Source organism: Pseudomonas sp. IT-P44 (assembly GCF_949768225.1).
Classification (GTDB): domain Bacteria; phylum Pseudomonadota; class Gammaproteobacteria; order Pseudomonadales; family Pseudomonadaceae; genus Aquipseudomonas; species Aquipseudomonas migulae.
On the sequence record NZ_CATKQM010000008.1, the window covers coordinates 1 to 56422 of the forward strand.

Sequence of the window (56422 nt, forward strand, 5' to 3'; positions counted from 1 at the left end):
ACCAAGGAGTTTTCCGTTTCGACTGCGCCGGAAGTGGGGCGAATTATAGACTTCTAGAATCTGCCGTCAACACCTAATTATGCTTTTCTTTCAGAAGGTGTCTTTTTAGCTACTAAACGCGGAATTCGACGAGCGACAAGCGGTAACCGCAACACCAATAGCAGCGCGCCTATAGAGGCGTAGACCGCCCACTCCTTCAGATCGGCACGCACGATCCACAACATATGCAGCAAGCCAAGACCGAGAACTCCATAAGCCAGTCGATGCAGCTTCTTCCAGCCAGTCCCCAACCGACGCTGACTGTAGCGGTTGGAGGTTATCGCCAACGCCAGCAAACAAAGGAACCCCAGCACACCGACAATAATGTACGGCCGCTTGCGCAACTCGACACCCAGCTGCGACCAATCAAAGCCAAGAATGAACGCTATATAGCCACTCAGATGGAGAACTACATAAGCGAAGCACCACAAACCCAGCTGCCGTCGGACAGCAACCCACCCCGCCCAACCGGTGAGCTTCAGCAACGGCGTGAAACTCAATGTAATAAGCAGCAGTACAAGCGTCCCCAACCCCAACCGATCAACCAGCACCTTGCCGGGATCCGGCCCCAGCACATCCGCCCAAGCCTGATAGAGCCAGAGCAGCGGCCATACCGCAGCAGCGATGAAGACACTCACTCGCCAGAACGGATATCGCATCAGTAGTTCTTCCGCAGATCGAGCCCTGTATATAGAGAAGCAACTTCGTCCGAGTAGCCGTTGAACATCTGCGTGTCACGCACATTGGGCTTGAACAGACCGCTTGGCAGCCGCCGCTCCCGAGCCTGCGTCCAGCGCGGATGATCGACTGTCGGATTTACGTTGGCATAGAAGCCGTACTCGTCCGCAGCAATGCTTTGCCAGGTGGTTTTCGGTTGCTCGCTGACCAGACTGATCCGCACGATGGATTTGACGCTCTTGAAGCCGTACTTCCACGGCACCACCAGGCGCAGAGGCGCGCCGTTCTGGTTAGGCAACTCACGCCCGTACATGCCCACTGCAAGAATCGCCAACGGATTCATCGCCTCGTCCAGACGCAGCCCTTCTACATAGGGCCAGTCGATCAGGGCAAAACCAGAGCGCTGCCCTGGCATGGTCTTAGGGTCCTGCAGCGTTTCGAAGCGAATGAATTTTGCCTTGGAGGTTGGCTCAACAACATTGAGCAACGCAGAGATGGGAAATCCGATCCATGGAATGACCATCGACCAGGCCTCTACACAGCGAAGACGATAGATGCGCTCCTCCAGCTGATAAGGCTTCATGAAGTCCTCCAGCGCATATCGCCCCGGCTTACCCACCTCCCCGTCCACCACCACGCTCCACGGTTCGGTTTTCAGAGAACCGGCGTTGGCGGCCGGATCACCCTTGTCGGTACCGAACTCATAGAAGTTGTTGTAGTGGGTCGCATCCTTGAACGGCGTGATCGCCTCATCCTTGACGGTGACCGCCCCCCACTTGGTAGAAGGGAGTTTTTCGGCAAACCAGGATGGCGCGTTGCCCGCCTCGACATCCGCGTATCGCGCGGCATCGTCAGCACTGGCCCAACGCGGCAAGCTGCTCACAGCCAAACCGGCAACGGCGGCACCCAGTACATTACGGCGAGATAGATAGAGGGATTCAGGCGTGACATCCGACTCATGGCAGTCGGATGACTTGGGGACTTTGATCAGCATGGCAACTCCGCAGCATTGGAGGACAGATGCACCAATAGACTGCGGAGTATGAGGGAAATTACACGCTTTTGTGCCGACGAAGACGTAACAGGTATTGAACCGGGCCAGACGCTGCATAGGCGAGGAAAACCAGCAGCAGGATGCGCGGCGGATCACTGAACACGACGGCAAACACCAACACCACAGCAAGGATCGCCACGAAAGGTACACGTCCTTTCAGGTCCAGCTCCTTGAAGCTGTTGTACTTGATGTTGCTGACCATCAGCATGCCGGCGGCCGCAACCATCAGCGCTACCAGGAAAGACATCTTGGAACCCTGAATGCCGTAATCGCTGAACGCCCAGACAATACCCGCAACCACACCCGCCGCAGCCGGACTGGCCAGACCGATGAAGTAGCGCTTGTCGGCGGTGCCCACCTGGGTGTTGAAGCGTGCCAGGCGCAACGCAGCGCCAGCGACATAAATGAAGGCGACCATCCAGCCGACCTTGCCCATATCACCCAAGGCCCAGCCAAATGCCAGCAGTGCTGGCGCGACACCGAAGGCGACCATATCGGACAGCGAGTCGTACTCGGCACCGAAGGCACTCTGGGTGTTGGTCATACGGGCAACGCGACCGTCGAGACCGTCGAGCACCATGGCGACAAAAATGGCGATCGCGGCAAACGCAAAATACTTGCTCGCGCCAATCGCATCACCTGCACTCAAGGCACTCTGGGCACTCATTGAATTGATGATGGAGTAGAACCCTGCGAACAGGTTCGCAGTGGTGAACAGATTCGGCAAAAGATAGATACCACGATGCCGGACTTTACGACCTTCAGCGTCATGCCCTTCTTCGACGTGTTCATCGATGGGCAGCAGGCTTTCGGCGTCAGAAGCCTGGTTTGGCTCTTCGGGACGTTCGCTCATGGACATTACCTTGCAACGGGGTGGAAAGTTTCGACAGGTGTCTGGGACGACGGTTCGGCCACAAACGATGCAGCTTTATACCAGAACCGGCCTCCTAAACGAAAAAACGCGGCCTAGGCCGCGTTTTCCGTACAAGTGTGCGACTTAGTTTTTGGCTTTGTCGACGATCTTGTTGGCACCGATCCACGGCATCATGGAGCGCAGTTGCTCGCCGATGATTTCGATACCGTGAGCGGCGTTGTTACGACGCTTGGCGGTCATCGAAGGATAGCCGGTTGCGCCTTCGCTGATGAACATCTTGGCGTATTCGCCGTCTTGAATACGTTTCAGGGCGTTGCGCATGGCCTGACGGGATTCGGCGTTGATCACTTCCGGACCAGTCACGTACTCGCCGTATTCAGCGTTGTTGGAGATCGAGTAGTTCATGTTGGCGATACCGCCTTCGTACATGAGGTCAACGATCAGTTTCAGTTCGTGCAGGCATTCGAAGTAGGCCATTTCTGGCGCGTAGCCAGCTTCAACCAGGGTTTCGAAACCGGCCTTGACCAGTTCAACGGTACCACCGCACAGAACGGCTTGTTCGCCGAACAGGTCGGTTTCGGTCTCGTCCTTGAAAGTGGTTTCGATGATACCGGTACGACCGCCACCAACGCCGGCAGCGTAGGACAGCGCAACGTTTTTGGCGTTGCCGGAAGCATCCTGATAGATAGCGATCAGGTCAGGGATACCGCCGCCTTTGACGAACTCGGAACGCACGGTGTGGCCCGGTGCTTTCGGCGCGATCATGATCACGTCGAGGTCAGCGCGCGGAACAACCTGGTTGTAGTGGATCGCGAAGCCGTGGGAGAAGGCCAGGGTGGCGCCTTTCTTGATGTTCGGCTCGATTTCGTTTTTGTACAGGGAGGACTGGAACTCGTCCGGGGTCAGGATCATGACCAGGTCGGCAGCCGCAACAGCGGAAGCAACGTCGGTCACTTTCAGGCCGTGAGCTTCGGCTTTGGCAACGGTCGCCGAACCTTTACGCAGGCCAACAGTGACGTCAACGCCGGAGTCTTTCAGGTTGCACGCTTGAGCGTGGCCTTGGGAACCGTAACCGATGATGGCAACTTTCTTGCCCTGGATGATCGACAGGTCGCAGTCTTTATCGTAGAAAACTTTCATGAATTTCCCCTATATATCCAGGCCGTTCAGGCCATTCGCTAATTTGGTTTAGATGCTGAGTACTTTGTCGCCGCGAGCAATACCGGTTACGCCGCTGCGGACGGTTTCCAGGATCGACGCGGTGCCGATGGACTGAATGAAGCTGTCGAGCTTGTCGCTGGTACCGGTCAATTGAACGGTATACACGCTAGCGCTGACATCGACGATCTGCCCACGGTAAATATCGGTGGTGCGCTTGATCTCGGCGCGCTGGGCACCGGTGGCCTTGACCTTGACCAGCATCAGTTCGCGCTCGATGTGAGCACTTTCCGATAGGTCGACCAGTTTGACCACTTCGATCAGCTTGTTCAGGTTCTTGGTGATCTGCTCGATGATCTCATCGTGACCAACGGTGGTCAGCGTCAGACGCGACAAGGTCGGGTCTTCGGTTGGCGCCACGGTCAGGCTTTCGATGTTGTAGTTGCGCTGCGAGAACAGGCCGACTACACGCGACAGAGCACCGGGTTCGTTTTCCAGAAGCAAGGAAATAATGTGCCGCATGATTAAGTACGCTCCGTCTTGCTCAGCCACATATCGCGCATGGAGCCGTCTTTGATCTGCATCGGATAGACGTGCTCGCTGGTGTCGACTGCAATATCGATGACCACCAGGCGATCCTTCATGGCGAATGCTTCTTCCATCTTCGACTTCAAATCTTTCGAGTCGGTGATGCGCACGCCGACATGGCCATACGCCTCTGCCAACTTGACGAAGTCAGGCAACGATTCCATGTAGGAGTGCGAGTGACGGCTACCGTAGCTCATGTCCTGCCACTGACGAACCATACCCAGAACGCCGTTGTTCAGGATGACGATTTTGACCGGCAAACCATATTGCAGACAGGTGGACAGTTCCTGAATGTTCATCTGGATACTGCCTTCGCCCGTTACGCAGGCGACGTCGGCATCCGGAAAGCTCAACTTGATACCCATGGCCGCCGGGAAACCGAAGCCCATGGTGCCCAGGCCACCGGAGTTGATCCAGCGGTTCGGCTTGTTGAACTTGTAGTACTGCGCCGCGAACATTTGGTGCTGACCCACGTCGGAGGCAACAAAGGCATCGCCCTTGGTCACTTCGCACAGGGTTTCGATCACGGTCTGCGGCTTGATGACACTGCCGTCGCCCTTGTCGTAAGGGAACAGGCCGCGATCACCGCGCCACTCATCAACTTGCTTCCACCAGCTGGCAACGGACTCCTTGTTCGGGGTCTCGCCGATTTCCTTGAGGATCGCGACCATTTCGGTCAGGACGCTTTCCACCGGACCAACGATCGGCACGTCGGCCTTGATGGTCTTGGAGATCGAAGCCGGGTCGATGTCGATGTGAATGATCTTGGCATTCGGGCAGAACTTCGACGCGCCGTTGATGACACGATCGTCGAAGCGTGCGCCGACTGCGAGGATCACGTCAGCATGGTGCATCGCCAGGTTGGCGGTGTAGCTGCCGTGCATGCCGAGCATGCCGATGAACTGACGGTCGGTGCCAGGGTAGGCACCCAGACCCATCAGGGTATTGGTCACTGGCAGGTTGAGCATCTTCGCCAACTCGGTCAGCGGCGCGGAGCCACCACCGAGAATCACACCGCCGCCTGCGTACATCACAGGACGCTTGGCCGCCAGGAGCATTTCGGCTGCCTTGCGGATTTGTCCGGAGTGACCGCGAACGGCCGGGCTGTAGGAACGCAGCTTGGCTTTTTTCGGGAAGATGTATTCGAACTTCTCGGCCGGGTTGGTCATGTCTTTCGGGATATCGACAACGACCGGACCAGGACGACCGGATTGCGCCAGGTAGAACGCTTTCTTCATGACTTCCGGGATTTCCGACGCGTGCTTGATCATGAAGCTGTGCTTCACGATCGGCCGGGAGATACCGATCATGTCGGTTTCCTGGAACGCATCGGTGCCAACCATGTTGCTAGGCACCTGGCCGGAAATGACCACCATCGGAATGGAGTCCATGTAGGCCGTGGCAATACCGGTAATGGCGTTGGTTGCGCCCGGGCCGGAGGTCACCAGTACCACACCGGCTTTACCGGTGGCACGGGCGTAGCCGTCAGCCATATGGGTCGCAGCCTGCTCGTGACGAACCAGGATGTGGGTCACTTCCGGTTCTTTGAACAGGGCATCGTAAACATGAAGAAGAGCACCACCCGGGTACCCGTAGATGTACTTGACGCCTTCGTCACGCAAAAAGCGGACGAGCATCTCACCGCCAGATAAAAGCTCCACGTTGTTCACCTCTAAAACGCCAGAATACCGCCCACATACAAGAGGACGGGTCTTAATAGGTTTACTTCTCGGCAGAGCATGAGCGACGGTGGTCGCCGACTACGTCAGCACTGACTGAGCAAGTATTGGGATCGTCCCAAGTGTTGCGGGGCTTTCCCACCCAGCGCGAGGTAACGCGTTGCGGGTGTAACAGGTCGGCGCGGATGTGCGCCTCATGATCTGCCGAGTGGGTCTGCTTCTGGCAGTCCCTCTACAGCGGACTTTGGATTCTTCTGTTTCGTCCCCTGCAAGTCAAGTCGTCAATGTGCTTTATTGAAGTAAGCACATGAGAAAGCAAGAAAAAACCGCTAAACAGCAACTGTGTTAGCTTCAATTGCGCAACCCAATACAAGGAAATGGCATGCGAACGTTTTTCCTGACCGCCAGCCTGCTGATCGCCATCAGCCCTTTGTGCATGGCCGCTCAGATTTACACGTGGGTCGATGAACAAGGCGTTACCCACTTCGATGCGCAACCGCCCCAGGGCCGGCAAGCCACGACCGTTGTCACGCCCTCCCCTGCAAACAAGCCGGCTACGCTGCCCCGTAGTAACGCCATTGGCGATCAACAGGCCATCGATAAGACCGTTAAAAAACAGGTCGCCGAGCAGCAAGCGCAGCTAAAGGTATTCTGCGAGCAGGCGCGGACGAACCTGGCTCAACTGCAGAACAATCCGCGGATACGGGAGGATGTCGAGGGTGAGATGCGGCGCCTGACCGACGAGCAACGTCAGGAACGAACTGCTGAAGCACAAAGACAGATCGCTGAAAACTGCCAGTAGATACCTGAAGGAGCAGAGCTTGCTCCGGGCGGCGTTCCGACGAAGGCGGCGTAACATTCAACATATCTTTTGAATGTTACGCCGCCTTCGCGAGCAAGCTCTGCTCCTACAAGAAATCGGGGTCAGCGGGAGGCGGTGATCAGCTGGTCGAACTCTTTGAGCAGCACCTGCAACTGCCGATCCTTGCCCTGGACATTGCGGCTGGCGAAGACCATTTCCGCCATCTCCTGAATGCCCGAGGCATTGGGCAGCGGCAAATCCTGCTCGAGGATCGCTTTCATGCGCGGCAGGAAGATCCATTGCAGCCACTGCTCGAAATCCAGCGTATCGACCGAGAACGGCTCGACACTGGACAGCGCTTCAACCGATGGCGAGACCTCGTCCCACCACCCCTGAACCCGCAACTCGCGCTCGATCAACAACAGCTGCTCGGCAATTTTCGGAAAGCGTGCGTCCATCACAGCGAAACCTTGGCCTTCTGACGGGCCAGTGCAGCGCCAGCGGAATCACCCTGCTTATCACGTGCCTGACCGATCAATTCCCACAGACTGGCCTGAAGTGCCGGACGCCCATTGGCGAGGGTCAGACCACGACGAGCGAACTGCTCGGCTTGTGCCGCATCACCTTGGGCCATGCGAACCTGCGCCAGACGATAAAGCACTTGCGGCTCACGCGGTGCAACACGCTGGGCGCGCTCCAGACTGGAAGAAGCACCGTTGAGGTCACCGCCAGCCTGTTGCTGCTGAGCAGTGGTCAGCAGCGCCAATACCGGACCGTCCAGCTGTTCATCAGCTGACAGACCACCGGCGCTCGACGAAGGAATACCGCTTGGCGTCGACGGCATGCTGTAGCTGCCCTGATTGATCGGGGCCGACTGGACTGGCGAAGTGTCGATCGGACCCGAAGTGATCGGGCCTGGCGTAATCGGCGAAGTGCTGATCGGTGCCGATGCAACTGCACCGCCACCCGGCACCATCACCACGACGCCGGTGTCACCTTGCGGGATCGCCTGGGTCTGGGATTGCACAGGACGTTTAACCGTCGTTTGACGAAAACCGCCATTGGCCGAAACACGTTCACTGTTGGAAACGGCGCTGCCGGAATCCACAACCGGAATCGAACCACGCTGTACGCTGGAGCAACCGCTGAGCAAAGCCACGGCGGCAACCGCTGGAATCAACCATTTGTTCACTTGAAACCCTCTTTGCTTAATTCATCCAGCCCTTGACCCAATCCATCACCGTTTCACCGTTAACAGGGCTTTCGCCACCGCAAGCAGCGCCGGGAGGCGGTTCACTGCCGCGAATATACGGCATCTGCACGGCGCCTGGGCAGTTGGCATCAGAGCCTTGTCCGGTATGTGAATCGACCCAGGCCTGAACCACATTATCCGGCTGCGGCATGTCCAGCGGCAACGGATCGGCCTTGCGCATGAAACTGGTCCAGACCTGCAACGCGCCAGTGGCACCGGTAAACGGGGTCTTGCCGTTGTCATCGCGACCCAGCCACACCACCGCCAGCAAGTCCTGACTGAAACCGGCGAACCAGCTGTCTCGCGAATCGTTACTCGTACCGGTCTTGCCCGCCAGCGTCAGGGTTTTCGGTAACACGTTGTAAACCGAACTGCCGGTGCCTTCGCGCATGACCCGCTGCATGGCACTCTGGATCAGGTAAATGGACGCCGGATCGAAACGCTGCTGAATCTGGAACGGATAGCGCTTGAGCGGCTCGCCTTCCGCCGTCAGCACGCTACGAATCCCGCGCATCGGCGTATTGAAGCCACCGTTGGCGAGGGTCTGGTACATGGTCGCCACTTCGATCGGGGTCATGCCGCCGGCACCCAGCAGCATCGACGGGAATGCCGGAAACTCGCGACTGACACCCAGGCGCGCCAGCGTCTTCAAGACATTCGGCACGCCCACCGCCAACCCGAGACGCGCGGTCGACAGGTTGTAGGAGTGCGCCAGGCCCTGATAAAGGAAAACAGTGCCATGGGAGCGGCGATCATAGTTTTGCGGTTTCCAGACCTGCCCGTCCGCGCCTTTTACCGAGAAGGATTCGTCTGACAGCCAACTGGTCAACGTGTACTGGCTAGGTTTCTCAAGGGCTGTCAGATAAACCGCCGGCTTGATCAACGAACCGATCGGTCGCACAGCATCCAGCGCCCGGTTGAACCCGGCGAAGCTTGCCTGGCGACTGCCGATCATGGCCTGGACTTCACCGGTTTCCGGGTTGGTCACGACCATCGCGGCTTCAACGTCATCGGAACCTTTACGGCCGGACAAGCGCTTGAACGTATCGTTGACCGACGCTTCAGCCTTCATCTGCAAAATAGGATCGAAACTGGTGAAGATCCGCAGGCCTTCTTCGGTCAAGTCTTCGTCGCGATAGTCTTCGCGCAGTTGACGTTTAACCAGGTCGAGAAACCCAGGGAACGAACTGTCGGCCAGTTTGCCGCGCGTCGTCACGCCCAAAGGCATTTTCTTCGCCGCAGCGACCTGCTCGGCGGTGGCGACGCCTTGCTGCTCAAGCACATCGAGCACCAGGTTGCGCCGCTCGAGCGCCCGTTCCGGATTGCGACGGGGGTTGTAATAGGACGGTCCCTTGACCATGCCCACCAGCATCGCGACTTGATGCAGTTTCAGTTCGGACAACGGCTGCCCGAAGAAGAACTGGCTGGCGAGGCCGAAACCGTGCACCGCGCGCTGGCCATCCTGACCGACGAACACTTCGTTGAGGTAAGCCTCAAGAATCTCCCGCTTGTCGTAATGCAGCTCAAGCAGCATCGCCATCATGGCTTCGGTGAGTTTGCGGCTCAGGCTGCGTTCGCTGGTCAGGTAGAAGTTCTTGACCAACTGTTGCGTCAGGGTACTACCGCCCTGGGTCATCTTGCCGCCAGAGGTGTTGACCCAAATGGCGCGGACAATCGACTTCGGCGACACGCCCCAGTGGCTATAGAAGTCCCGGTCTTCTACAGCGACCAGGGTTTCCAGCAGATACGGCGGCACCTGATCGATGTTGATCAGAATGCGGTCTTCGAGATTCTTCGGATAAATCCCGCCGATCAGCAGCGGTTCCAGCCGCACCACAGAAAGCTTCGAACCGTTGGTCGCCGAAAGTTCGGCCACGTAGTCGCCGGAGAATCGCACGCGCACGGGCTGGGCGTTCTCCATGCCTTCATAGAACTGGAAACCACGGGTATTCAAGTCAACGGTGTTGCCGTTGACCGCTGCTGCGCCGGGGCCGTTGCTCACGCTTTCGCGGCGATAGCCCAGGGCGTCGAGTTCGGTGAGGAAGTCTTCCTTGCTCAGCTTCTGGCCGGTGAACAGCTCGAGCGGGCGCGCATACACCTTGGCCGGGATAGTCCAACGCTTGCCGGAGAACTTCTCCTGGACAATAGCGTCGAGGTAAACCGCGAACCCGGCGAGCACCACAAGGCCGACCAGACTGAGTTTAAGGGCCCAGCCCAGCCAAGGGCGCAGGCCCCTGGAAGGTGGTTTTTTGGGGGTACGGGGGGATCGAGTACGAGTCATGGCGCCGGATTATACGCACTTTATTCATACTCAACAGGAGCCCGCCGAGGTTTGCGTCGGGCAGACTTGCGGCCATAATGGCGGCCGTGAATTTTCCCAGACTCTGAAGGAACGCCTGTGAGCCAGTCCCTGATCGCCGCCCTGCAAAACCCGGCCCTCTACCCGCACCCGGTAGACGGGTTTCAGCTCATCGAAACCCACATCTCCTGGGTCATTCTCACAGGCGCTTTCGCTTATAAAGTGAAGAAGCCAGTCAACTTCGGCTTCCTCGACTTCACCAGCCTCGATGCCCGCGAGCATTTCTGTGGTGAAGAACTGCGCCTGAACCAGCGCCTGACCAATGATTTGTATCTCGAAGTATTGCCAATTACCGGCAGCGCCGAAGCGCCACAACTGGGCGGCGACGGCCCGGTCATCGAATACGCGCTGAAAATGCGTCAGTTCCCACAGAGCCAACTGCTCAGCACGCTGCAAGCCAACGGCGAATTGACCACCGCGCACATCGACGAGATGGCCGCACAGATTGCGCAATTCCACCTCACCGCACCAAAGGTGCCTGCGGAACACGAAGCCGGCACGCCGGACAGCGTCATGGCGCCAGTGCGGCAAAACTTCGAGCAGATCCGCCCGTTCCTGAGTGACAAGGCGGACCTGCTGCAACTCGATGCCTTGCAAGCCTGGGCCGAAAGCAGCTTCGAACGCCTCAAGCCACTGTTTGCCCAGCGCAAGGCCGAGGGGTTCATCCGCGAGTGTCACGGTGACATCCACCTGGGCAACGCCACCGTGATCGATGGCAAGGTCGTGATCTTTGACTGCATCGAATTCAACGAGCCGTTCCGCTTCACCGACGTCTATGCCGACACCGGTTTCCTGGCGATGGACCTTGAAGACCGTGGCCTGAAGAGCCTGGCCCGTCGCTTTATCAGCCAATACCTGGAGTTGACCGGCGATTACCAGGGCCTGGAACTGCTGAACTTCTATAAAGCCTACCGTGCGCTGGTTCGCGCCAAGGTCAGCCTGTTCAGCATGCCGGCCGAGGCCGACCCGGTGCAGCGCGCCACGACCCTGCGCCAGTACCGCAACTATGCAAACCTGGCGGAAAGCTACAGCACCATTCCTTCGCGCTTCATGGCCATCACCCACGGCGTTTCCGCTGTTGGCAAAAGCCACGTGGCCATGCGCCTGGTGGAAGCGCTGGGCGCAATTCGCCTGCGTTCCGATGTCGAACGTAAACGCCTGTTCGGCGAACAAACTGTCGCCAACGATCCGCAGGCCGGCATTTATAGCGCCGACGCCAGCGCCGCAACCTACGCTCGCCTGCATGAAATCGCCGCGGTCATCCTGCGCGCCGGTTTCCCGGTGGTGGTCGATGCCACTTACCTCAAGCGCGACCAGCGCGACGGCGCGGCGAAGATTGCCGAAGCCACCGGCGCGCCGTTCCTGATCCTTGATTGCAACGCGCCACAAGCGGTGATCGAAAGCTGGCTGGCCCTGCGTCAGGCAGACAAGAAGGATCCGTCCGACGCCAACCTGGCCGTTATCGAAGCGCAGCAAGCCAATCGTGAAGCCCTGACGCCAGAAGAGATTCTGTGCAGCAAACGCGTGCAGACCAATGAAAGCGGGACCCTCGACACCGTCGTTGCGCAAATTCGCCAACGCCTGCCGGGCCTGTAAGAAAGTATTTCAGCCGTGGAGCCTTCGCTGGCTTCACGGCTGTCAAATAGTGGCACTATACTGGCGTCATAAAACCAACAGGTGATGTGACATGAGCCAGCCGAAACTTCTCGACACCCCGCTTTATGCCTTACTGCACAAAGACGACATCACAGGTTTCAACAACGAACGTCCAAAAGACGGACCTATCGACATGGTCGGTGGTGACTTCCGAGGCCTGGACCTGCGTGAACTGAATGCCGACGGCATCGACTTTACCGATGCTTACTTCCGCTCTGCCGACTTGCGCGGCATCGATTTCAGCAACTCAAACCTGGAAGGCGCAAGCCTGGCCCACGCGCAGATCTCCGGCGCCTACTTTCCACGAGAGCTGAGTGCCGACGAAATTCTGATGTCGATGAATTTCGGTACACGCCTGCGTTATCGAACCCGTTAAAAACGACCGATAACTGACATGTCCAGTGCTCCGCCTTGGCGCCCCCCGCCTTGCGCTGGACTGTGGGTGTTTTCAGCTAGAGAACTTGACGCCCTTCCGCCTTTTCCTACCTTGCTCGCGTATTTTTACGCTGCACATCGGAGTCGCTTCTTAGAAGCATTTGCTCCGAAACCGACCAAACAATCACGCTTTTCCTACTGATGGCTACACTCCTCAGAAGCTTGCCCACGCACCGTTCGGCCGTCGCAAGGAGGCTTGATGAATGATGAACTGCAGCACCTGAAGAATCTTGGCAAGACATCGGCGCAGTGGCTGCATGCCGTGGGCATCCACAGCGCCTCGGACTTGCGTCGCCTGGGGGCGGTGGATGCCTATCGGGCTGTGCGCACGCGCGGGTTCCGGGCATCCAAGGTGTTGTTATATGCGATCGAAGGCGCGCTGATGGATGTGCATTGGAACGACATCCCCGCCGAGCGCAAGGAAGCCCTGAATAAACAGTTGGAAGCGATCTCGTCACGCCACAAGAATTGAACGGGAGCGAAGGAGAGTTTCTCAGCCTCACTCAAAGCAATCCGAAGATCACCTACAGCCTGATCGAGAGCGTGGACCGACGCATTGACCTGCTGAACAAGCACACCACGCAGCTGAGTTCATCAGGAATGTAGTCTGAAGCCCAATGATTACGGGGCCTCTCGCCAAGAAACTGACAATTTTCGAGGAAATGAAAAATCAGCGGTTGACTTGGTAATGAGAATCGCTATGATTATCACAACTGGTCGCGAGACTGGTCGATATTTGAAAAGCCCTTGGTTCGGACTCTCAGATATCTCCTCATCAGGCTAATCACGGTTATTTGACCCGGCTCTTGCCGGGTCTTTTTTTGCCTGCGCAAAAGTCCCCGGCAAAACCGATCCCCTGTAGGAGCCGGCTTGCTGGCGATGGCGGTGTATCAGTCAACGCATTTAGTGACTGAACCATCGCCATCGCCAGCAAGCCGGCTCCTACAGGGGGATCTGTTGCCGTTGCTTAGGGTTTTGATTTTGGCTGGCCCTTGCGCATCTCTGCACAGTAATCCGGCGCTGGCGTGGCAGGCGTGTACCAGACGTAATCGGCCATCGCCGCTGTGACTTCGCCGCCCTGCTGCGCCAGCATTAAAACCACGGGCGCTTCGGGCGCTCCCAGATCAAGCGCATGGATCGGCACGCCGACATCCTTTCGCGCGTGGTAAGCGCCGGCGAACAGCAATGAAGGGGTGGGTGCAGCCAACAGCCGCTCGGCCATGCGCCGGTCACGTTGCTGCTGGACGGCGAGCATCGCCGGCATTTGCGATTCGGGCAGCAGGCCACAATGGGAACCGCTGATCTGTGCCAGTAACTCATCCTTGACCGACGTGGCATTGGAGCGAGCGCCGCTTAATGTCGGCGGCCGGGCGTAAAAAGCACGCACCTCGACTGTGTCCAGATTGGCAGCCAGCAGCGGATACGGTTGGGCCAGGGTGAAACGAACGATCGGCCCATACAGATTCCAGTCCCAGCCAGGTTGCCAGGCTAATGCACCAGGCAAATCCGAGGGCAGCGTCGAGGCGTGGCGAACGTCATCGACACGCAGCTGTTGATCCGGCGTGAGCATTTCCAACAGCAGACTGCCTTGCGGGCGCTGTTCTCCCAGCGCCTGCAATAACCAGCGTTGCAGTTCATGGTGATCGCGATTGTCATGCTGCTCCCCCACGATCAATCGCGACGGCTTGGCCAGACGCGCCACCAGCTCTTGCGCCGTCAACGTCTGACCACTGCGCAAGTCGCGAATCTCGCCGGTGACCGGCGGCGTCGAAACATGCTGACAAGCACTCAGCATCAGCACCGCCAGAATCACCATCACACGCATGCCCACACCCTCTATCAATGACTCAGCGGGCGATGATCAGCGGATGCCCACGCTCCGGGTGCTGCTGCACCAAGACGTCCAGCCCGAATACCGCCTTGAGCGGTTCCGGACGCAACACTTGCTCCGGGGTATCGAGTGCGACCGGGCGCCCGCCTTCGAGCAACAACAGGCGATCACAATAACGCGCCGCCAGGTTCAGATCATGCAGGATCACCAACACGGACGCGCCACGATCGGCGAACTCGCGCACCGCTTGCAAGGTGGTGTGTTGATGCAGCGGATCAAGCATCGAAGTCGGCTCGTCGAGCAACAGCGTTTGCCCCGCCTCGCCCGGCCAGAGTTGCGCCAGCACCCGCGCCAGATGCACCCGCTGGCGTTCGCCGCCGGACAACGCCAGATAGCTGCGACCGCTCAAATGCCCGGCATCGGCTGCCTGCAACGCAGCGGCGACGATTTCGTCATCGCGGACCCGGCCGGTCTGGTGCGGCAAGCGTCCCATGCCGACGACTTCCTCGACGCGAAAGGCGAAGTTCAAGGTCGAGACTTGTGGCAATACCGCCAGGCGTTGCGCTCGTTGCGCGCCGGTCCAGTCACGCAACTCGCGCTCATCGAGCCACACGCTGGCATGATCAGCCTGCAACTCGCCGCACAAGGCGCCCAGCAACGTACTTTTGCCCGCACCGTTAGGCCCCAGCACGCCGAGGACCTCTCCCGGTTTGAGCTCAAGCGTAATATCCATCAGGACAATCTTGCGGCCTCGGCGGATGTGCAGATTTTGCGTTCGCAACATCAGGCACGCCCTCGCAGCAATAGATAAAGAAAGACCGGCGCACCGATCATCGCGGTGACGATTCCGATCGGCAACTCCGCCGGCGCCAAGGCCAGTCGCGCCACCAGATCCGCGAACAACAGGAGACTGGCGCCCGCCAGCACCGAGGCCGGCAGCAACACCCGATGATCGGGCCCGGCCAGCAGACGCACCAGATGCGGCACCACCAGCCCGACAAAGCCGATCATCCCCGCCGCTGCCACCGCCGCGCCGACACCCAACGCCGTGCAAAGCACCAACTCACGCTTGAGCTTTTCGACGTCGATGCCCAGGTGTCCGGCCTCCGACTCGCCCAGCAACAACGCATTCAACGCCTTGGCGCGACGCGGCAACCACAGCGCCACGCCGGCACTGATCAACAGTAACGGCCAGAGTCGCGAATAACTGGCACCGTTCAGACTGCCCAGATTCCAGAAGGTCAGCGTTCGCAAAGTCGTGTCGTCTGCCAGGTAAGTAAACAGCCCCACGACCGAGCCGGCCAGCGCCGTCAAAGCGAGACCCGCCAACAGCATGGTTGCGACATCGGTTTGCCCGTTGCGCCGACCCAGTCGATACACCATCGCTGTCACGCCGAGCCCGCCGAGAAACGCGCACAGCGATAAAAGGTACGGCCCGAGGAATTCCGGCAACCCACCAAACGCCGAGCCGCCGACAATTGCGATGGCCGCGCCTAATGCCGCGCCACCAGAAACGCCCACCAACCCCGGATCGGCCAATGGGTTGCGAAACAAGCCCTGCATCGCCACGCCCGACAATGCCAGCACACCACCCACCGCCAATCCCAACAAGGTACGCGGCAGGCGAATCTGCCCGAGGATCAGCTCGGCCTGCTCCAGTCCGTCAGGCGCAAAAGGCAGGCCGATCATGCGTAACGCTGCGCGCAAGGTATCGAGCAACGGCAGGCTCACCGGCCCGAGCGCCAACGACAGCCAGATCGCCAGTAAACACAGCAGGCTCAGGCCAATGAACAACGCCCGGGGTTTTACCAGGACGGTCATTGAGCAACAGTGCCGGGATAGAAACCGTCACTGATCTTTTTCAACGCCTCGGGCAATCGCGGGCCAAGCCCACCCACCAGCAGCGTTGGATCGAGCTCCATGACGCGCCCATCCTTGGCGGCGCGAGTGGAAGACAGAATAGGGTTTTCCTTGAACAGCGCCGCACGCGCCGCCTCGCCGCTCAGTGCGCGGTCGGCAAACACCAGCACCTCGGGGTCCAGGCTGATCAAGGACTCGTTGGAAAAAGGTTTGTAACCGGTGTGCGTCGCCAGGTTGTGCCCACCGGCCTTTTGAATCATCCAATCAGCCGCGGTGTCCTTGCCAGCGATAAGAGGCTTGCCGCCCGCATGACCGAGCAGCACCAGCACACCCGGTGAGGGCTGCGTCAGCTGCGCATTGGTGACCCGAACCTTTTGCTGATCGAGCTGCTGTTGATAGCCCTGGAACAGTTGCGCAGCCTTGTCCTCGGCGCCGAGCAATTTGCCCAACTGCTGCAAGTTCGCGTGCAACGTCGGCAGATCAGGCTGAGCCGAAAACAGTTCGACTTGCACCCCCGCCGTGCGAATCTGCGAAATCACCGGCGGCGGCCCCATTTCTTCGGTGCCGACCAGTATCTGCGGGCGTAAGCTCAAGATGCCCTCCGCCGACAGCTGCCGCTGATAACCGATGCTCGGCAACGCCTTGAGCGATTCCGGGTGCTGGCTGGTGGTGTCGACACCGACCAGTTTCGATTCGCCGCCGAGCGCGCTGACCCACTCCGACAAGGCCCCACCGGCACTGACCCAGCGTTGTGGCAACTCGGCCGCTGCGGCGTGGTGGCTGACGAGAAGTCCGGCACAGAGCGCAGCAACGCGGGTACTCAGGCGCATAAACAGCTTCCTTTATTGGTTTTCCCAGGCATTGAAGTGACAGGCCAAGTATCCTCGGCATCCGGCACCTGCACCCGACGGGCGAAGCGGCCATTTGATAATTGTTTGCATTTGAACGTCAAGCTCGGACATATCCAGTCACGAGCCGCCGCACTTGAGGATAGACATGAAGTTTCTTTGCGCAGGCGCTGAGCTGGCCGAATCCAGCAGCCGCGGTTTCGAGATCGACGGCAAGAAGCTTTTCGCCGTACGCCGGAACGGTCAGGTCTATGTCTATATCAACCGTTGCCCGCACCGTGGCGTCGGGCTGGAATGGACACCCGATCGGTTTCTCGACCCCAGCAACAGCCTGATCCAGTGCGCCACCCACGGCGCACTGTTCCTGATCGAAGATGGCGAGTGCGTCGCCGGCCCATGTGCCGGGCAATCCCTGACCACCATTGAATGTCGCGAAGACGCTCAAGGAATCTGGGTCAGCCTCTAACCGTTGAGCAACACCTCCAGACGCCGCTCGACCCGCATTTCCTCGTGGGTCAACCGCACGCCGTAAGCCAGGACTTCAACACCGCACGCCACCGCTTCTCGCAAAGCGGCCGCGTAGGCCGAATCGATTTCCTCAGCAGGACGCACGGCATCGATGCCGGTGAGGTTCACGCAATACAACTGCACCGCACGAATCCCATCCCGCGCCAGATGCGCCAGTTCCCGCAAATGCTTGGCACCACGCTGGGTGACCGCATCGGGAAACGCCGCCACCGATGAGCCATCGAAGCCCAACGTGACACTTTTGACTTCCACATACGCCGGCCCGCTCGGGTAATCGAGGCGAAAGTCGATGCGACTGTTCTCCTGCCCGTAGGCCACTTCGCGTTTCAGTTCAGTGAAGCCGTTGAGCTCAGTAATGACGCCGCCCCGCAGTGCTTCCTCAATCAAACCGTTGGCGCGCCCGGTGTTCACGCAGAACAAGCGACCTTGAGGGGTCTCGCCGATTTCCCAAGTGCCGGGTAATTTGCGCTTGGGATCATTGGAGCGACTGAACCAGACCTGCCCGCCCTCCACCTGACAATTGAGCATCGAGCCGGTGTTCGGGCAGTGAATGGTCAGCAACTCGCCGTGAACGGTTTCGATATCGGCGAGAAAACGCTTGTAACGTCGGATCAGTCGACCTTCTTCGAGGGGAGGATTGAACCGCATCAGCCTTGCCAGCTCTTCAAGCCGCGAGCGATGCGTTCGACCGCTTCCTGCAAACGCGGAAGGCTTTGGGTGTAGGCAAATCGCACGTGGTGGCCGGCCTGAAAACGCCCGAAGTCGAGGCCCGGCGTAATCGCCACGTGCTCGGTTTCAAGGAAATGCCGGCAGAACGCGAAGGCATCGCCGCCGAACTTGCTGATATCGGCATACAAATAGAATGCACCTTCGGGCTCAACGGCGATGCCGAAACCCAACTCCCGCAGTGCGGGCAGCAGATAATCCCGGCGCCGACCAAACTCGGCGCGACGCTCTTCAAGAATGGCGATGGTCGCAGGCTCGAAACAGGCCAGTGCGGCATGCTGCGCCATGCTCGGGGCGCTGATGTAGAGGTTCTGTGCGAGTTTTTCCAGTTCACCGACCGCCGCTTCCGGCGCCACCAGCCAACCGAGTCGCCAGCCGGTCATGCCGAAATACTTTGAAAAACTATTCAGTACGAAGGCGCTGTCATCGACTTCCAGCACGCTGGTGGCATCGGTGCCGTAAGTCAGGCCGTGATAGATCTCGTCCACCACCAGATGGCCATGCCGCGCCTTGATCGCGGTCGACAGGCCCGCCAGCTCATCGCGGGTCAGGAGGGTCCCGGTCGGGTTGGCCGGCGACGCCACCAGCGCGCCGACGCTGTCGTGATCCCAATGACGGTCGATCAAGTCCGGTGTCAGTTGGTAACGCACCTCCGGACCGACAGGAACAAGCTGCGCCGCGCCTTCCACCAACCGCAGGAAATGCCGGTTGCAGGGGTAACCCGGGTCCGCCAGCAGCCAGTGCTTGCCCGGATCTACCAGCAAGGCACTGGCCAGCAGCAACGCGCCGGAACCGCCGGGGGTGATGAGGATTCGCCGCGGATCGATGCTCAAACCGTAACGCTGCTGATAGAAGCTGGAAATGGCCTCACGCAGCTCGGGAATGCCACGGGCGGCGGTGTAGCGGGTTTTCCCCGCCGTCAGTGCGGCCTGGCCGGCCTGGATGATCGGCTCGGCGGTGGTGAAATCCGGTTCGCCGATTTCCAGGTGGATCACATCGTGGCCGGCAGCTTGCAGTTCATTGGCCCGCGCCAGCAGCGCCATGACATGGAACGGTTCGATCGCGCGACTGCGGGCACTGTAGGACTGAGCCATGAGCCTTCCTTCAACAGGGTAAAAAAACCGATTCTACCCAAGCGCAGGAACGAGCGAGAACCTAAAGCGGTCAGACGCGTTAAGACCTTGGCCACAAACGACCCATGCGAGTGCGCAAGGTTTGACTAAAATCATTAATTGATCAGGTCTCCAGCACCACCGGTCAAGGCTTTGCAATCATTTGCAAGCCCTTCGGGCCACTACCTCGACATCCGGGAGTAGCGCGGCCCGATTTGATCTGGTAAGTTCGCCCGCTTGCAGCCGCAGGGCCGGCAGGTGTCGGTGATGGAGCAATCCTGCGCAGATGGATTACAAGAGTAGAGGCGGTCCATTTCATGCCCACCCAAGCAAAGCAGCAAAATCAGTCGATCAGCGGCTTCGAACCCTACAAAGAAGTAAAGGGCGAGGAGTACATGGGCAAACCCATGCGCGCTCACTTCACCAAGATCCTGAACAAGTGGAAACAGGACTTGATGCAGGAAGTCGACCGCACGGTTGATCACATGAAAGACGAGGCGGCCAACTTCCCTGACCCGGCAGACCGTGCCAGCCAGGAAGAAGAATTCAGCCTTGAATTGCGCGCCCGTGACCGCGAGCGCAAGTTGATCAAGAAGATCGACAAGACGCTGCAATTGATCGAAGACGAAGAATATGGCTGGTGCGAGTCCTGCGGCGTCGAGATCGGCGTCAAGCGACTGGAAGCACGCCCTACCGCCGACATGTGCGTTGACTGCAAGACCCTGGCGGAAATCAAGGAAAAGCAAGTCGGCAAGTAATTGCGACTTGAACGAAGAACGGAGCGTGCGAACGCTCCGTTTTTGTTTCTGATATTTGCTGATGTTTATTGCGTCTTCGGAATCGCCTTCGCGAGCAAGCTTCGCTCCTACAGGAGATTGCGCCGGCCTTTGTAGGAGCGAAGTTTGCTCCGGGCGGCGATCCGACGAAGGCGGCTTCAAGCCATGCTCGAAACGATTGGACAGCCTGAAATCGCCTTATGACCGCCATCGCCCCCGCCTATATCGGACGCTTCGCCCCCACGCCAAGCGGCCATCTGCATTTCGGTTCGCTGGTCGCAGCGCTGGCCTCGTACCTCGACGCGCGCTCGGTGGGCGGGCGCTGGTTGATGCGCATGGAAGACCTCGATCCGCCACGGGAAGAACCCGGTGCCCAAGCGGCCATTCTCAAGGCGCTGGAAAGCTACGGTTTCGAGTGGGACGGCGAAATGGTCCGACAGAGCGACCGGCACGACGCCTACGCCGAAGTGCTCAATCGCCTGTTCAATCACGGCCTGGCCTACGCTTGCACGTGCTCGCGCAAACAACTGGAGCCGTATCACGGCATTTATCCGGGTTTGTGTCGCAATGCGGGCCATGGCACTGAAGATGCCGCCATTCGCTTGCGCGTGCCTGAGCTGGAATACCACTTCATCGACCGCGTGCAGGGCGAGTACCGCCAACACTTGGGCCGGGACGTTGGTGATTTCGTGATCCGCCGCCGCGACGGGCTCTACGCCTATCAACTGGCGGTGGTGCTCGATGATGCCTGGCAAGGCATCACCGACATCGTCCGTGGCGCCGACCTGCTGGACTCCACGCCACGTCAGCTCTATCTGCAGGAACTGCTGGGTTTTTCGCAACCGCGCTATCTGCACATCCCGCTGATTACCCAGCCTGACGGCAACAAGCTCGGCAAGTCCTACCGTTCGCCGCCGCTGACCGAAGACCAGGCAACACCGTTGTTGCTGCGCGCATTGCGCGCACTCGGGCAAAATCCCGGCACAGAGCTGGCGTACGCCACACCACGGGAAGTGCTGAACTGGGGCATTGCCCACTGGGACGCGCTGAAGATCCCGCGCACACTCAACCTGCCCGAAGCGCAACTACAGTGATCAGACTTGCAGTGGCGCGCCCATCCGTTACCATCGCCGCACGTTTTCGGGCACGCGCATAAAAAAGAGAGGCCGGGATGTACATCTATCGCTTGGTCCTGCTCCTGGTAGTGGGGATTTACCTGTTTTCCCCGGCCATCATGGATTGGTGGATCGACGCCACTGGCGCCTGGTATCGCCCGTATCTGCTCTGGCTGATTCTGATCGTCGTGACCTTCATCCTGCAGAGCCAAAAAGATGCCGATGAGCTTTAGCCTGACCCAGATGATCCTGATCAGCGCCGCGTACCTGGCGGTGCTGTTCGGCGTCGCCTGGATCAGCGAACGGGGCATGATCCCCCGGGCGATCATTCGCCACCCCCTGACTTACACCCTGTCGCTGGGCGTTTACGCCAGTGCCTGGGCGTTTTACGGCACGGTGGGCCTGGCCTATCAGTACGGCTACGGCTTTCTCTCCAGCTACCTTGGGGTTTCCGGGGCATTTCTGCTCGCGCCGGTGTTGCTGTATCCGATCCTGAAGATCACCCGCACGTATCAACTGTCGTCGCTGGCCGACCTGTTCGCGTTTCGCTTTCGCAGTACCTGGGCCGGCGCACTGACCACGATCTTCATGCTGATCGGCGTGCTGCCGTTGCTGGCCCTGCAGATTCAGGCCGTGGCGGACTCCATCGGTATCCTCACCCGCGAACCGGTGCAGCATCGCGTGGCGCTGAGCTTTTGCGCGCTGATTACGCTGTTCACGATTTTCTTCGGCTCGCGCCACATCGCCACCCGCGAGAAACACGAAGGCCTGGTGTTTGCCATTGCCTTCGAGTCGGTGATCAAGCTGATCGCCATTGGCGGCGTTGGTTTGTATGCGCTGTACGGCGTATTCGACGGCCCGCAACAGCTGGAACTGTGGCTGCTGCAAAACCAGACCGCCCTCGCCGCGCTGCACACGCCTTTGCAGGAAGGCCCGTGGCGCACGCTGTTGCTGGTGTTCTTCGCCTCGGCGATTGTGATGCCGCACATGTACCACATGACCTTTACCGAAAACCTCAACCCGCGCTCGCTGGTCAGCGCGAGCTGGGGCTTGCCGTTGTTCCTGCTGTTGATGAGCCTGGCGGTGCCGCTGATTCTCTGGGCCGGCCTGAAACTGGGGGCCACGACCAATCCGGAATACTTCACGCTGGGCATCGGTATTGCCGCCAACAGCAAAGCCTTGGCGCTGCTGGCGTATGTCGGCGGGCTATCGGCCGCCAGCGGGCTGATCATCGTCACCACCCTGGCCCTGTCCGGGATGGCGCTGAACCACCTGGTGCTGCCGCTCTATCAGCCACCGGCCGAAGGCAACATCTACCGCTGGTTGAAGTGGACACGTCGGGCGCTGATCGTCGCGATCATCATGGCCGGTTACGGCTTCTATCTGCTGCTGGGCGCAGAGCAAGACCTGGCCAACCTCGGCATCGTCGCGTTTGTGGCGACGTTGCAGTTCCTGCCGGGCGTGCTGTCCGTCCTGTACTGGCCGACCGCCAACCGCCGTGGCTTCATCGCCGGTTTGCTGGCAGGGATTCTGGTGTGGCTGGTGACCATGCTGTTGCCGCTGGTCGGCAACCTGCAAGGGTTCTATATCCCGCTGTTGAACATGATCTACGTGCTGGACGATACCAGCTGGCACATGGCCGCAATCGCCTCGTTGGCCGCCAACGTGCTGATGTTCACCCTGATTTCGCTGTTCACCAACGCCAGCCCCGAGGAAGCCAGCGCCGCCGAAGCTTGCGCCGTGGACAACGTGCGTCGCCCGCAACGTCGGGAGTTGCACGCCGCCTCGCCTCAGGAATTCGCCACGCAACTGGCCAAACCCTTGGGCGCCAAGGCAGCGCAGAAAGAAGTCGAACAAGCGCTGCGCGATCTCTACCTGCCGTTCGACGAGCGCCGGCCTTACGCCTTGCGCCGCTTGCGCGACCGGATCGAAGCCAACCTCTCCGGCCTGATGGGCCCGAGCGTGGCGCAGGACATGGTCGAGACCTTCCTGCCTTATAAGGCCGGCGGCGAAAACTACGTCACCGAAGACATTCACTTCATCGAAAGCCGCCTCGAGGATTACCACTCGCGCCTGACCGGCCTGGCTGCCGAACTCGACGCCCTGCGCCGCTATCACCGCCAGACCCTGCAGGAATTGCCGATGGGCGTTTGCTCGCTGGCCAAGGATCAGGAAATCCTCATGTGGAACAAAGCCATGGAGGAGCTGACCGGAATTGCCGCGCAGCGCGTGGTCGGTTCGCGCCTGAGCACCATCGCCGATCCGTGGAAAGAGCTGCTGCAAGGCTTCATCAATCTGCCGGACGAGCATTTGCACAAGCAACATCTGGCCCTTGATGGCCAGACCCGCTGGCTGAACCTGCACAAAGCGGCGATCGACGAACCGCTCGCGCCGGGCAACAGTGGTTTGGTATTGCTGGTGGAAGACCTCACCGAAACGCAGATGCTCGAAGACAAGCTGGTGCACTCCGAGCGTCTGGCCAGCATTGGTCGACTGGCTGCCGGCGTGGCCCATGAAATCGGCAACCCGATCACCGGCATCGCTTGCCTGGCGCAGAACCTGCGCGAAGAACGCGAAGACGATGGCGAGCTGAAGGAAATCAGCGGGCAGATTCTGGAACAGACCAAACGCGTATCGCGCATCGTCCAGTCGCTGATGAGTTTCGCCCACGCAGGCAGTCATCAGCACAACGACGAGCCCGTCTGTCTGGCCGAAGTGGCCCAGGACGCCATTGGTTTGCTGGCCCTGAACCGACGCAATTTCGAAGTGCAGTTCTACAACCTGTGCGACCCCGATCACTGGGTCGAAGGCGATCCGCAGCGACTCGCCCAGGTACTGATCAACCTGCTCTCAAACGCCCGTGACGCCTCGCCTCCCGGCAGCGCGGTGCGGGTAAAAAGCGAAGCCGGCGAACACACGGTCGACCTGATCGTGGAAGACGAAGGCAGCGGTATTCCATCGAGCATCATGGATAGATTGTTCGAACCTTTCTTCACCACCAAGGATCCTGGCGAAGGCACCGGTCTGGGCCTTGCACTGGTCTATTCCATCGTTGAAGAGCATTATGGACAAATCACCATCGACAGCCCGGCTGATGTTCAAAGCCAACGCGGCACCCGTATCCGGGTGACCTTGCCGCGTCATGTCGAAGCGACGTCCGCTGTGAACTGAGACCGTCGAGAGTATCGAATCAATGCCGCACATTTTGATCGTCGAAGACGAAACAATTATCCGCTCCGCCTTGCGCCGCCTGCTGGAACGTAACCAGTACCAGGTCAGCGAAGCCGGTTCAGTGCAGGAAGCACAAGAACGCTTCACCATTCCCACGTTCGACCTGATCGTCAGCGACCTGCGTTTGCCTGGCGCGCCGGGCACCGAGTTGATCAAACTCGGCCAGGGCACGCCGGTGCTGATCATGACCAGCTACGCCAGCCTGCGTTCGGCGGTCGACTCCATGAAGATGGGCGCGGTGGATTACATCGCCAAGCCTTTCGACCACGACGAAATGCTCCAGGCTGTCGCACGCATCCTGCGTGACCGGCAATCGGTACAGGCCAGCGGTGAACCTGCCGTCGGCAAAGCCGGCAATGGCGCGGCGAAACCGGGTGTCGACAACAGCAACGGCGAAATCGGCATCATCGGTTCGTGCCCGCCGATGCAGGATCTGTACAGCAAGATCCGCAAAGTCGCGCCGACCGATTCCAATGTCCTGATCCAGGGCGAGTCCGGTACCGGTAAAGAACTGGTGGCCCGCGCCCTGCACAACCTGTCCAGGCGCGCCAAGGCACCGATGATTTCGGTGAACTGCGCGGCGATTCCGGAAAGCCTGATCGAGTCCGAACTGTTCGGCCACGAAAAAGGCGCGTTCACCGGTGCCAGCGCCGGGCGTGCAGGCCTGGTGGAAGCGGCTGATGGCGGCACTTTGTTCCTCGACGAAATCGGCGAACTGCCACTGGAAGCCCAGGCCCGCTTGCTGCGCGTGTTGCAGGAAGGCGAAATTCGCCGGGTCGGTTCGGTCCAGTCGCAGAAAGTCGATGTGCGCCTGATCGCCGCGACTCACCGGGATCTCAAGAGCCTGGCGAAGATCGGCCAGTTCCGTGAAGACTTGTATTACCGCCTCCACGTGATCGCCCTGAAACTGCCGGCCCTGCGTGAGCGCGGTGCCGACGTCAACGAAATCGCCAATGCCTTCCTGGCGCGGCAGAGCGCGCGGGTCAACCGCACCGACCTGAAGTTCGCCGCGGACGCCGAGCAGGCAATTCGTCATTACTCCTGGCCGGGCAACGTGCGCGAACTGGAAAACGCGGTGGAACGCGCGGTCATCCTGTGCGAGAGCCCGGAAATTTCCGCCGAGCTGCTGGGCATCGACATTGAACTGAGCGACCTGGAAGACGACGAGTTCATCGGCCTGCCCCCGCAACAGGGCAACGGCGCCGGCAACAACAATCATGAGCCGACCGAAGACCTGTCACTGGAGGACTACTTCCAGCACTTCGTCCTCGAACATCAGGACCACATGACCGAAACCGAGCTGGCACGCAAACTGGGCGTCAGCCGTAAATGCCTGTGGGAACGCCGCCAACGCCTGGGCATTCCGCGGCGCAAGACCGGGGTGGCCAGCGAGAGCTGAGCGGGTAACACATGATTGTGTGAAGAAACTGTTACCCCAGTTTTTTCACGTAACAGAAACCGGGGCTTACGGTAACGAAGCCCCGGTTTTTTTTGGCCTCGAAAAAGCCCATCAAGTGACGTAACCCCTTGTTTTGCTAGGCTTCGCAAAAGTTGGCACGCACCCTGCTATATGTTTGGTACAAGAACAATAACAAGCAATGTACAAGACAATAAAAATAAGACGTATCGACTCACGCACAATAAAAACAAGACGGCATGAGGCGTAGCTAACTGATTCTTTTGGAGAGGCGTTGTATTTGGGGCTTGCCCCACGACCAGGCCGAGAACAACAAAAAACTGTCTTGAGACAGAGCCTGAACTGGTTGGATCGCAAGATCACTGCAGCACAGCGACCAAAGCAATCCGTTTGCTCTTGGCTCCCGATTGGGAGGGTCATGAAGGAAAACTTCATGACGCGGGCACTCAACAAAAACAAGAAGCCCGAAACCAATAACAAAAATAGAACATGCAACTACTTCTTGGGGAGCTTCGGCTCCCCTTGTAGTTTCTGGCGTTTACGCCCGTGCCAGACACGCCCTTCAAGCGCTTGCGCAGCTTCCTACACCATCCCCCGACTAAATGCTAGAATCCCCGCCCATCATGCGGTCATTCTTCGTTTTGGCCGAACATTCCTTCAAACAGTGCATCCCATGCTGAAGAAGCTGTTCCAGTCATTCCGTTCTCCCAAGCGTCATACGCAACACATCCGCAGCACGCCTGAAGTGCTTAACAGCGGCCAACACTCGCTGCAAAAGGCACAATTCAGCCGTTACGCGGTGAATATCGTCGAACGCCTGCAGAACGCCGGTTACCAGGCTTACCTGGTCGGCGGTTGTGTGCGTGACATGATGCTCGGCATCACACCAAAAGACTTTGACGTCGCCACCAGTGCCACCCCTGAACAGGTGCGCGCCGAATTCCGCAATGCGCGGATCATCGGCCGCCGCTTCAAACTGGTGCATATCCACTTTGGCCGCGAAATCATTGAAGTCGCGACCTTCCGCGCCAATCACCCGCAAAACGATGAAGAGGAAGACAGCAACCAGTCTTCCCGCAACGAGAGCGGGCGCATTCTGCGCGATAACGTCTACGGCACGCTGGAAGAGGACGCGCAACGCCGCGACTTCACCATCAACGCCCTGTATTACGATCCGGTCAGCGAGCGCATCCTCGACTACGCCAACGGCGTACACGACATCCGCAACCACCTGATCCGCCTGATCGGCGATCCGAAACAACGCTACCAGGAAGACCCGGTGCGGATGCTGCGCGCCGTGCGTTTCGCCGCCAAGCTGAATTTCGGCATCGAAAAACACAGCGCCCTGCCGATCCGCGACCTGGCACCGATGCTGCGCGAGATCCCGTCGGCCCGTCTGTTCGAAGAAGTGCTCAAGCTGTTCCTCTCCGGCCACGCCGCGGACACCTTCGAGATGCTGGTCGACCTGCAGCTGTTCGATCCGCTGTTCCCGGCCAGTGCCGAGGCGCTGGAATACAACCCGACGTACACCCACACCCTGATCAGCGAAGCGCTGATCAACACCGACCTGCGCATCAAGCAGAACAAACCGGTGACCCCGGCGTTCCTGTTTGCAGCCCTGCTGTGGCCTGCCCTGCCCGCCCGCGTGCTGCGCTTGCAGGAACGTGGCATGCCGCCGATTCCGGCGATGCAGGAAGCGGCGCACGAGCTGATTGCCGAACAGTGCCAGCGGATCGCGATTCCAAAACGCTTCACCATGCCGATCCGCGAGATCTGGGACATGCAGGAACGCCTGCCGCGCCGCAGCGGCAAACGCGCCGACCTGTTGCTGGACAACCCGCGCTTCCGCGCCGGTTACGACTTTTTGCTGCTGCGCGAAAGCGCTGGCGAACAGACCGATGGCCTGGGCGAATGGTGGACGGATTATCAGGACGCCAACGACAGCGAACGTCGTGACATGATCCGCGACCTCAGCGGCAAGGAAGACGGCACTGGCGCACCACGCAAACGTCGCCGCAGCGGCGGTGCCAAGCGCAAACGTGCAGCCGGCGCACCGAGCACCACGGGCGAGTAAGCATGGAACGCATCTACATCGGCATGGGCAGCAACCTGGCTGACCCCGCCGAACAATTGCGCAGCGCCGTCGAAGCGCTGGCGCGGTTGCCGCAGACCGAACTGGTCGGGGTTTCCGGGTTTTATCAGAGCGACTCGCTGCTGCCTGGCCAACCGCGTTACACCAACGCAGTGGCCGCCCTCGACAGCACGCTTGCCCCGCTGGAGCTGCTCGATGCGCTGCAAGCCATCGAGAACGGACAGGGTCGCGAGCGTCTTGAGCGCTGGGGGCCACGCACGCTTGATCTCGACATCCTGCTGTTCGGTGATCGGCTGATCGACGAGCCACGCCTCAAAGTGCCCCACTACCATATGCAGGAACGCGCGTTCGTTCTGTACCCGTTGGCCGAATTGGCGCCGGTGGATTTGCGGTTGGCCGATGGCCGTACCTTGGCCGAACTGCTTCAGGCCTGCCCGTTCGTCGGGTTGGAACGCTTGCCCTGACCTCCGCCATCCCCCTGTAGGAGCGAAGCTTGCTCGCGAAAGCGGTGTAACAGTCGACATAAATATTGAATGTCACACCGCTTTCGCGAGCAAGCTTCGCTCCTACAAAATCTAATGCCCCGCTAGATTGCGGCTGCTGAATCGCATCAGTTACTTCGGTAACACCCCACGCGTAACAATGCGGTAACACACGCAATTGACTTCCCGAGTTCTCCTCACGACTATAGGCGTCCCGCTGCCGCCAACACGGCGTTAAAGGGCGCAATCCAGGCCTTAAAAGCACGACAACAGACCGTGCGCCTGTATTTAACGAAGAATCACGCGCGTTACTCGCAGTAGTTTCCACAGCGCCTGAATGAGGAACTTTTCATGCCAGCCATCACCCTGACCACTCTGCAAGGTCTCAAGCAAAAAGGTGAAAAAATCACCATGCTGACCTGCTATGACGCGACCTTCGCCCACGCCTGCAATGAAGCTGGCGTCGAAGTGCTGCTGGTGGGCGACTCCCTCGGCATGGTTCTGCAAGGTCACGACAGCACCCTGCCGGTGACCACCGCCGAGATGGCTTACCACGTCGCCGCAGTCAAACGCGGTAACACCGACGCGTTTATCCTCGCCGACCTGCCCTTCATGGCCTACGCCACTATCGAACAAACCATGACCAACAGCGCCCAGTTGATGCAGGCCGGTGCACACATGGTCAAGGTCGAAGGTGCGCTGTGGCTGGCGGACTCGATCCGTCTGCTGGCCGAGCGCGGCATCCCGGTGTGCGCGCACATGGGCCTGACGCCGCAATCGGTGAACATTCTGGGCGGTTACAAAGTCCAGGGCCGTAGCGAGAACCAGGCACGGCAGATGCGCGCCGACGCCATCGCCCTGGAACAGGCCGGTGCCGCCATGCTGCTGCTCGAATGCGTGCCGAGCGAACTGGCTCAGGAAATCACCCAGGCAGTGGGGATTCCGGTGATCGGCATCGGTGCCGGCAGCGGTACCGACGGCCAGGTCCTGGTGCTGCACGACATGCTCGGCCTGTCGATCACTGGCCGAGTGCCAAAGTTCGTGAAGAACTTCATGAACGGCCAAACCAGCATTCACGCGGCCCTGAGCGCTTATGTCACTGAAGTCAAAGCGGCGACTTTCCCTGGTATCGAACACGGATTCTCTGCATGAACACCGTAAAAACCGTACGCGAATTGCGGGCCGCCGTGGCCCGCGCCCGCAGTGAAGGCAAGCGCATCGCCTTCGTACCGACCATGGGCAACCTGCACAGCGGTCATATCGCGCTGATTACCAAGGCCTCCCAGCGGGCGGACTTCGTGGTCGCGAGTATTTTCGTCAACCCGCTGCAATTCGGCGCCGGCGAAGACCTCGACAAGTACCCGCGCACCCTGGCAGCGGACCAGGAACAACTGCTCGAGGCCGGTTGCCACTTGTTGTTCGCGCCCGCCGTAGAAGAAATGTACCCCGACGGCATGACCGGCCAGACCCGCGTCAGCGTTCCACAACTGTCCGAAGGCCTGTGCGGCGCCAGCCGTCCGGGGCATTTCGAAGGCGTGGCGACGGTGGTCAGCAAACTGTTCAACATGGTTCAGCCGGACCTGGCGATCTTTGGCCAGAAAGATTTCCAGCAACTGGCCGTGATTCGCGCGCTGGTGCATGACCTGAACATGCCGATCCAGATCATCGGCGAGCCGACGGTCCGTGCGGCCGATGGGCTGGCATTGTCATCGCGCAACGGCTTTCTCAGTGAAGAACAGCGGGCCGTGGCGCCGGTTGTGTATCGCACGCTGACCTCGATTGCTGATGCCATTAAACAGGGTGAGCGCGATTTTCCGGCGTTGATCGCCGCACAGACCAAACAGCTTGAAGCTGCGGGTTTGCGCACCGACTACCTGGAAATCCGCCATGCGCTGACCTTGCGCCCGGCGACGGCGGAAGATCGGGACCTGGTGATTCTGGTGGCAGCGTTCCTCGGCACCACGCGGTTGATCGACAACCTGCACCTGAACCTCGACGCACCCGTCTGAACACCACAACCCCTCTGTAGGAGCGAAGCTTGCTCGCGAAAGCATCGCGTCATTCGACATCTGCATCGACTGACACGGCGCCTTCGCGAGCAAGCTTCGCTCCTACAGGGAGTTGCGTTGCCTCGCCGCTGTATTGCTGCCCACAATCGCTTCGGGCAAACTGCCCGCCGTTCGATTCCGACCTGGGAAAACACTCATGCACGCCATCATGCTCAAGGCCAAGCTGCATCGCGCCGAAGTCACCCACGCAGTACTCGATTACGAAGGTTCTTGCGCCATCGACGGCGAATGGCTGGACTTGTCCGGCATCCGTGAATACGAACAGATCCAGATCTACAACGTCGACAACGGCGAACGCTTCACCACCTACGCCATTCGTGGCGAAGAAGGCTCGCGCATGATCTCGGTCAATGGCGCCGCCGCCCACAAGGCCAAGGTCGGTGACCGTGTGATCATCTGTGCTTACGCTCACTACAGCGAAGCCGAGCTGCTCAACTTCAAGCCGCGCATGCTCTACATGGCACCGGGTAACGAGCTGAGCCACACCAGCAATGCCATTCCGGTTCAGGTCGCCTGACCGAACCTTCTCTTCCGTTTGTCGGACCGTTCCCTGCTTCATGTACAAAAAAGTACCGGGAACGGGTCAGACAAAGTCAAGACAGATCGCAGCGCGAGGTTTACTGTATTCGCCCTGTGCCATGAAATCGTGTCGACGCAGTTGACCGGACGCCCACCCACGGCGCTCCGGGATTTTTAGTGTTCAAAAGGCCGTTCAAGTAAAAAGGAAACCCGCAGCGATGGCGTACTACCGCACTCCTCAAGACGTGACCGCTCTGCCCGCCTGGCAGGCGCTGAATGACCACCGCCAAGCCATGCAGGATTTCAGCATGCGCGAAGCCTTCAATGCCGATCCGCAGCGCTTTACCCAATTCACCCTCAGCAGCTGCGGCCTGTTTCTCGACTACTCGAAGAACCTGATCAACGCCGAGACCCGCAATCTGCTGGTGGGCCTGGCCAATGAAGTTGACCTCAAGGGCGCGATCAAGGCGCTGTTCGAAGGCGAAATCGTCAACTCCTCCGAAGGACGCCCGGCCCTGCACACCGCGCTGCGCCGCCCAGTGGGCGAGAAGCTGTCGGTCAACGGCGTCAACGTGATGCCCGAAGTACACAAGGTCTTGAACAAGATCACCGACCTCGTGGGCCGTATCCACGACGGTCTGTGGCGCGGTTACACCGAGAAGCCGATCACCGACGTGGTGAACATCGGCATCGGTGGCTCGTTCCTCGGCCCAGAGCTGGTATCCGAAGCCCTGCTGTCCTACGCCCAGAAAGGCGTGCGCTGCCATTACCTGGCGAACATCGACGGCACCGAGCTTCATGAACTGACCATGAAGCTGCGCGCCGAGACCACGCTGTTTATCGTTTCGTCGAAGTCCTTCAACACCCTCGAAACCCTGAAAAACGCCCAGGCCGCTCGCGCCTGGTACCTGGCTCAAGGTGGTTCGGAAGCCGAGCTGTATCGTCACTTCATCGCGGTCTCGAGCAACAACGCCGCCGCCGTGGCGTTCGGTATCCGCGAAGAAAACATCTTCCCGATGTGGGATTGGGTCGGCGGCCGTTATTCGCTGTGGTCGGCCATCGGTTTGCCGATTGCCCTGGCCATCGGCATGTCGAACTTCAAGGAACTGCTGTCCGGTGCCTACACCATGGACCAGCATTTCCAGAGCGCGCCATTCGAACAGAACATGCCGGTGCTGCTGGCGTTGCTCGGTGTCTGGTACGGCAACTTCTGGGGCGCGCAAAGCCACGCGATCCTGCCGTACGACCACTACCTGCGCAACATCACCAAACACTTGCAACAGCTGGACATGGAATCCAACGGCAAGAGCGTGCGCCAGGACGGCACGCCGGTGTCCACTGATACCGGTCCGGTGATCTGGGGTGGCGTGGGCTGCAACGGTCAGCACGCATATCACCAGTTGCTGCACCAAGGCACCCAACTGATTCCGGCCGACTTCATTGTGCCGATCGTCAGCTTCAACCCGGTGTCCGATCACCACCAGTGGCTGTACGCCAACTGCCTGTCGCAAAGCCAGGCACTGATGCTCGGCAAGACCCGCGCCGAGGCCGAATCCGAGCTGCGTGACAAAGGCATGGCCGAAGCCGACGTGCAGAAACTCGCGCCGCACAAGGTGATCCCGGGCAACCGTCCGAGCAACACCCTGGTGGTCGAACGCATCAGCCCGCGTCGTCTCGGCGCACTGGTGGCGATGTACGAACACAAAGTCTTCGTGCAAAGCGTGATCTGGGGCATCAACGCCTTCGACCAGTGGGGCGTGGAGCTGGGCAAAGAGCTGGGCAAAGGCGTCTACAACCGTCTGGTCGGCAGCGAAGAAACCCCGGCTGACGATGCTTCCACCCAAGGGCTGATCAACTATTTCCGCGGTCGTCACCGCGGTTAATCTGACGCCACTCCTACAGACGGTACTAACCTTGTAGGAGCCGGCTTGCTGGCGATAGCGGTGTGTCATTCAACATTTTTGTCGACTGATACGCCGCTATCGCCAGCAAGCCGGCTCCTACGAGGGTCGCGTAGCTCCCCTCTTGTCGCAAAAACAAGAAGAAGGAACCGTCATGTTCGATATCAGCACGTTCCCCAAAGCCGATGCCGTCCGCCGGGCCGCACACCTCAGTCAAGACGACTACAAGCGCCTGTACCGTCAATCCATCGAGCACCCCAGTGAATTCTGGGCTGAACAGGCCACACGCTTCCTCGACTGGAGCACACCGTGGAAAACCGTCCAGCGCTATGACCTGAAAACCGGCGAAGCCAGCTGGTTTGCCGGCGGAAAATTAAACGTCAGCTACAACTGCATCGACCGCCACCTGGAAAAACGCGGCGATCAGATCGCAATCCTCTGGGAAGGCGATGACCCCGCCGAATCGGCCCAGATCACTTACAAAAAACTGCATCACAACGTCTGCCGCCTGGCCAATGTGCTCAAAAGCCGTGGCGTGAAGAAAGGTGACCGCGTGTGCATTTACATGCCGATGATCCCCGAAGCCGCCTACGCCATGCTCGCCTGCACGCGAATCGGTGCGGTGCATTCGGTGGTGTTTGGCGGTTTCTCCCCGGACTCGGTGCGCGACCGCATTCTCGATGCCGACTGCCGCACCGTGATCACCGCCGATGAAGGCGTGCGCGGCGGCAAATTCGTACAGCTCAAGCAGAAAGTCGACCAGGCGCTGAAAAGTTGCCCGAACGTCAGCACCGTGATCGTGGTCGAGCGCACCCAAGGCGATGTCGACTGGGTCGAAGGCCGCGACCTCTGGTATCACCAGGCCCTGCGCGACGTCGACGACAATTGCCCGCCGGAACCCATGGACGCCGAAGATCCGCTGTTCATCCTCTACACCTCCGGCAGCACCGGCAAACCCAAAGGCGTGTTGCACACCACCGGCGGTTACTTGCTGCAAGCGGCGATGACCTTCAAATACGTGCTCGACTACCGCGACAACGAAGTCTTCTGGTGCACCGCCGATGTCGGCTGGGTCACCGGCCACAGTTACATCGTCTACGGCCCGCTGGCCAACGGCGCGACCACGCTGATCTTCGAGGGCGTGCCGAGCTACCCGAGCAGTTCGCGCTTCTGGCAGGTGATCGACAAGCACCACGTGAACATCTTCTACACCGCCCCCACCGCCCTGCGCTCGCTGATGCGCGAAGGCCCCGAACCGCTGAAGGAAACGTCCCGCGCGAGCCTCAGATTACTCGGCAGCGTCGGTGAGCCGATCAACCCGGAAGCGTGGGATTGGTATTTCAACGTCGTCGGCGAACAGCGTTGCCCGATCGTTGACACCTGGTGGCAGACCGAAACCGGCGGCATCATGCTCAGCCCGCTGGTGAGCGCACAGCGGATCAAACCCGGCTGCGCCACGCAACCGATGTTCGGGGTGCAGCCGGTGTTGCTCGACGAAGTGGGCAAGGAAATCAAAGGCGCCGGCAGCGGCGTGCTGGCGATCAAATCCAGCTGGCCGGCGCAGATCCGCAGTGTCTACGGCGATCCGCAACGGATGGTCGACACCTATTTCAAACCCTACCCTGGCTACTATTTCACCGGCGACGGCGCGCGGCGCGACGAGGACGGCGATTACTGGATCACCGGGCGCATTGACGACGTGATCAACGTTTCCGGCCACCGCATCGGCACCGCCGAAGTGGAAAGCGCGCTGGTGCTGCACGACAGCATCGCCGAAGCGGCGGTGGTCGGTTACCCTCACGACGTCAAAGGCCAGGGCATCTATGCCTTTGTCACGCCCATGAACGGTACCGACCCCACCGATGAACTGAAGAAGGAATTGCTGGCCCACGTCAGCAAGGAAATCGGCAGTTTTGCCAAACCGGACCTGATCCAGTGGGCCCCGGCCTTGCCGAAAACCCGTTCGGGCAAGATCATGCGACGGATTCTGCGCAAGATCGCCTGTAATGAGCTGGACAGCCTGGGCGACACCTCGACGTTGGCCGACCCGAGCGTGGTTCAGGATCTGGTGGATAAACGCTTGAACCAATAACGTGTGCACGCCTTGCCCTTGTAGGAGCCGGCTTGCTGCGGGCGGCGTTCCGACGATTGCGGCGTATCAATCGACAAAAATGTTGAATGACACACCGCTATCGTCGGAACGCCGCCCGCAGCAAGCCGGCTCCTACAGGGGGAGATTGGCGCTCCCCTTTTTTTCAGCAATGAGTCGCCATGGAATTCATCCGCAGCCGCATCGAAACCCAGGTCATGAGCCTCACCGGCCTGTCCCTCGGCAAGCTCGACCTGGAAAACCCCAAGGGTGATCCCGGCCTGTTCGGCCCTGATTCGGTCAGTTGGCAAGTTCACGGCGACTTCAGCAGCATGCTCATCGGCGGCATCAGCGCGTTGATGCTGCAAGCCCTGCACCCCTTGGCGCTGGCCGGGGTCTGGGACCATTCGAATTTTCGCGAGGACATGCTCGGTCGCCTGCGCCGCACCGGGCAGTTCATTTCCGGCACCACCTTCGGCTCGCGCAAAGATGCCGACTGGCTGATCGAGAAAGTCCGCACCATCCACCTGCAAGTGACCGGCACCGCGCCGGATGGCCGGCCTTACGCCGCCAGTGATCCCGACTTGTTGACCTGGGTGCACGTGGCCGAAGTCAGCAACTTCCTCGCGGCGCATTTGCGTTATCGCAACCCACACCTTTCGCTGGCCGATCAGGACCGTTACTACGATGAAATCGCCTTGGTCGCCGAACGCCTGGGCGCGCGTGACGTACCGCGTTCGCGACAGGAAACGGCCGAATACCTTGAGCGCATTCGTCCGCAATTGCTGTGCGACGAGCGCAGTCGCGAGGTGCTGAGACTGTTGTTGAACGCACCCTCCCCGAGCCGTCTGGCCAAGCCGTTCGGTGGGTTGATGATGCAGGCAGGCATTGACCTGCTGCCGGATTGGGCCAGCGACATGCTCGGTGTGCGCCAAAGTGCCCTGCAACGCAAACTGATCCGCGCCAGCGTCAACCGCAGCGCACCGATGCTGCGCTGGGCCGTGCGTAATGGCTCGGTGCATCGGGCGAAGCGACGGATGGGACTACCAACCTGATCCCCTTGTAGGAGCGAGGCTTGCCCGCGAAGAACGATAACGCGGTGTATCCGCCAGACCGTGCGGCATTCTTCGCGGGCAAGCCTCGCTCCTACAAGTCCTCTCGTGCGCAAGCTGTTAAACTCCCGCGCCAAATTCCCTCCCCTGCAAGGCGCCCAGCATGTCTTCCTTGAATCAGGCGCTGTGCGCCGCCCTCGAACATCGCCAGGACCTGCTTGCCGAACTGCATCAGCAAGGCACCGATTGCTATCGCCTGTTCCACGGCAGCCAGGAAGGCGCCGGCGGCCTGACCATCGACCGCTACGGCCCACAGTTGTTGGTGCAGAGCTTTCATCAGGCGCTGGAGCGCGACGCCCTGCTGCAAGTGCATGAAACGATCAACCAACATCTGGGCCTCGATACCCTGCTGGTCTACAACGACCGCTCCAGGGGCAACTCGCGCATCGACCGTGAAGACACGGTCTACCGCGCCGACGAAGCCGCCCTGCAAGACTTGGTCGGTCACGAATGGGGCCTGAATTACCGGGTTCGCGGCCGCCACGCCGGCCAGGATCCGCTGCTGTTTCTCGACCTGCGCAACACCCGCGGCTGGGTCAAGGATCACAGCAAGAACAAAAGCGTGCTGAACCTGTTTGCCTACACCTGCGGCGTCGGCCTGAGCGCTGCGGCCGGTGGCGCGAGCGAGGTGTGCAACCTGGACTTCGCCGAGGGCAACCTGGCGGTCGGTCGCGAAAACGGTCTGCTCAATCCGCAATTGCCGACCATGCAATTCATCCAGTCCGATTATTTCCCGGCCATTCGCCAACTCGCCGGCCTGCCCATCAGCCAGCGTCGCGGGCAGAAACTGCCGAGCTATCAACGCCTGGAACAACGTCAATACGATCTGGTTTTGCTGGACCCACCGGCCTGGGCCAAGAGCGCTTTCGGCACCGTCGACCTGCTGCGCGACTACCAGAGCCTGCTCAAGCCCGCGCTGCTGACCACCGCCGACAATGGCGTGCTGATCTGCTGCAACAACCTGGCAAAAGTCAGCATGGACGACTGGCGCGAACAGGTTTTGCGCTGCGCCGAGAAGGCCGGCCGCCCGGTGCGCGAATGGACTGTGATGAAACCGGGCGCCGATTTCCCGTCCATGGATCAACAGCCGCCGCTGAAAACACTGATCCTGCAGCTCTGAATCACGTGAGATAAATCTGAAAAATCCTGGGCTGAGCGATTACTTCGGAACCGGATTGGCGTGCCATACTCCAAGGCACTCCGATTCAGACAGATGAAGCCGCACATGCCCAAAGGATTGATCCGCGCTATCGGCGCCTTGTTGACTGCTCTGGCCCTCTACAGCCTGCTGGGGTTTCTGATTTTACCGGGCATCGCATTGCGGGTGGCCAACCAGCAACTGGCCAACTACGCGACGACGCCCGCCACTATTCAGCGAATCGAACTCAACCCGTTCAGCCTGGAAGTCACCCTTTGGGGCCTGATCATCGGCGAACCGGGCAAGGAACAGGTCGGTTTCGAACGGCTTTACGCCAACCTGCAGATCGACAGCCTCTGGACCAAGGCGCTGCACCTGTCCGATATCGAACTGGACAAGCCAAAGACCGAAATCCTTTTCGGCAAGGACGGCAAACTCAACTTGCTTGGTCTGTTCAAACTGCCGGCGAGCGAGCCGACGCCGGCCGACCCGGACGCCAAACCGTTTCCGCTGCGCGTAGAGCGGATCAAACTGGTCGGCGGCGCCCTGCACTTCAAGGATGACCGTCCCAGCGAAGCCATCGAGTTCCTCTACGACAAACTCGATTTCGAGCTGAACAACCTCAGCACTCTGCCCGATGACAATGCCGACATGACCCTTGTGGCCATCGGCCCGAACGGTGGGCAGATCGACTGGACCGGTAACTTCAGCCTCATCCCGATCGCCTCCGAAGGTAAGCTGAAAATCACCGACGGACAGATGAAAACCTTTTGGCCCTATGTGCGTGACGCGTTGCCGCTGGTGCTGGAAAACGGCGTGCTGAACCTGAGCACCGACTACAAACTCAACCTGTCCAAGGAAACCGAGCTGCTGCTGAACAACGTCGCAGTTAGCGTAGCGCCCTTCGCGATCAAGGCTCCGGACGGTCGACCTCTGGCGAAACTCGCGCGACTGGACATCACCGACACCACGGTTGATCTGGCCAAACAACAAGTTGTCGTCGGCAAGATCCGCAGCAACAAACTGGAAACCTGGGCAGCACTGGAAGCCGACGGGCAACTCGACTGGCAGAAGCTGTTCGCCAGCCAACCGTCCAAGGCCGCCGCCAAAGCCAAAGCCGAACCGGCCAGCACGCCAGCGGCCGCCGACTCGCCGGAAACACCCGCCGCGCCAAGCAAACCTTGGCAAGTGCTGTTGAAAGATGTGCAGTTGCGCGATTACCAGGTACACCTGGCTGACCGCAAAACGCAACCCGCCGTGACGCTGGACCTGACCCCGCTGAACCTGGACCTGCAAAATTTCGACAGCCTCAATGGCTCGCCTTTTACCCTCAAGCTCGACACCGGCGTGGGCAAACAAGGCAAGATCACCGCCGAGGGCGAGGTCAATCTCGCTCCCGTCAGCGCCAAATTGAACGTGCAGACCAAGGACATCGACCTGCGGGTCGCCCAGTCCTACATCACCCCGTTCATTCGCCTTGAACTGCGCAGCGGCATGCTCGGCAGCGATCTGGCGGTCAACCTGAAAAGCACCGAGCCGTTGGCGTTCAGCGTCACAGGACGGGCGCAGATCGATCAACTGCACACCCTCGACACCCTGAAAACCCGCGACTTTCTCAAGTGGCAGCAGGTGGTGGTCGAAGGCCTGAATTATCAGCACGGCGACAGCCTGTCCATCGACAAGGTCAACCTGTTCCAGCCCTACGTGCGTTTCATGATCAACGATGACCGCACCACCAACATCGATGACCTGCTGATCCCGCAACCGCCCGATTCCGGCGCAAAAACCGCTGCGGCCAAACCCGTCAGCAAGGACAAACCGCTGGGCATTCACATCGGTGGCATTGCCATCAATGACGGTTCGGCCAACTTCGCCGACTTCAGCCTGACCCCGAACTTCGCCACCGCCGTGCAACAGCTCAACGGCCAGATCGGCACCATCGACAGCCGTCAGGCGAAACCGGCGACCGTCGACATCAAGGGCAAGGTCGATCGCTACGCGCCGGTGACCATCAAAGGTTCGGTCAACCCGTTCGACCCGATGGCCCGCCTCGACATCGCCACCAGTTTCAAACGGGTGGAACTGACCACGCTGACGCCCTACTCCGGCAAGTTCGCCGGCTACCGTATCCGCAAGGGTCGACTCAACCTCGACCTGCATTACCTGATTACCAAAGGCCAGCTCAAGGCTGAAAACAAAGTGGTTGTCGAGCAATTGCAACTGGGTGAAAAGGTCGACAGCCCCGACGCTGTCAGCCTGCCGCTGAAACTGGCGATTGCCCTGCTCAAGGATGTCGACGGCAAGATTTCCATCGAACTGCCGGTGAGCGGCGACCTCAACAATCCGCAGTTCAGCATCATGCCGATTGTCTGGCAGACCCTGCGTAACCTGATCGTCAAAGCTGCTGCCGCACCGTTCAAAATGATTGGCGGGCTGGTCAGTGGTGGTTCGGAAGACTTGGGTACGGTGTCGTTCGCGCCGGGCTCGAGCGATCTGAGCAAGGACGCCGAGGGTTCGCTGGTCAAACTGTCCAATGCACTCAAGGAACGTCCGGCCCTGCGCCTGGAGATCGAAGGCACCGCTGCCGCCAGCAGCGATGGCCCGCTGATCGCCGAGCAACGCCTGGAACGGGAATACCAGTACAACTACTACAAAATGCTCCAGCGTCGCGGCGACAAAGTGCCGGCGCAGGCCTCGTTGCTGCAAGTACCGGACGGCGAGAAAGGTCCGCTGCTGGAAGGCATCTACCGCACCCGCCTGAAAACCCAGCCACCCGCCGAATGGAAGGACCTGGGCAAGGAAGAACGCACCGCAAAAATGCGCGCAGACGTGATCAAGTTCTGGAGCACCAGCGACGTGCTCTTGCGCCAGCTGGGCCAGGATCGCGCCAGCAGCATCAAGGATTATCTGGTCGACAAGGGTCAGTTGGCCGATGACCGCGTGTACTTCATCGATGCCAGCCTCGGCGAAGCAGAAAGTGACGGTCGGGTGGTAACGCCGTTGCACCTGGATGCCGAGTGATGATCAGGCGATTGCTGATCAGCCTGACACTGGCAATGGCGGCCAGTCAGGCCTCGGCCGCCGATACCCTGCGCTGCGGCAGTCAGTTGGTCAGCGTCGGCGACCGGTCCAGCGAAGTCCTGCAGAAGTGTGGAGAGCCGGTCAGTCGAGACCTGTTGGGCTACAAGCGCAGCGCCAACCGCCGGGAAGAATTCCAGGTCGAGGAATGGACCTACGGGCCCAATGGCGGGATGTATCAATACCTGCGGTTTGAAGGCAATCGCTTGAAGCAGATCACCAGCAAGCGCGGAAACTGACACACAGGCCCTCTGTAGGAGCCGGCTTGCTGCGGGCGGCGTTCCGACGATTGCGGTGTGTCAGTCGACGAAACTGTTTACTGACACACCGCAATCGTCGGAACGCAGCCCGCAGCAAGCCGGCTCCTACAGTTTGGTTTTGTGGTGGCCCAGAATAGAACAGGCCCCGGACACGAATGTCAGGGGCCTGTAATGGCCACATCCTTGTAGCCGTCGCATGAACTCTCAAGTGGCGGCAGACGCATGACTCGGCTCGTCTACCGCGCCTTCTCCCGTTCAGGCGAGAAGTCTTGCCTTACTCGGCTTTCAGGCCGTCAGCGGAGACCGCCTGGACGCCTTTGATTTTCTTGGCGATGGCCACGGCGGTGGCTTTCTGAGCGTCAGTCACCGCGACGGTGGACGACAGGGATACAACACCTTTGTTGGTTTCAACCTTGATATCGGTACCAGGGATGCCTTTTTCGGTTACCAGGTCAGCTTTGACTTTGGTGGTGATCCACGTATCGGAAGTGGCTTCTTTAGCCTTGGTCACTTCACCGGCAGCCAGCACCATTGGGGCTTGGGTAGCCTGGGTTTGAGCGAATGCAGCGTTGGCCATGGTCAGGGTCAGCGCGGTAGCAGTAGCGGCAGCGATAGCGAACTTCTTCATACGAGTAACTCCTGTTTTTTCATAAAGTCTGCTGCGTGTCTTGTCAGCAGGGTTACTGGGTATAGTGCGAACGCTGTGCCAACTTTGAAACAGTTACTAACCCCTTACAAATCAACAACTTAAAAAATCGACTGATTTTCGGAATCATGCAAATTGCATGACTTCGCCATTCTCTACATGCAAGTTGCAGGTTTTAACGTGGGCCTAAGGCCATGAATTTGTGAGGTTTTCCAAATCTCACCAAGAAGCGCAGCGAATTGGGAGTTTCCCCCAAAAAAAAATGCCCCATCCGACGACGGGGCATTCTTCTATCTAGCCGTTTTCAGCATTAAGTTGCAGAGGCTGTGCAACCAGGCGGTGCGTAATCGGCTGTCACGCCGGTCGCGCATGACCAGCCTGCAGTGGCGCTGCGAGTCAGCGTGATGGTTTTACCTGCCACAGGGGCCGGTGCTTTCTGCAGGGTGCAGACAATGGTGCCAGCGCCTGAGGCAACCGTGCCGGTGACAGCAATTGCACAGTTCTGCGTCGTCGTGCCGGCGCCCGTCAGTGTGGTGGGTTCTGCCGTGCCGGCATTCATCAGGTCTTCAAACGAAACCTTCAATGCTGAAATCTCCGCCAACCCCGCCGTCACTTTCGCCCGGGCCTGATACTTCGAGTAAGCCGGCAACGCAAACGTCGCCAGAATCCCGATGATCGCCACCACGATCAACAATTCGATAAGCGTAAAACCTTTCTGAGCACTCATAGACAAGCTCCATGCATGAGTCGAAATCTCATGATCTGAACCAGTCTCAGCACAGCCCATGCCAAGCCCGTTACCCCCTGTTAGCGGGGCGCGAGAACGACGCTAGGCCTTGTCCTGCCCTCAGGATCCGCACTATCTGACACTTTTTGTCACCAGAGCAGCGCTGGTTTGGCGTCATCGGTTGACTAGGCTATAAGTCATGAACTGTCTGTGTCCGGTATCCCCATGAATGACATCGCCCTTAGCGGTCTGGCCAAGCAATTGGTGCTTGCCGAGCTGCTCACCGACCAAAGCGCGCAACAGGCGTATCAGCAAGCCCAACGTCATAAAATCTCCCTGGTCAGTTATCTGGTGCAGAACAAACTGGTGAAAAGCCGCCAGGTCGCCGAGATCGCCTCGGAGCATTTCGGCATGGCACTGCTCGACCTCAACTGCCTGGACAAGGAAACCCAACCCAAGGGCCTGGTCAGCGAAAAACTGGTTCGCCAGCACCACGCCCTGCCCCTCTGGCGGCGTGGCAACAAGTTGTTCGTGGGGGTTAGCGACCCGACCAATCACCAGGCCATCAACGACATCCAGTTCAGCACCGGGCTGAACACCGAAGCCATCCTGGTAGAGGACGACAAGCTCAGCGATGCCATCGAGAAGTTCTTCGACAGCCATGCCAGCGGACTGGAAGACATGGCCGACGTCGACCTCGATGGCATGGACATCGAGTCGATCGATGACCACCAACAGGACGCCATCGCCGGACAGGATGCCGACGACGCGCCGGTGGTGCGCTTCGTTCACAAGATGCTGCTGGACGCGATCAGGAGTGGCTCTTCCGACCTGCATTTCGAGCCCTACGAAAAAACCTACCGCGTGCGGATGCGCACCGACGGCATGCTGCGTGAAGTCGCCAAGCCGCCGATTCAACTGGCCAACCGCATCGCCGCCCGCCTGAAAGTCATGGCCAGCCTCGACATCTCCGAGCGGCGCAAACCCCAGGACGGGCGGATCAAGATGCGCCTGTCGAAGAGCAAGTCCATCGACTTCCGGGTCAATACCCTGCCGACCCTGTGGGGCGAGAAAGTGGTGATCCGGATCCTTGATCCATCGAGCGCGCAAATGGGCATCGACGCCCTCGGCTACGAGCCCGACCAGAAAGACCTCTACATGGCCGCGCTGAAGCAGCCGCAGGGGATGATTCTGGTGACCGGCCCCACGGGGTCGGGCAAGACCGTGTCGCTCTACACCGGCCTGAACATTCTCAACACCGTGGACATCAACATCTCCACCGCCGAAGACCCGGTGGAGATCAACATGGAAGGCATCAACCAGGTCAACGTCAACGCCAAGCAGGGTTTGGGGTTTGCCCAGGCGCTGCGCTCCTTCTTGCGACAGGACCCGGACGTGATCATGGTCGGCGAGATCCGCGACCTGGAAACCGCCGAAATTGCCATCAAGGCCGCCCAGACCGGGCACCTGGTGCTGTCGACCCTGCACACCAACAGCGCCGCTGAAACCCTGACCCGCCTGCACAACATGGGCATTCAGGGGTTCAACATCGCGACGTCCGTCAGCCTGATCATCGCCCAGCGCCTGGCGCGTAAACTGTGCAGCCAGTGCAAGAAGCCCATCGATATTCCCCGCGAGGCATTGATCAAGGAAGGCTTCCCAGAGGAACGGATTGGCACATTCACGATCTATGAGCCGGTCGGTTGCGATCAGTGCAACGGCGGCTACAAGGGGCGCGTGGGGATTTATGAAGTGGTGAAGAACTCAGCAGGCCTGCAACGGCTGATCATGGCCGAAGGCAATTCGCTGGAAATCGATATCCAGATGCGCAAGGACGGCTTCAACGACCTGCGTACTTCCGGGCTGATCAAGGCCATGCAAGGCATCACCAGCCTTGAAGAAATCAACCGGGTCACCAAGGACTGAACATGGCGGTCAAAGCAGCGAAAATCAGTGTGTACGCCTGGGAAGGCACCGACAAAAAAGGTACGAAAATAACCGGCGAACTCAGCGCTCAGAACCCGGCGCTGATCAAGGCGCAACTGCGCAAGCAAGGCATCAACCCCGGCAAGGTGCGCAAGAAATCCGCCTCGTTTTTCAGCCTCGGCCAACGCATCAAGGCGAATGACATTGCCCTGTTCACCCGGCAGATGGCGACCATGATGAAAGCCGGCGTACCGCTGTTGCAGTCGTTCGACATCATCGGCGAAGGCTTCGAAAACCCGGCCATGCGCAAACTGGTGGACGAGGTGAAACAGGAAGTCGCGGCGGGTAACAGCTTCGCGGCAGCCCTGCGCAAAAAGCCGCAGTATTTTGATGAGCTCTACTGCAATTTGGTGGATGCCGGCGAACAGGCCGGCGCGCTGGACACCCTGTTGGAGCGGGTCGCGACCTACAAGGAAAAGAGCGAAAGCCTCAAGGCCAAGATCAAGAAAGCCATGACTTATCCGCTGGCGGTGGTGGTCGTCGCGATCATCGTCACCGGGATTCTGCTGGTCAAGGTGGTGCCGCAGTTCGAGTCGGTGTTCAAAGGTTTTGGTGCGCAACTGCCGGCGTTCACGGTGATGGTCATCGGCCTGTCGCAGTTCATGCAGGATTGGTGGTGGCTGATGCTTGGCGTGCTGCTTGCGGCGATATTCGGTGTGCGCCACGCCTTCAAGACATCGCAAGGCTTTCGGGACCGGACAGACACCTGGCTGCTGAAACTGCCGTTGATTGGCGCATTGATGTACAAGTCCGCCGTGGCCCGTTACGCCCGTACGCTGTCGACCACTTTCGCCGCGGGTGTGCCGCTGGTCGAGGCGCTGGAATCAGTGGCGGGCGCGACCGGCAACATCGTGTTCAAGCGGGCGGTGCTGCGTATCAAGCAGGACGTTTCGACGGGTATGCAGCTGAATTTCTCCATGCGCACCGCCGGCGTCTTTCCGAACATGGCGATCCAGATGACGGCCATTGGCGAAGAGTCGGGCGCACTGGACGACATGCTCGACAAGGTCGCCAGTTTCTATGAGGCGGAAGTCGACAATATGGTCGACAATCTCACCAGCCTGATGGAGCCATTCATCATGGTGGTGCTGGGTGTTATCGTCGGCGGCCTGGTGGTTGCGATGTACCTGCCCATTTTCCAACTCGGCAATGCGATCTGACATGCCCTTGAACGAAATCCTGACCGTGTACCCGTTGGCGTTTGTCGTCATTGCACTGCTGGTCGGCTTGCTGGTCGGCAGCTTCCTCAATGTGGTGATCTGGCGCCTGCCGAAAATGCTCGAGCGTGAGTGGCAATTGCAGGCCCGGGACATTCTCGGTCTGCCTGGCGAAACACCGCCGGCGACCTACAACCTGATGCTGCCCCACTCCGAGTGCCCGCATTGTGGGCACCGAATTCGCGCCTGGGAAAACATCCCGCTGCTCAGTTACGTGTTTTTACGTGGACGATGCTCAAGCTGCGCAACGCCCATCAGTAAACGCTACCCGTTGACCGAACTGGCCTGCGGCCTGCTGTCGGCGTTCATTGCCTGGCACTTCGGTTTCGGCTGGCAAGCCGGGATGGTGCTGGTCCTGAGCTGGGGCCTGTTGGCCATGAGCCTGATCGACGCCGAGCATCAACTGTTGCCGGATGTGCTGGTGCTACCGCTGATGTGGCTGGGACTGGTCGTCAACAGCTTCGGATTGTTCGTGCCGTTGCACGAGGCGCTGTGGGGCGCAATTGCGGGCTACATGGCGCTGTGGTCGGTGTTCTGGCTGTTCAAGCTGATCACCGGCAAGGAAGGCATTGGCCACGGTGATTTCAAGCTGTTGGCCATGCTGGGCGCCTGGGGCGGCTGGCAGATTTTGCCGCTGACCATTCTGTTGTCGTCCCTGGTGGGTGCGATTATCGGCATGATTTTGCTGAGCCTGCGCAATGCGAAAACCTCGACCCCGATCCCCTTCGGTCCCTATCTGGCGATTGCCGGCTGGATTGCATTGCTCTGGGGTGGTCAAATAACCGGCTTCTATTGGCAGTTTGTCGGTTTGAAATGAATACCCCTGTGGATAAACCCTGGATTCTCGGCCTGACCGGCGGCATCGGCAGCGGCAAAAGCGCGGCCGCCCAGCACTTCATCGACCTGGGCGTGCACGTGGTCGATGCCGATCATGCGGCGCGCTGGGTGGTGGAGCCGGGCCGCCCGGCGCTGGCACAGATCGCCGAACATTTTGGCCCCGGCGTGTTGCAAGCCGACGGGCAACTGGATCGCGCAGCGTTGCGCAAACTGATCTTCGAAGTGCCTGAGCAACGCCTCTGGCTCGAGGCGCTTTTGCATCCGCTGATCGCCAGGGAAATCGCCGATCACCTGGGCAAGGCACAATCGCCTTACGCGATTCTGGTTTCGCCGTTGCTGATCGAGTCCGGGCAGTACGCCATGACCCAGCGAGTGCTGGTGATCGATGCGCCCGAACAACTACAGATCGAACGCACCCTGCAGCGTGACCAGACCAGCGAACAACAGGTTCAGGCGATCCTCAAGGCGCAATCCAGTCGCCAGGATCGCGTGAGCCATGCCGACGATGTGGTGGTCAACGACCGCGACCTCGCCTGGCTGCACAGCGAGGTCGATCGCCTGCATCACTTTTACCTTACATTGCGTGGAGGCCAGTCATGAGCCAGATCCCAACCGTCGAATGCCCAACCTGCGGCGCCCCTGTGGAATGGACCCCGGAAAGCACATTCCGGCCGTTCTGTTCGGACCGCTGCAAACTGATCGACCTGGGGGCGTGGGCATCGGAAGAGCACAAGATTCCAGTGGCACCCGATGCCGAGGACGAGTTGTTCAGTGGTGATTTCGACCCACGTCACTAAGTGACGGTTCAGGGCCGCATGAAGCCGTAGTCCTGACCGTCATCGAGGTTCTCGGCGAGAAACTGCAACTCATCGGCCAGATCCTCGACACTGCGCACGGCCTTGCTCTGCTGCACCACCGCGCTGAGCAGGGCGCGCAGGCTCAACCCCGGATCAAACCCGACTTCCTGCGCTGCATCCAGACTGTGGCGCAACTCCTGCCTTGCCCATTCGTAGACACTCATTTTCGATGCTCCTGAAGGTTTTTCGGAGCATGGATTCGTCGACGTTTTTTGGATTTGATGTGGATCAAGATTTCGGATCGTCGTCCTTCCAGGGTGCCGAAAGATAGCGTGTGCGGTTGAAGGTCTCCAGCCATTCGGGGCTGAACACCACCAGCGCGCTGACGACCATGCCGTTGATGAAGGCTTCGGGAAAGATGATCAGCCACAGGTAACCGACAAAATCTTCCAGCCAGTAAGGCATGACGAAAAGCTCGTTGAACCACAGCAGCCACAGGGCCAGCAGCAGGCACAGCAGGGCCGACAGCGCCGCGGCGAAGAAACCGGAAACGAAGATGTACACGAAGGGATTACGCGGCTGCGCGCGCTCGACCAGGATTGCGCAGCACTCGGTGACCAGCACGGGCAGCAGAATCAACAAGGCGCCGTTCACGCCGACGGCGGCGAGGTCCTGGCGTCCGAGCATGACCAGGCCTGCTTGTGCGACCAGTCCTCCGACGATCGCCAGGGGCCAGTCCAGGAGCAGGGTTACGGCGGTCATGCCGATGAAGTGATAGGACACGCCGGTGTCGAAATCCCGGCGTACCAGCCACAGCATGAACAGCGCGAACACGGTGCCGAACAACAAATGCTGGCGGCGGCTGTCGCTGAAGAGCTCGACCCACGGGGCACGTGCGATGGCCCAGATCAGGGCTGGAATGTAGATCAGCCAGCCAACGGTGAGGGTTTCGGGGGACAGTAGCTCGGCGCCGATCATGGCTGGGTGGGCTCCCTTGTCTTTGCCGGAATAGGGTGGGGTATCAGTTTACACCGGTGTTTGGTTGGTCTTTGGTTGGGGGGCATATCCGTTTTTTCGGTGATGGCGGCTATTGGTTTCGCCCTTACGGCGAGTCACTTGGAAGAGCCCCAAGTAACCAAGGGCTCTTGCCCCTTTCGTTCGGTGCCTCGCCTAGGCTCGGCATGCCCTCGCTCCGGTCCTGCTCCGTGGGCCCGCCGCCATCGGCCATCCATGGCCGGGGGCGGCTAACCCGGCATCCATGCCGGGTTGCCCACTGCGCAGAACCTGCGCTCGGCCTCTCGAGGGGGCGCTCAGATCAAAAGCCGAAGGCGAGCTAACGCTCGGCCTGATGAGTGGTGGAAATCAAAAGCGTATGGGATTCCCTGTAGGAGCCGGCTTGCCGGCGAAAAGCGTCTGGACGACGCGTTCATTCAGACAGCCCGCGTTATCGTTGACGTCCATCGCCAGCAAGCCGGCTCCTACAGGGGGGCGGTGTACAGATTCGGAATGGGTGAGCGCAGCCGAGAAGAACAACGCGTTCGAACAGAGAGCCAGGTCGGCTTTCAGGCCGCCTCGGCGGCTGTGGCGGTAGTCGCCCCCTCGAGAGGCCGAGCGCAGGTTCTGCGCAGTGGGCAACCCGGCATGGATGCCGGGTTAGCCGCGCACGGCCAGGGATGGCCGATCGCGGCGGGCCCACGGAGCAGGACCGGAGCGAGGGCATGGCGAGCATTAGCGAGGCACCGAACGAAAGGGGCAAGAGCGCTTTGGTTACTTTCGCGCTTTTCGAAAGTGACTCGCCGTAAGGGCGAAACCAATAGCCGCCATAACCACAGAAACGGATATGCCCCCCCCATTGTTACGTTTCCTGCAAAGCTGAATCAGCCCCAGCCCCCTTTATCCATCACCACCAAGGACTAAACTTCAAGCATCAAAACCAACACCGAGCGCACAAAAATGAAAACCCTGAGCACCCTGTTTCTGACCCTGATCGCCACCTCAGCCATGGCCGCCAGCGAGCCCGCCGCCACCCCGTACGACCCGGCGCAGCCGCTGGACATCGCCAAGGTGGTTTCCGTCACCGACACCGCAACCGCGTGCGACGTCGTGCCCGCAACCATGGTCTACATCGACCATCAGGGCCAGACCCATCGCGTGACCTACCAAGTCATGGGCAACTGCACAAGCAACCTGTAAAACCAGGCATCACACGATCAGCCGTTTCGCCTGCAACGCCAAATCATGCAGGCCGGCCAAACGCGCCATGATCCGTTCGACCACCTCGACCCTGGCCACCGCACCGCTTTGCAATTCCCCCATCGAATGCAAAGCCACTCCAGCCTTTTCCAGCCCCAGACGGGAGGAGCCGGATAACTGCTGAATCCCCTGGCGAGCATGCTCCGCCGACTGCTCCAGCCCCGTGGCGATTTGCCGGATCTGCGCACTGGAGTCCGCAGCCTGACGCGAGAGATTGCGCACCTCATCGGCGACCACCGCAAACCCTCGGCCATGACTGCCCGCCCTCGCCGCCTCGATTGCCGCGTTGAGCGCCAGCAGATTGGTCTGACGGGCGATGTCCTGGATGCTGCCGACAATCGCACCGATGCGCATCGACTGACTGCCGAGTTCATCGAACACCTGATCCAGACGCTGCATGTAGAGGTTCAGGTCCTCCAACACACTGGCCGAAGATTGCATGCTCTGCGCACTCGCCTTGACCCGATCGCCGGCCGTGCGCGCCAGTTGATTGGCAAAGCGCATGTCTTCCTCGGTTTGCAGCACCGACTCGGTCAATTGCTCCAGCTTGACCTGCAAGCCGATGTTGTAAGGCGGTTGTTCTTTTTCAATGGTCATAGCAGCGTCCAGGTGTAACTGAGGATCAGGCGGTTTTCGTCGATATCACTGCGGTAGTTGGAACGGGCCATCACGTTGCGCACGCGAATCCCGAGTCCTTTGAGGCTGCCGTTTTGCAGCACGTAGCCGAGGTCGAGATCACGCTCGCGATCCTTGCCCTCGAACCCTTGCCCTGTGTCGACGTTATTACCGGAAATGTAACGCACGGTGCTGGTCAGCCCCGGCACACCGAGGGCGGCGAAGTCGTAGTCGTAACGCGCCTGCCAGGAGCGTTCGTCGGTAAAGGCAAACTCGTAGGTCGGCACCTCGTTGCCCAGCGGCGAGATGTTGGCGAAGACACGCGGGAATGCGCTGTCACCGAACATCCCCTGATAACCGACATAAAACGTGTGACCACCGCGCTTGGCCGACAACAGCGAGAAAAACGCCTGGTTATCAATGTTGCCCAGCAGTTTCTTGCCGTCTTCGCGCGAATCGTAATAACCAAGGTTGGCGCCCAGGGTCCAGTCGCCCATCGGCTGGCTGTGCTTGAGACCGAGAAAGCGCTGGCTGTAGATATCTTCCAGTTGCCCGAACCAGGCGCTGACTGAGCTGCGTTTATCGTTGAAGGCGTAATCGGCGCCGGCAAAGTTGAAGCCATCACTGCTGACCTGGCGCTGCGGCACGTGGCCGAGCATGGCCTGCATCTTTTCGTCGCCCGCCTCGTTGCGCAGGCTGGTCGTGTTCAAGTGACCGCCTTGCAAAGTCAGGCCATTGATCTCACTGGAGCTGATGCTTGCACCTTGATAGCTGGGCGGCAGCAGGCGGATATCGCTGAACGCCAGCACCGGCAGGTTGGGTTGCAACTCCCCGACCTTCAGCTCGGTTTTGGAGTAACGCACCTTCAGCGCCGCTTCAAGACGGCTGTAATCATCTGCCGCGCGCCCGTCATCCTTGACCGGCAGCAAACCGGTATTGACCCGATCCGGGCTGCTGTCGAGTTTGAGGCCGAGCAGGCCGATCACATCCACACCAAATCCGACAGGCCCTTGGGTGTAGCCGGATTTGACGTTAAGGATGAAGCCCTGCGCCCACTCTTCGGCCTTCGATTGTTTGTTCGCCCCGACGATGTCGGAGAAGTCCCGGCTGAAGTAGTAATTGCGTGCCTGCAAGGTGGCCGTGGTGTCTTCGATAAAGCCGCTCTCAGCCGCCATCGCGCCAGTGGAGAAACCCGAGACGAGCGCCATGGACAACACGGAACCGGTTGTTGGAAGAATCTGTTTCATCGTTTTTTCTCTTATTTTTATTGATCGACAGTTGGAAGTGCTTCAGCCGCCGCGCTTTCGCGACGGGCGTTTAACAACACATGGGTGACCATGCCGAAAATCAGTCCCCAAAAAGCCGCGGACAAACCCAACAACGACATGCCCGAAGCGGTGGTGAGAAAGGTCACCAGCGCGGCTTCGCGATCACTTGGCTCCGCCATTGCGCCGGCCAGTGCCCCGGCAATCGCGGCGAACAGCGCCAGCCCGGCCAGCGCCGCGATCAGCTCTTTGGGGAATGCCGAAAACAGCGAAACCAGGGTGGCACCGAAGATGCCCAGCAGCAGGTAACACAGCCCGCCGACCACCCCGGCCACGTAGCGCTTGCCGGGGCTTTCATGGGCCTCGCGACCGGTACAAATGGCCGCAGTGATCGCCGCCAGATTCAGCCCGTGGCAACCGAACGGTGCCAACAGCGCCGTGCCCAACGCGCTGCTGGCGATGATCGGGCCGGACGGCGTCGCGTAACCGCTGGCCCGCAGCACCGCCATGCCGGGCACGAACTGGCCGGTCAGCGCCACCATCACCAGCGGCAAGGCAATGTTCAGCGTCGCGCTCAGGCTGAACACGGGCGTGATCCACACCGGCGTGGCCAACCCGATCACCAGCGCTTCGCTGTGCAAATCACCGCCGAGAAACGCCATCGAGCAGCCCACCAGCAGCACCATCACCACCGCATAACGCGGCATCAGCCGTTTGCAGATCAGGTACGTGGCAAACATCGCCAGCACCAGCAACGGTTTGCCCTGCAACGAGACAAACAACCCGGTGCCGAAACTGAACAGAATCCCCGCCAGCATCGCCGCAGCAACAGCCGCCGGCAGTTTGCCGATGATCCGGTCAAACGCCCCCGACACCCCGACCAGGAAAATGATCAGACTGCTGACCAGGTACGCGCCCACCGCCTCCGGCATCGAGATCCCCGGCAACAGCGCCACCAGCAACGCCGAGCCCGGCGCCGACCACGCGATGATCACCGGCACGCGGTAACGCAGGCTCAAACCGATGCCGAGCACCGCGCTGCCGATGGAAATCGCCCAGACCCACGACGACAACACTTCCCGCGACAGGTGTGCGGTCTCGGCCGCCTGGAAAATAATCACCAACGGGCCGGCATAGGAAATCACCGTGGCGATAAATCCGGCGACGGCCGCCGACAGGGAAAAATCCCGGACAAACGTTTTCATGAAGCTTCGCCGACAGACCCGTCTGGCGAACCGTTGCGCAGGCCCGGCAGCGCTTGCCTGTGACTGCGCTGACTGCTGATCGCAAACACGGTCATGGCTATCGCGGCCACCGCGCCGGGCAAGGCAAACGCCATGAAGTTGAGTTGCAGCGGCAGGCTGATCCCGAGCAAGGCACCACCCAGCAGCGGCCCGACAATCGCACCGTTACGTCCGATGCCCGAGGCCCAGCCCAGACCGGTCGAGCGAATGGTCATGGAGTAGAACTGCGCGGCGCAGGCGTACAACAGAATCTGCGAGCCGATGGTGGTGGCGCCGGCGATGGCGATCAGCAGGTACAGCAGCGGCATCGGGCTGTTGAAACCGAGCAAGGTGATCGACACGGCGGCCACGGCGAAGAACACCGCCAACACCCGCGGCAGATTCAGTTTGTCACCCAGCACGCCGCCACCGACCGCGCCGAAAATGGCGCCGAAGTTGAGCACCAGCAGGAACGACAGGCTCGAACCCAGGCTGTAACCGGCGTTGGCCATCAGTTTCGGCAGCCAGGAACTCAAGGCGTAAACCATCAGCAAGCAGCAGAAAAACGCCAGCCACAACATCAGCGTGCGCAGTGCGCGCCCTTCGCGAAACAGTTGCAGCACGGGGGTGCCGGTGCCCTTCACTTCGCTCATGTGCAGTTGATCGCCGGACTGTGCGACGTACGCCGGATCGACCCGTTGAAGAATGGCGCGCGCCTCTTCGTTGCGTCCCTGACGCAGCATGAAACCCACCGACTCGGGCAGGAAGTACATGATCAGCGGCAACAACACCAACGGCAGCACCGCGACGTAAAACACCGACTGCCAGCCGAAGCTCGGGATCAGCACGATGCCCAGTCCCGCCGAGAGCATGCCGCCCACGGAGTAGCCGCTGAACATGATCGCCACCAGCGTGCTGCGGATTTTCTTCGGCGCGTACTCGTTCATCAGCGCCACGACGTTGGGCATCACCCCGCCAATGCCCAGGCCGGCGATGAACCGGCACAGGCCGAACTCGGTGGGGTTGCGGGCAAAACCGTTGAGCACGGTAAAACCGCTGAAGAGCATCACACAGATGGTGATGGCTTTCTTGCGGCCGATCTTGTCCGAGAGCGGGCCGAAAAACAGCGCGCCGAACATCATTCCAAACAATGCGTAACTTCCCAGCGCGCCGGCCTGCAAGGGACTGAGCCCCCACTCCTTCATCAGCATCGGCAACACCACGCCGTAAATCACCAGATCGTAACCGTCGAAAATGATGATCAGGGCACACCAGAACAGCACCATCCAGTGGAAGCGGTTGAATCGAGCGTTGTCGATAACCTCATGTACGTCGATCTTGCGCATGGCATTCATCTCTTGTTGTTGTTTTATTCAGAACGTCGGTAAAGCGGCTAACGTCCCGTAAAGCCGAGGGTAAAGCTGCCAGGCGCGGGGCAATATCCGCTTTGCGCAGATCGCTATCCGTTTTGTGCAGGGCCCTGAAACAGGCGCGGGATGGGGCAATGGCGTGACAGGCTTTTGCTCTTCTCCGACAAACTGTCTTCTTTGCGAACGCATTTGAACGCTAAGCTTGGGCCTATGGATGACTCAGATTACTTACGCCTGCTGACCATTGCGGCCGAGCAAGCCAACGCGTTTCTTTCCAATGCCCGCAAATGGGAGCGTGAGCGTTGGGTGTGCCAGCGCCTGCTGCAAGGGCTGAACATTCCTTACCGCACCGACGAATTCGCGCCTGCCGGGGAGCCGCCGGACGTGCTGTTTCGCGAGGCGAATTTCGAAGTGTTTTTCGTGCTCGACGAAGGCCGGCGCCTCAACGATGAGTGGCGCGATGAACTGCAACGCCGACGCAGTGCGTTTTCGCTGAGTTCGCTGGTGCGTCGCGAAGCCAAACCCAGGCGCATTCCGGCCAATGAATTCCTGCTGAGACTGGCACCGACCTTGCGCAAAAAAGCGCACAACTACAAAGAGCGCGGCATGGACCTGGGCGAGTTGGACATCATTGCCTTCGCCAGCCTCAAGCGCGAAGTGCTCGACCTCAATAGCCATTTCCCGCCGCCCACCGAATACTTGCGCCAGGGCTGGCGCTCGTTGTCGCTGGTGGGGCCGACCTTCGCCCGTGTTTTATTTGCGCATCCCGACGCTCCGGATTTCCTGCGCAGCAACCTCGGTCGCAGCATCGTCTTCGATGTCGGGATCAGCCTGTGAGTCCATTGCAGGAACTGATCGCTGAAGTCCCGCAAACCGGCCGCGTACGCTGGATCGGCGTGCGCCCGCAGCCACACGTGCCGATGATAGAACTGGAGGCCGTGGAGGCGCGACTCGAGGCCGGGTTGACCGGCGATCGCGCCCGCCCCGGTGTGCGCAATGCGCGGCAGGTGACACTGATTCAGTGGGAGCATCTGGCGGTGATCAACTCGCTGATGGGCCGCTCGGAAGAAAATCCGCTGTTGCCTAATGATTTGCGGCGCAACCTCGTTATCAGTGGGATCAACCTGTTCAGCCTCAAGGGTCGCCGTTTCAAAATCGGCCAGGCGATTTTCGAAACCACCGGTTGGTGTCAGCCCTGCGCGCGCCTGCAAAACAACCTCGGCCCCGGCACCTTTCAGGCCGTTCGCGGACATGGCGGAATCACCGCCCGAGTGTTACAAAGTGGAATCATTCGCCTGGACGATACGGTCAGCGTCGAGCCTGTTCCAGCGAGCGGCTATGCTCCGTTCAATGCGGGCTGATGTGTTACGCCGCCGCCCGCATGTAGCTTCCCCACATTCAGCAACGTCTACCCCTGACGAGGCCCGATATGACCAGCCGCCTGAACCCCGACGACCAAAAGCATGTCGAAGAGTACCTGCACCTGTCCCAGCACCAAGTCGAGCGCCGGCCTTTCCGGCCGTGGATGCTCCTGGTGGTGGTGCTGGCAGTGACTATTGGCCTGGGCCTGTTGAGCCGATTTATCAGTTACCTGACGCTATGAGCTGCATCGCGCTCGCTCGGGTAATTGCACCGATTTCTTTTAGCCTTGCGAGATATCCCCATGACTCATCGTATTGTCATCGTTGGCGGCGGCGCCGGCGGTCTAGAGTTGGCTACCCGTCTGGGTAAGACTCTGGGCAAGCGCGGCACGGCCAGTGTGATGCTGGTCGACGCGAACCTGACCCACATCTGGAAACCGCTGTTGCATGAAGTGGCGGCCGGTTCCCTGAATTCTTCCGAAGACGAACTCAACTATGTTGCCCAGGCAAAATGGAACCACTTCGAGTTCCAGCTGGGGCGCATGAGCGGGCTTGATCGGGCACAGAAGAAAATCCAGCTGGCCGCCACCTATGACGAAGCCGGTCTGGAACTGGTGCCGGCGCGTGAAGTGCCGTACGACTCGCTGGTAATCGCCGTCGGCAGCACCACCAACGATTTCGGCACCCAGGGCGCGGCGCAGCATTGCCTGTTCCTCGACACGCGCAAACAGGCCGAGCGTTTCCACCAGCAACTGCTCAACCATTATTTGCGCGCGCACGCCGGGCAGACGGATGTGGTGCAGCAGATCAGCGTGGCCATCGTCGGCGCTGGCGCCACGGGCGTCGAGCTGGCCGCCGAACTGCACAACGCCGCGCATGAGCTGGCGGCCTACGGTCTGGACCGGATCAAACCGGAGAACATGCACATCACCTTGATCGAAGCCGGTCCACGGGTGCTGCCAGCGCTGCCGGAACGCATTGGCGGGCCTGTGCATAAAACCCTGGAGAAACTCGGGGTCAATGTCATGACCAACGCGGCCGTTAGCGAAGTGACCGCCGACAGCCTGATCACCGCCGACGGCAAAGTGATCAATGCCAGCCTGAAAGTCTGGGCCGCCGGGATTCGTGCGCCGAGTTTCCTCAAGGACATCGACGGTCTGGAAACCAACCGCATCAACCAGCTGCAAGTGCTGCCGACCCTGCAAACCACCCGCGACGAAAACATCTTCGCCTTCGGTGACTGCGCGGCCTGCCCGCAACCGGGCACCGATCGCAATGTGCCGCCGCGCGCCCAGGCGGCACATCAGCAGGCGTCGTTGCTGGCCAAATCGCTGAAGCTGCGGATCGAAGGCAAGGCTTTGCCTGTG

53 protein-coding genes and 2 pseudogenes (1 of these 55 cut by a window edge) are annotated in these 56422 nt (G+C 59.9%); 32 read left to right on the plus strand and 23 right to left on the minus strand.

Features of this window, described 5'->3' with window-relative positions:
• Positions 1 to 77 precede the first annotated feature (77 nt).
• The 6 genes from msrQ to ACM6IO_RS03925 form a co-directional block, all read right to left on the minus strand.
• Positions 78 to 698: a protein-methionine-sulfoxide reductase heme-binding subunit MsrQ gene (gene msrQ, locus ACM6IO_RS03900; protein WP_414910989.1), complete on the minus strand. Its 621-nt coding sequence runs from the start codon at positions 696 to 698 to the stop codon at positions 78 to 80.
• Complete coding sequence (gene msrP / locus ACM6IO_RS03905; RefSeq protein ID WP_192227971.1) at positions 698 to 1711, minus strand: protein-methionine-sulfoxide reductase catalytic subunit MsrP; 1014 nt, start codon at positions 1709 to 1711, stop codon at positions 698 to 700. The genes msrQ and msrP overlap by 1 nt, the downstream gene beginning before the upstream one ends.
• 58 nt (positions 1712 to 1769) lie before the next feature.
• The gene (pssA, locus tag ACM6IO_RS03910) at positions 1770 to 2624 is read right to left on the minus strand and encodes a CDP-diacylglycerol--serine O-phosphatidyltransferase (RefSeq protein ID WP_008033154.1); all 855 of its coding nucleotides are present in this window, start codon (positions 2622 to 2624) and stop codon (positions 1770 to 1772) included.
• A 144-nt stretch (positions 2625 to 2768) separates the two neighbouring features.
• A complete protein-coding gene (ilvC, locus tag ACM6IO_RS03915) occupies positions 2769 to 3785 on the minus strand; it encodes a ketol-acid reductoisomerase (RefSeq protein WP_003228216.1) in 1017 nt (338 codons plus the stop codon).
• A gap of 48 nt (positions 3786 to 3833) precedes the next feature.
• Complete coding sequence (gene ilvN / locus ACM6IO_RS03920; RefSeq protein ID WP_003205610.1) at positions 3834 to 4325, minus strand: acetolactate synthase small subunit; 492 nt, start codon at positions 4323 to 4325, stop codon at positions 3834 to 3836.
• 2 nt (positions 4326 to 4327) lie between these two features.
• A complete protein-coding gene (locus ACM6IO_RS03925; RefSeq protein WP_008033158.1) occupies positions 4328 to 6052 on the minus strand; it encodes an acetolactate synthase 3 large subunit in 1725 nt (574 codons plus the stop codon).
• 400 nt (positions 6053 to 6452) lie between these two features.
• Between ACM6IO_RS03925 and ACM6IO_RS03930 the strand changes: the two genes are divergently transcribed.
• A complete protein-coding gene (locus tag ACM6IO_RS03930; RefSeq protein WP_414910990.1) occupies positions 6453 to 6872 on the plus strand; it encodes a DUF4124 domain-containing protein in 420 nt (139 codons plus the stop codon).
• Positions 6873 to 6994: 122 nt separating this feature from the next.
• Here the strand turns inward: ACM6IO_RS03930 and ACM6IO_RS03935 are convergent, their stop codons facing one another.
• Genes ACM6IO_RS03935 through mrcB form a run of 3 tightly spaced genes read right to left on the minus strand, consistent with a single transcriptional unit; the run spans position 6995 to position 10405 of the window.
• Entirely contained in the window at positions 6995 to 7330 is a 336-nt protein-coding gene (locus tag ACM6IO_RS03935; RefSeq protein WP_008036409.1) for a YqcC family protein, read from the minus strand.
• Complete coding sequence (locus ACM6IO_RS03940; protein WP_008036407.1) at positions 7330 to 8064, minus strand: tetratricopeptide repeat protein; 735 nt, start codon at positions 8062 to 8064, stop codon at positions 7330 to 7332. Before ACM6IO_RS03940 ends, ACM6IO_RS03935 begins: the two co-directional genes overlap by 1 nt.
• A gap of 16 nt (positions 8065 to 8080) precedes the next feature.
• Positions 8081 to 10405 (minus strand): penicillin-binding protein 1B, encoded by a 2325-nt coding sequence (gene mrcB, locus ACM6IO_RS03945; protein ID WP_192420004.1) that lies wholly within the window; start codon positions 10403 to 10405, stop codon positions 8081 to 8083.
• A gap of 117 nt (positions 10406 to 10522) precedes the next feature.
• On the opposite strand from mrcB, the gene ACM6IO_RS03950 reads away from it, so the two are divergent.
• The 4 genes and pseudogenes from ACM6IO_RS03950 to ACM6IO_RS03965 all read left to right on the plus strand — a co-directional run.
• Positions 10523 to 12079 carry an AAA family ATPase gene (locus tag ACM6IO_RS03950; RefSeq protein ID WP_223416207.1) on the plus strand — a complete coding sequence of 519 codons (1557 nt, stop codon included), beginning with the start codon at positions 10523 to 10525 and terminating at the stop codon, positions 12077 to 12079.
• 91 nt (positions 12080 to 12170) lie between these two features.
• Positions 12171 to 12515 carry a pentapeptide repeat-containing protein gene (locus tag ACM6IO_RS03955; protein WP_008033166.1) on the plus strand — a complete coding sequence of 115 codons (345 nt, stop codon included), beginning with the start codon at positions 12171 to 12173 and terminating at the stop codon, positions 12513 to 12515.
• Positions 12516 to 12773: 258 nt separating this feature from the next.
• On the plus strand, positions 12774 to 13046 hold the full coding sequence (locus tag ACM6IO_RS03960; protein ID WP_007971093.1) for a TfoX/Sxy family protein: 273 nt from the start codon (positions 12774 to 12776) through the stop codon (positions 13044 to 13046).
• 14 nt (positions 13047 to 13060) lie between these two features.
• Positions 13061 to 13180, plus strand: a pseudogene (locus tag ACM6IO_RS03965) (cAMP-binding protein); the annotation flags it as partial.
• A gap of 361 nt (positions 13181 to 13541) precedes the next feature.
• On the opposite strand, the gene ACM6IO_RS03970 reads toward ACM6IO_RS03965, so the two are convergent.
• The 4 genes from ACM6IO_RS03970 to ACM6IO_RS03985 are packed head-to-tail and all read right to left on the minus strand — an operon-like array spanning position 13542 to position 17095.
• Complete coding sequence (locus ACM6IO_RS03970; protein ID WP_414910991.1) at positions 13542 to 14399, minus strand: ChaN family lipoprotein; 858 nt, start codon at positions 14397 to 14399, stop codon at positions 13542 to 13544.
• A gap of 22 nt (positions 14400 to 14421) precedes the next feature.
• Positions 14422 to 15189 (minus strand): heme ABC transporter ATP-binding protein, encoded by a 768-nt coding sequence (locus tag ACM6IO_RS03975; RefSeq protein WP_008036387.1) that lies wholly within the window; start codon positions 15187 to 15189, stop codon positions 14422 to 14424.
• Positions 15189 to 16226 carry a FecCD family ABC transporter permease gene (locus tag ACM6IO_RS03980; RefSeq protein ID WP_414910992.1) on the minus strand — a complete coding sequence of 346 codons (1038 nt, stop codon included), beginning with the start codon at positions 16224 to 16226 and terminating at the stop codon, positions 15189 to 15191. The genes ACM6IO_RS03975 and ACM6IO_RS03980 overlap by 1 nt, the downstream gene beginning before the upstream one ends.
• The gene (locus ACM6IO_RS03985; protein WP_414910993.1) at positions 16223 to 17095 is read right to left on the minus strand and encodes a heme/hemin ABC transporter substrate-binding protein; all 873 of its coding nucleotides are present in this window, start codon (positions 17093 to 17095) and stop codon (positions 16223 to 16225) included. Before ACM6IO_RS03985 ends, ACM6IO_RS03980 begins: the two co-directional genes overlap by 4 nt.
• A 166-nt stretch (positions 17096 to 17261) precedes the next feature.
• Here ACM6IO_RS03985 and ACM6IO_RS03990 point away from each other — a divergent pair, with 166 nt between their 5' ends.
• The gene (locus ACM6IO_RS03990; RefSeq protein ID WP_414910994.1) at positions 17262 to 17579 is read left to right on the plus strand and encodes a Rieske (2Fe-2S) protein; all 318 of its coding nucleotides are present in this window, start codon (positions 17262 to 17264) and stop codon (positions 17577 to 17579) included.
• Here the strand turns inward: ACM6IO_RS03990 and sfsA are convergent.
• Positions 17576 to 18289, minus strand: a complete 714-nt coding sequence (gene sfsA / locus ACM6IO_RS03995) for a DNA/RNA nuclease SfsA (protein ID WP_008036383.1) — start codon at positions 18287 to 18289, stop codon at positions 17576 to 17578. The genes ACM6IO_RS03990 and sfsA overlap by 4 nt on opposite strands.
• Positions 18289 to 19461: a pyridoxal phosphate-dependent aminotransferase gene (locus ACM6IO_RS04000; protein ID WP_414910995.1), complete on the minus strand. Its 1173-nt coding sequence runs from the start codon at positions 19459 to 19461 to the stop codon at positions 18289 to 18291. The genes sfsA and ACM6IO_RS04000 overlap by 1 nt, the downstream gene beginning before the upstream one ends.
• Positions 19462 to 19796: 335 nt before the next feature.
• Here ACM6IO_RS04000 and dksA point away from each other — a divergent pair, with 335 nt between their 5' ends.
• From dksA to ACM6IO_RS04080, 16 genes are all read left to right on the plus strand, one after another.
• Entirely contained in the window at positions 19797 to 20237 is a 441-nt protein-coding gene (gene dksA, locus ACM6IO_RS04005) for an RNA polymerase-binding protein DksA (protein ID WP_007902025.1), read from the plus strand.
• A gap of 218 nt (positions 20238 to 20455) precedes the next feature.
• Positions 20456 to 21349: a tRNA glutamyl-Q(34) synthetase GluQRS gene (gluQRS, locus tag ACM6IO_RS04010; protein WP_008036380.1), complete on the plus strand. Its 894-nt coding sequence runs from the start codon at positions 20456 to 20458 to the stop codon at positions 21347 to 21349.
• Positions 21350 to 21426: 77 nt separating this feature from the next.
• Entirely contained in the window at positions 21427 to 21603 is a 177-nt protein-coding gene (locus tag ACM6IO_RS04015; protein WP_003176118.1) for a hypothetical protein, read from the plus strand.
• Entirely contained in the window at positions 21587 to 24541 is a 2955-nt protein-coding gene (locus tag ACM6IO_RS04020) for a sensor histidine kinase (protein ID WP_008033180.1), read from the plus strand. The genes ACM6IO_RS04015 and ACM6IO_RS04020 overlap by 17 nt, the downstream gene beginning before the upstream one ends.
• A 22-nt stretch (positions 24542 to 24563) precedes the next feature.
• Positions 24564 to 26000, plus strand: a complete 1437-nt coding sequence (locus ACM6IO_RS04025) for a sigma-54-dependent transcriptional regulator (protein ID WP_008036379.1) — start codon at positions 24564 to 24566, stop codon at positions 25998 to 26000.
• Positions 26001 to 26691: 691 nt separating this feature from the next.
• Positions 26692 to 28092 (plus strand): polynucleotide adenylyltransferase PcnB, encoded by a 1401-nt coding sequence (locus tag ACM6IO_RS04030; RefSeq protein WP_008033187.1) that lies wholly within the window; start codon positions 26692 to 26694, stop codon positions 28090 to 28092.
• Positions 28093 to 28094: 2 nt separating this feature from the next.
• Complete coding sequence (gene folK, locus ACM6IO_RS04035; protein WP_414910996.1) at positions 28095 to 28574, plus strand: 2-amino-4-hydroxy-6-hydroxymethyldihydropteridine diphosphokinase; 480 nt, start codon at positions 28095 to 28097, stop codon at positions 28572 to 28574.
• Positions 28575 to 28943: 369 nt separating this feature from the next.
• On the plus strand, positions 28944 to 29744 hold the full coding sequence (gene panB / locus ACM6IO_RS04040; protein ID WP_008033189.1) for a 3-methyl-2-oxobutanoate hydroxymethyltransferase: 801 nt from the start codon (positions 28944 to 28946) through the stop codon (positions 29742 to 29744).
• Positions 29741 to 30601, plus strand: coding sequence for a pantoate--beta-alanine ligase (gene panC / locus ACM6IO_RS04045; protein WP_414910997.1), 861 nt, complete (start codon positions 29741 to 29743; stop codon positions 30599 to 30601). The genes panB and panC overlap by 4 nt, the downstream gene beginning before the upstream one ends.
• Before the next feature lie 196 nt (positions 30602 to 30797).
• A complete protein-coding gene (gene panD, locus ACM6IO_RS04050; protein WP_003228271.1) occupies positions 30798 to 31178 on the plus strand; it encodes an aspartate 1-decarboxylase in 381 nt (126 codons plus the stop codon).
• Between the two features lie 220 nt (positions 31179 to 31398).
• Positions 31399 to 33063 (plus strand): glucose-6-phosphate isomerase, encoded by a 1665-nt coding sequence (pgi, locus tag ACM6IO_RS04055; protein ID WP_008033191.1) that lies wholly within the window; start codon positions 31399 to 31401, stop codon positions 33061 to 33063.
• 172 nt (positions 33064 to 33235) lie between these two features.
• Positions 33236 to 35173 carry an acetate--CoA ligase gene (gene acs, locus ACM6IO_RS04060; RefSeq protein WP_008033192.1) on the plus strand — a complete coding sequence of 646 codons (1938 nt, stop codon included), beginning with the start codon at positions 33236 to 33238 and terminating at the stop codon, positions 35171 to 35173.
• Positions 35174 to 35352: 179 nt separating this feature from the next.
• A complete protein-coding gene (locus ACM6IO_RS04065) occupies positions 35353 to 36225 on the plus strand; it encodes an oxygenase MpaB family protein (RefSeq protein ID WP_008042829.1) in 873 nt (290 codons plus the stop codon).
• A gap of 160 nt (positions 36226 to 36385) precedes the next feature.
• Entirely contained in the window at positions 36386 to 37402 is a 1017-nt protein-coding gene (locus tag ACM6IO_RS04070) for a class I SAM-dependent rRNA methyltransferase (RefSeq protein WP_008033195.1), read from the plus strand.
• 105 nt (positions 37403 to 37507) lie between these two features.
• On the plus strand, positions 37508 to 40441 hold the full coding sequence (locus ACM6IO_RS04075; RefSeq protein WP_414910998.1) for a DUF748 domain-containing protein: 2934 nt from the start codon (positions 37508 to 37510) through the stop codon (positions 40439 to 40441).
• The gene (locus tag ACM6IO_RS04080; protein WP_192419982.1) at positions 40441 to 40737 is read left to right on the plus strand and encodes a DUF2845 domain-containing protein; all 297 of its coding nucleotides are present in this window, start codon (positions 40441 to 40443) and stop codon (positions 40735 to 40737) included. Before ACM6IO_RS04075 ends, ACM6IO_RS04080 begins: the two co-directional genes overlap by 1 nt.
• Positions 40738 to 41032: 295 nt before the next feature.
• Here ACM6IO_RS04080 and ACM6IO_RS04085 read toward each other — a convergent pair whose 3' ends face one another.
• Both ACM6IO_RS04085 and ACM6IO_RS04090 read right to left on the minus strand, forming a co-directional pair.
• Positions 41033 to 41386, minus strand: coding sequence for a BON domain-containing protein (locus ACM6IO_RS04085; protein WP_223481778.1), 354 nt, complete (start codon positions 41384 to 41386; stop codon positions 41033 to 41035).
• A 328-nt stretch (positions 41387 to 41714) separates the two neighbouring features.
• The gene (locus ACM6IO_RS04090) at positions 41715 to 42131 is read right to left on the minus strand and encodes a pilin (RefSeq protein WP_008033203.1); all 417 of its coding nucleotides are present in this window, start codon (positions 42129 to 42131) and stop codon (positions 41715 to 41717) included.
• A gap of 225 nt (positions 42132 to 42356) precedes the next feature.
• Between ACM6IO_RS04090 and pilB the strand changes: the two genes are divergently transcribed.
• Genes pilB through yacG form a run of 5 tightly spaced genes read left to right on the plus strand, consistent with a single transcriptional unit; the run spans position 42357 to position 46968 of the window.
• Positions 42357 to 44057 (plus strand): type IV-A pilus assembly ATPase PilB, encoded by a 1701-nt coding sequence (gene pilB / locus ACM6IO_RS04095; protein ID WP_414910999.1) that lies wholly within the window; start codon positions 42357 to 42359, stop codon positions 44055 to 44057.
• A gap of 2 nt (positions 44058 to 44059) precedes the next feature.
• Positions 44060 to 45277, plus strand: a complete 1218-nt coding sequence (locus tag ACM6IO_RS04100; RefSeq protein WP_008033207.1) for a type II secretion system F family protein — start codon at positions 44060 to 44062, stop codon at positions 45275 to 45277.
• Position 45278: 1 nt separating this feature from the next.
• On the plus strand, positions 45279 to 46151 hold the full coding sequence (locus tag ACM6IO_RS04105) for a prepilin peptidase (RefSeq protein ID WP_207286522.1): 873 nt from the start codon (positions 45279 to 45281) through the stop codon (positions 46149 to 46151).
• Entirely contained in the window at positions 46148 to 46771 is a 624-nt protein-coding gene (gene coaE / locus ACM6IO_RS04110) for a dephospho-CoA kinase (protein WP_414911000.1), read from the plus strand. The genes ACM6IO_RS04105 and coaE overlap by 4 nt, the downstream gene beginning before the upstream one ends.
• On the plus strand, positions 46768 to 46968 hold the full coding sequence (yacG, locus tag ACM6IO_RS04115) for a DNA gyrase inhibitor YacG (protein WP_008033210.1): 201 nt from the start codon (positions 46768 to 46770) through the stop codon (positions 46966 to 46968). Before coaE ends, yacG begins: the two co-directional genes overlap by 4 nt.
• Before the next feature lie 8 nt (positions 46969 to 46976).
• On the opposite strand, the gene ACM6IO_RS04120 is transcribed toward yacG, so the two are convergent.
• Complete coding sequence (locus ACM6IO_RS04120) at positions 46977 to 47192, minus strand: hypothetical protein (RefSeq protein WP_008033212.1); 216 nt, start codon at positions 47190 to 47192, stop codon at positions 46977 to 46979.
• Between the two features lie 64 nt (positions 47193 to 47256).
• Positions 47257 to 47946: an energy-coupling factor ABC transporter permease gene (locus ACM6IO_RS04125; RefSeq protein ID WP_192227990.1), complete on the minus strand. Its 690-nt coding sequence runs from the start codon at positions 47944 to 47946 to the stop codon at positions 47257 to 47259.
• Positions 47947 to 48921: 975 nt separating this feature from the next.
• Here ACM6IO_RS04125 and ACM6IO_RS04130 point away from each other — a divergent pair.
• Entirely contained in the window at positions 48922 to 49161 is a 240-nt protein-coding gene (locus tag ACM6IO_RS04130; RefSeq protein ID WP_008028718.1) for a DUF2790 domain-containing protein, read from the plus strand.
• Between the two features lie 9 nt (positions 49162 to 49170).
• On the opposite strand, the pseudogene ACM6IO_RS04135 reads toward ACM6IO_RS04130, so the two are convergent.
• The 4 genes and pseudogenes from ACM6IO_RS04135 to ACM6IO_RS04150 all read right to left on the minus strand — a co-directional run.
• A pseudogene (locus ACM6IO_RS04135) lies at positions 49171 to 49572 on the minus strand (methyl-accepting chemotaxis protein); the annotation flags it as partial.
• 242 nt (positions 49573 to 49814) lie between these two features.
• On the minus strand, positions 49815 to 51083 hold the full coding sequence (locus ACM6IO_RS04140) for an OprD family porin (RefSeq protein ID WP_414911001.1): 1269 nt from the start codon (positions 51081 to 51083) through the stop codon (positions 49815 to 49817).
• Positions 51084 to 51100: 17 nt separating this feature from the next.
• On the minus strand, positions 51101 to 52306 hold the full coding sequence (locus tag ACM6IO_RS04145) for a benzoate/H(+) symporter BenE family transporter (protein ID WP_414911002.1): 1206 nt from the start codon (positions 52304 to 52306) through the stop codon (positions 51101 to 51103).
• Positions 52303 to 53670 (minus strand): aromatic acid/H+ symport family MFS transporter, encoded by a 1368-nt coding sequence (locus tag ACM6IO_RS04150; RefSeq protein ID WP_414911003.1) that lies wholly within the window; start codon positions 53668 to 53670, stop codon positions 52303 to 52305. The genes ACM6IO_RS04145 and ACM6IO_RS04150 overlap by 4 nt, the downstream gene beginning before the upstream one ends.
• 234 nt (positions 53671 to 53904) lie before the next feature.
• Between ACM6IO_RS04150 and ACM6IO_RS04155 the strand changes: the two genes are divergently transcribed.
• From ACM6IO_RS04155 to ACM6IO_RS04170, 4 genes are all read left to right on the plus strand, one after another.
• Positions 53905 to 54531 (plus strand): DUF1780 domain-containing protein, encoded by a 627-nt coding sequence (locus ACM6IO_RS04155; RefSeq protein WP_032828736.1) that lies wholly within the window; start codon positions 53905 to 53907, stop codon positions 54529 to 54531.
• Positions 54528 to 55055, plus strand: coding sequence for an MOSC domain-containing protein (locus ACM6IO_RS04160; RefSeq protein ID WP_414911004.1), 528 nt, complete (start codon positions 54528 to 54530; stop codon positions 55053 to 55055). The genes ACM6IO_RS04155 and ACM6IO_RS04160 overlap by 4 nt, the downstream gene beginning before the upstream one ends.
• Positions 55056 to 55123: 68 nt before the next feature.
• The gene (locus ACM6IO_RS04165; RefSeq protein WP_032833555.1) at positions 55124 to 55297 is read left to right on the plus strand and encodes a DUF3094 domain-containing protein; all 174 of its coding nucleotides are present in this window, start codon (positions 55124 to 55126) and stop codon (positions 55295 to 55297) included.
• A 60-nt stretch (positions 55298 to 55357) separates the two neighbouring features.
• On the plus strand, positions 55358 to 56422 hold the 5' portion of the coding sequence (locus tag ACM6IO_RS04170; protein ID WP_414911005.1) for an NAD(P)/FAD-dependent oxidoreductase. Its footprint extends 234 nt past the window's final position; the window shows 1065 of its 1299 coding nt (coding positions 1-1065); its start codon is at positions 55358 to 55360; the stop codon falls past the right edge of the window.

What these genes read in the sequence shown, in the direction of transcription:
- msrQ (WP_414910989.1), bottom strand. Translation starts at nt 698, where the DNA reads ATGCGATATCCGTTCTGGCGAGTGAGTGTCTTCATCGCTGCTGCGGTA.
- msrP (WP_192227971.1), bottom strand. Translation starts at nt 1,711, where the DNA reads ATGCTGATCAAAGTCCCCAAGTCATCCGACTGCCATGAGTCGGATGTC.
- pssA (WP_008033154.1), bottom strand. Translation starts at nt 2,624, where the DNA reads ATGAGCGAACGTCCCGAAGAGCCAAACCAGGCTTCTGACGCCGAAAGC.
- ilvC (WP_003228216.1), bottom strand. Translation starts at nt 3,785, where the DNA reads ATGAAAGTTTTCTACGATAAAGACTGCGACCTGTCGATCATCCAGGGC.
- ilvN (WP_003205610.1), bottom strand. Translation starts at nt 4,325, where the DNA reads ATGCGGCACATTATTTCCTTGCTTCTGGAAAACGAACCCGGTGCTCTG.
- ACM6IO_RS03930 (WP_414910990.1), top strand. Translation starts at nt 6,453, where the DNA reads ATGCGAACGTTTTTCCTGACCGCCAGCCTGCTGATCGCCATCAGCCCT.
- ACM6IO_RS03935 (WP_008036409.1), bottom strand. Translation starts at nt 7,330, where the DNA reads ATGGACGCACGCTTTCCGAAAATTGCCGAGCAGCTGTTGTTGATCGAG.
- mrcB (WP_192420004.1), bottom strand. Translation starts at nt 10,405, where the DNA reads ATGACTCGTACTCGATCCCCCCGTACCCCCAAAAAACCACCTTCCAGG.
- ACM6IO_RS03955 (WP_008033166.1), top strand. Translation starts at nt 12,171, where the DNA reads ATGAGCCAGCCGAAACTTCTCGACACCCCGCTTTATGCCTTACTGCAC.
- ACM6IO_RS03960 (WP_007971093.1), top strand. Translation starts at nt 12,774, where the DNA reads ATGAATGATGAACTGCAGCACCTGAAGAATCTTGGCAAGACATCGGCG.
- ACM6IO_RS03970 (WP_414910991.1), bottom strand. Translation starts at nt 14,399, where the DNA reads ATGCGTGTGATGGTGATTCTGGCGGTGCTGATGCTGAGTGCTTGTCAG.
- ACM6IO_RS03975 (WP_008036387.1), bottom strand. Translation starts at nt 15,189, where the DNA reads ATGTTGCGAACGCAAAATCTGCACATCCGCCGAGGCCGCAAGATTGTC.
- ACM6IO_RS03980 (WP_414910992.1), bottom strand. Translation starts at nt 16,226, where the DNA reads ATGACCGTCCTGGTAAAACCCCGGGCGTTGTTCATTGGCCTGAGCCTG.
- ACM6IO_RS03985 (WP_414910993.1), bottom strand. Translation starts at nt 17,095, where the DNA reads ATGCGCCTGAGTACCCGCGTTGCTGCGCTCTGTGCCGGACTTCTCGTC.
- ACM6IO_RS03990 (WP_414910994.1), top strand. Translation starts at nt 17,262, where the DNA reads ATGAAGTTTCTTTGCGCAGGCGCTGAGCTGGCCGAATCCAGCAGCCGC.
- sfsA (WP_008036383.1), bottom strand. Translation starts at nt 18,289, where the DNA reads ATGCGGTTCAATCCTCCCCTCGAAGAAGGTCGACTGATCCGACGTTAC.
- ACM6IO_RS04000 (WP_414910995.1), bottom strand. Translation starts at nt 19,461, where the DNA reads ATGGCTCAGTCCTACAGTGCCCGCAGTCGCGCGATCGAACCGTTCCAT.
- dksA (WP_007902025.1), top strand. Translation starts at nt 19,797, where the DNA reads ATGCCCACCCAAGCAAAGCAGCAAAATCAGTCGATCAGCGGCTTCGAA.
- gluQRS (WP_008036380.1), top strand. Translation starts at nt 20,456, where the DNA reads ATGACCGCCATCGCCCCCGCCTATATCGGACGCTTCGCCCCCACGCCA.
- ACM6IO_RS04015 (WP_003176118.1), top strand. Translation starts at nt 21,427, where the DNA reads ATGTACATCTATCGCTTGGTCCTGCTCCTGGTAGTGGGGATTTACCTG.
- ACM6IO_RS04020 (WP_008033180.1), top strand. Translation starts at nt 21,587, where the DNA reads ATGCCGATGAGCTTTAGCCTGACCCAGATGATCCTGATCAGCGCCGCG.
- ACM6IO_RS04025 (WP_008036379.1), top strand. Translation starts at nt 24,564, where the DNA reads ATGCCGCACATTTTGATCGTCGAAGACGAAACAATTATCCGCTCCGCC.
- ACM6IO_RS04030 (WP_008033187.1), top strand. Translation starts at nt 26,692, where the DNA reads ATGCTGAAGAAGCTGTTCCAGTCATTCCGTTCTCCCAAGCGTCATACG.
- folK (WP_414910996.1), top strand. Translation starts at nt 28,095, where the DNA reads ATGGAACGCATCTACATCGGCATGGGCAGCAACCTGGCTGACCCCGCC.
- panB (WP_008033189.1), top strand. Translation starts at nt 28,944, where the DNA reads ATGCCAGCCATCACCCTGACCACTCTGCAAGGTCTCAAGCAAAAAGGT.
- panC (WP_414910997.1), top strand. Translation starts at nt 29,741, where the DNA reads ATGAACACCGTAAAAACCGTACGCGAATTGCGGGCCGCCGTGGCCCGC.
- panD (WP_003228271.1), top strand. Translation starts at nt 30,798, where the DNA reads ATGCACGCCATCATGCTCAAGGCCAAGCTGCATCGCGCCGAAGTCACC.
- pgi (WP_008033191.1), top strand. Translation starts at nt 31,399, where the DNA reads ATGGCGTACTACCGCACTCCTCAAGACGTGACCGCTCTGCCCGCCTGG.
- acs (WP_008033192.1), top strand. Translation starts at nt 33,236, where the DNA reads ATGTTCGATATCAGCACGTTCCCCAAAGCCGATGCCGTCCGCCGGGCC.
- ACM6IO_RS04065 (WP_008042829.1), top strand. Translation starts at nt 35,353, where the DNA reads ATGGAATTCATCCGCAGCCGCATCGAAACCCAGGTCATGAGCCTCACC.
- ACM6IO_RS04070 (WP_008033195.1), top strand. Translation starts at nt 36,386, where the DNA reads ATGTCTTCCTTGAATCAGGCGCTGTGCGCCGCCCTCGAACATCGCCAG.
- ACM6IO_RS04075 (WP_414910998.1), top strand. Translation starts at nt 37,508, where the DNA reads ATGCCCAAAGGATTGATCCGCGCTATCGGCGCCTTGTTGACTGCTCTG.
- ACM6IO_RS04080 (WP_192419982.1), top strand. Translation starts at nt 40,441, where the DNA reads ATGATCAGGCGATTGCTGATCAGCCTGACACTGGCAATGGCGGCCAGT.
- ACM6IO_RS04085 (WP_223481778.1), bottom strand. Translation starts at nt 41,386, where the DNA reads ATGAAGAAGTTCGCTATCGCTGCCGCTACTGCTACCGCGCTGACCCTG.
- ACM6IO_RS04090 (WP_008033203.1), bottom strand. Translation starts at nt 42,131, where the DNA reads ATGAGTGCTCAGAAAGGTTTTACGCTTATCGAATTGTTGATCGTGGTG.
- pilB (WP_414910999.1), top strand. Translation starts at nt 42,357, where the DNA reads ATGAATGACATCGCCCTTAGCGGTCTGGCCAAGCAATTGGTGCTTGCC.
- ACM6IO_RS04100 (WP_008033207.1), top strand. Translation starts at nt 44,060, where the DNA reads ATGGCGGTCAAAGCAGCGAAAATCAGTGTGTACGCCTGGGAAGGCACC.
- ACM6IO_RS04105 (WP_207286522.1), top strand. Translation starts at nt 45,279, where the DNA reads ATGCCCTTGAACGAAATCCTGACCGTGTACCCGTTGGCGTTTGTCGTC.
- coaE (WP_414911000.1), top strand. Translation starts at nt 46,148, where the DNA reads ATGAATACCCCTGTGGATAAACCCTGGATTCTCGGCCTGACCGGCGGC.
- yacG (WP_008033210.1), top strand. Translation starts at nt 46,768, where the DNA reads ATGAGCCAGATCCCAACCGTCGAATGCCCAACCTGCGGCGCCCCTGTG.
- ACM6IO_RS04120 (WP_008033212.1), bottom strand. Translation starts at nt 47,192, where the DNA reads ATGAGTGTCTACGAATGGGCAAGGCAGGAGTTGCGCCACAGTCTGGAT.
- ACM6IO_RS04125 (WP_192227990.1), bottom strand. Translation starts at nt 47,946, where the DNA reads ATGATCGGCGCCGAGCTACTGTCCCCCGAAACCCTCACCGTTGGCTGG.
- ACM6IO_RS04130 (WP_008028718.1), top strand. Translation starts at nt 48,922, where the DNA reads ATGAAAACCCTGAGCACCCTGTTTCTGACCCTGATCGCCACCTCAGCC.
- ACM6IO_RS04140 (WP_414911001.1), bottom strand. Translation starts at nt 51,083, where the DNA reads ATGAAACAGATTCTTCCAACAACCGGTTCCGTGTTGTCCATGGCGCTC.
- ACM6IO_RS04145 (WP_414911002.1), bottom strand. Translation starts at nt 52,306, where the DNA reads ATGAAAACGTTTGTCCGGGATTTTTCCCTGTCGGCGGCCGTCGCCGGA.
- ACM6IO_RS04150 (WP_414911003.1), bottom strand. Translation starts at nt 53,670, where the DNA reads ATGCGCAAGATCGACGTACATGAGGTTATCGACAACGCTCGATTCAAC.
- ACM6IO_RS04155 (WP_032828736.1), top strand. Translation starts at nt 53,905, where the DNA reads ATGGATGACTCAGATTACTTACGCCTGCTGACCATTGCGGCCGAGCAA.
- ACM6IO_RS04165 (WP_032833555.1), top strand. Translation starts at nt 55,124, where the DNA reads ATGACCAGCCGCCTGAACCCCGACGACCAAAAGCATGTCGAAGAGTAC.